Source organism: Undibacterium sp., assembly GCF_030683615.1.
Lineage (GTDB): Bacteria > Pseudomonadota > Gammaproteobacteria > Burkholderiales > Burkholderiaceae_D > Undibacterium > Undibacterium umbellatum.
In genome coordinates this window covers 57,672-113,261 of the sequence record NZ_JAUXQE010000006.1, presented here as the reverse complement: position 1 = coordinate 113,261, position 55,590 = coordinate 57,672, and the positions used below count along the sequence as shown (strand labels likewise).

Below are 55,590 nucleotides of genomic sequence, written 5' to 3'. Positions count from 1 at the left end.
CCGGACAAAGCTGAATCATTAAGAGAAAGTTTAAGTTGTATATACAACTTTTGCAAGCGAATACTAAAAGGATTTTGCAAAAATATGAGGCAGGCCACATTTTGGCGCGATATTACCGGATCATGCCGCTAACGCCACTTTGCGGTTTTATCAGCGAGGCAGACAATAGCTACATGTTCAACCCAATCATGAAAGGCAAACACTATGTCCGTCGTCACTGAAGTCGCCGCAGCCAGCAGCCAGGAAGCCATCGCCCATTTTGCAGACAGCCTGCGTTTTGAGACTGATTGCTGGGATACCCACCATGCCATGTCCGAAGGCAAAGCCGATTTTGTCTTGCTGGATGTGCGCAGCCCCGAGTCTTATGCCAGGGGCCATGTACCCGGTGCAATCAATCTGTTGAGGGGCAAGATCATCGCCTCGAAACTAGCCAGCTATCCGCCAGATACCTTGTTTGTAACTTATTGCGCCGGCCCGCATTGCAATGGTGCGACCAAGGCGGCGATCAGACTGGCGCAACTGGGCCGCCCAGTCAAAATCATGATAGGCGGCATTACAGGCTGGCTCGATGAAGGTTTCACCCTGACAACTGAAGTGACAGAACTGGCATGAGTCCAAAAGCAAAACCTGCGATATTCAGCATACGCTCTGCCCTCGCCGTCGACGCGGCAGGCTTGTTGCAACAGATGCGTGAACTGGCAGCCTTTGAAGGCTACCTGGCTGAATTTCGTGTCACCATTGACGACTTGCTGACACGTGGCTTGGGGCATGAATCAGCCCAATTTCATGCACTACTGGCAGAATCAGCCGATGGTGTTTTGCTGGGCTATGCGGTGCTGGTAGAAATCGGCTTCACCTTTGATTTGCAAGCAGATTGTCGATTGAAGGAATTGTATGTCAGCCCGGCAGCCAGAAGCATGGGAGTGGGCAAGGCACTCATGAACGCAGTGTTAGCACATGCGAGATCGCGCGGTTGCGGTCGACTAAAATGGGATGTATTGCCTGACAATGAAAATGCCAGGCAATTTTATCGCAGCTTGGGTGGCCAGCCAGACAATAACTGGGAGGCATGGATACTGGCACTGTAAAGTAACTACTAGGGCGTGTTGACATATCTTTTAGACAAAGCGTTCCCGCCATATCGCGGGCTGGCAAGGCGTGTGGTGCAGTCAGGGCTGGTGCCCCTGACAAGACGCAGAATCTTGCAAACCCTGCAGTCCAGCGTGCGATATGGTGGGGGCCGCCTAGGTGGAACCCGGAGGGAATGGGCCAGAAACCTCGCCTGGCGTTGTTGTGCGTCGCTCACTTGGCTCGCCAAGCAACGCTCCGTACGCCTAGCCAGGCAAGGTTTCTCACCCATTCGCTTGACTAAAAGATATGTCAACACGCCCTTAGTACCTAAGACAAAGCTGGCGATTTGTGTGCACGGTATCGGCATGCAGCCACTGGCAGGGCTCATCTCCGTTTCGACCTGGCTGGCTGCATATCTTTGGCAGTGACGCACACGCAGTCATCACTAACTTGCCAGGCCGCAAGCACTCTTGCTTCAACTCCCCTTTCACAATCTGCAAGATGCCAATCTCCTGCATGGCCGCAAAAAATGACATTGCAAACCAATAAATTCGCTATCACCGGCATGCTATGAGAAAATGCAGACACCTATCACTTCTACGCCACCTATCCTGTGAAACCCAGCAAGCCAGATACTCCCGCGTTTCAAGTCATAAAAGATACCCTGCTCCAGGAAATACAGTCAGGCAAATGGAAAGAAGGTGCCGCGATTCCTGCTGAAACTGCGCTGGCCAGCCAGTTTGGGGTATCACGCATGACAGTCAACAGGGCTGTGCGCGAACTCACCAGTGAACAAATCCTGACGCGCATACAGGGATCTGGCACCTATGTGGCACAACAAAAATACCAGGCAACGCTGGTGGCCATCAAAAGCATTGCAGAAGAAATCCGTTCACGTGGCCATGCCCACCGTAGCGAACTACATCAATTGAAGGAAGAAGTCGCCACCGAACAACTGGCGGCAGAATTCCAGGTCACGCCTGGCCATGCTTTGTTTCATTCAATCATCGTGCACTTTGAGAACGAGGTGGCGATACAGGTAGAAGACCGCTGGGTCAACTCCAGCGTGACGCCGGAATACCTGCAACAAGACTTCAGCGTCATGACCCCGAATGAATACCTGGTTGCTGTGGCCCCCTTGCAAGGCGTTGACTACAGCATAGAAGCCGTGCTACCACCCAAACAGATAGCTGAAATGCTGCATATCTCAGCCAAAGAAGCCTGCCTGGTCTTACACAGAACCACCCGCTCACGCGACTTGATCGCGACCAGCGTGACCATGTGGCATCCGGGTAAACGTTATCAGTTTGCCGGGAGTTTTTAGTTTTCAAGACCTCTCAACACAGAGACACAGAGGTGTCACAGAGGGCACTGAGAAACTCTTCTGAGTATGTTTCATTTGCGAATTTCGCAGGAGCGAACTGTGGAATTCATGCATTATGTTGCTTGCTGACGAAACAATGTTGTTTTGCAAAAGATCACTCCCTCCACTGCGATGAGCTTTTTGCTCCAAGAAATTTCCGCGATAGCTGTCACCCAAATGCCTTCCCGCCGCGTTATATCTTAACAATCTGGCACTTGCCATTTTGCATTTAATGCAGCCGTCACACCTCAAGGGTGCTGGCAAGTTAAAATACGGCTTACGCTCAAATAAGCAAGAAAGAAATATCATGGCAAAAAAGAATGAACTGGACCCGGAAACCGAGGCGCTGATTGCCTGGTGTACCGAAGTAGAAGGCTTCCTGGTCGCAGGCGGCGCTACCGTCAGCCAGGCACAAGATCATATAGAGGAACAGATAGAGTGGTTCACCGATCTGTTTTTTGATGGATTAACACCAGAAGAGGCAGTTAAAGAAGCCCTGGCCTGAGTGCCAGCACAAGCTCACCTCTAAAGCATATAGAAATAAAGATGATTCACCGCAAATTATTAGTACCACTCGCCCTATCCCTTGCTTTGTTAAGCGCCTGCACCACCACCAAGCATAGTGGTACGCAGCATGAAGAATTTGGCGCTACCGGCGTATTTACCCGCAGCTTTCCTAGTACTGAAAAAAGCGCCTGCGAAGCGGCACGCCGCGCGCTGCTAAGCCAGGGCTATGTCATCAGCGACTGGAAACCATCGGTCCTCAAGGGCCGCAGGAAATACCAGCCAGAAGCTGACATTCATGCAGAAATCGAATTCAACGTCGTCTGCGTGGCGGATAGCAAAGGCAGCAATAGCACCACGGTTTTTGCCAATGCAGTACGTGACCGTTATTCACTGAAGAAAAGCAACACCTCAGCCAGCATAGGCGTCAGCGCCATAGGTTCGGTGTCCCTGCCCTTTGGTTCTACGGATGATGCTCTGGTCAAGGTTGCCAGTGAAACCATACCGACTGGCCAATTTTATGAACAGTTTTTTGAACTGGTAGATCGCTATCTGGATACTGTGCCCTATGTCCAGGAAGTGGACAACAAGGCAACGACTGCACCACCGACTCCATTAACTCCGGCAACGGCCAGCCAGACAGTGACAAGCGCACCACCAGAACAGTCCGCTAAAAAATCAGAGGAATGAGTGCATGCAAGCCGATGACCTGCAAAGATTATTGAGTTTCAAAATGCCTTATGGCAAATATAAAGACACGGTTATCGCCGACTTGCCCGGCAATTATCTGGGCTGGTTTGCGCGGGAAGGGTTTCCCAAAGGTGAAATTGGTCGCTTGCTGGAATTGATGTATGAGATTGATCACAATAATCTGGGTGAATTGCTGGCACCACTCAGAAAGAAAACCTGAACAAATCTGAGCTATCGCGCCCAAACGAGCGATTTACAGAGACTACCAAGTCAAAACGAGAAAAGGCAGGCATGATCAACATGCCTGCCTTTTTTATCTATCCAGACTGATCAGTTAGTCTTGCTGACGTCTTTGCTCTGACGCTTGCCCGCAGCAGTTGCTGGTAAGTATTTCATAGGGTCATTCACACCTGCGGCATAGGCAGTCACCAGGCTACGCTGGCGCATGCAAGATGCACTGAGTACCGTTGCATCTGGTGCAGCAGAATTAACGCACACCTGCAAATCCTTGACGGTATCCAGCGGGATGCCGGCAGCAGCAGCTACAGAAACGATGGATTGTGGATTGGCACCACTAGCAACCAGACCATCTACTGTTGCCTGCAAATTGCTCGTCGTCGTCAATGCATTGAAAATACCATCAACAGAAGTGTCTACGCCTTCAGCAAAGGCCACCGACAAACTACCAGCCAAAGCCAGTCCCAACAAAGTGTTTTTCATCATTTTTTTCATCAGTATCCCCCAACATGTTGACAAACCATTTTGTCTCACGCAGCCAATTCTAAATAAGTGTAAATCAAATTGAAAGCAGATATTTGTAACCTGCAAAATCTAGTGATCTTACTTGCAAATTAAGCACTTAGGCACATTTACGCACTTTTATAAGTGGTATGCAGGCGTTAGCAAGCAATCTGCAATGCAGATTGCCAATAAGCCATTCACAGCTCGCACAATCTGCACTAACTGTAAAAGGCTCATCGTTACTACACAGGTTCAGTCGTATCAATCAGGCAGCTTGCTGGACTTGCGCCCTCAAAGCAGCAAGTGCATTGAGTTCGTCAATAATCGCCTGATCTTTTTCCAGGGTTTGTGCTGGTGGTATTACCAGTGTCGTGATTTGTTTATACGACATCTTAGGCAAATCCCCCAGACGCAGCTTGTCTATGCGTGTTTTTTCGAGCGGGTCAGTTGCGGCCTCATACAGAATGACTTCATGATCCAGAGGGTAATACTGCGCCAGCTTATTCACCAGTATTTGCAAATGGGCTGGCTCTGTATCAAAACGCTTCAAGGTCAAATCCCCGGCAATACCAACCTGCCACAAAATCAACAAAGCTGTCGGGTCCAAAGTCCGTTTATAGATCATGAACTGGGTAGATTCCATGGATTGCATGCCATGACTACCCGGATCTATGCCCAAATCAGCGACCAGGCAATCAAGCGCAGAAATGCCTGGCTCCATATGCGCTTCATAACCTTCTTCGCGGGCTTCGGCAATGGCCATGTGCGAGATACAGGCGAATATTCCTGGGTGACCATAAAAGGCAGCACATACTTTCTTGCCAGCACGCATTTCTTTCAAAATAGTGTCGGCCATACGCCTATAAGTATCACGCCTGGTTTTGCCCTCGACCTTGGTGTCGTCGTAATGATCATTCAGGCATACATATTCTTTGGCAACACCTTGCAACCATTTGCGCGTAAAAATATTGGGCACCGCCGCAATGACGATATCGAAAGACTCAATATAACTTTGCGCAATCGGCGTCAATTGCCCAGCCATACGCATACCTGTACCAACACAGACCAGTGACCCTTGTTTATGATTTGTCATAGATTTTTAGATGAAAACGTGAGAGGGAGCAGCAAAACACAAGGAAATAGAGCCAAGAATGGATGCATTACATGGCCCTATCCATAAAAAAAGGAACTTAAGACAATCAATCTATGCTTTAGAGGTTTCTTCATGCTCAAATTGCGTCACGATAGAATCAAGTGCATCAAAGTCTCTAAATGGTATGTCCAGGAAAGCAGATATTTCACGTCTATCTTGTTTTAACAAAACAATTTGCTCATCAATGGATAAACCAAAATCACGGGCTGCTTTAAGTGGGTCTCTTCTATGCAATTGAATAAGAACCGCATTTGTGTCTAGGGCATTCAGATAATCTAAGAGCTTGAACATACTTTTCTCCTTGGCTTTTAAAACATCGGCGTAATACCGTCGATGATTTTATTCTTAATTTTCAGACAATGGAAAGTATGTTTTCAACAATAATTAAAAGATTCTAAATCAGGATGCTTGCCTGAAAACATTCACGCAATTTCTACCTTCTGCCTTGGATCTGTAAAGTGCTTTGTCTGCTGCTTCCAGGGTTTCGTCAAAGTTGCTTAGCCCATTTCCATCGACTGTGGCAACACCAAAACTGGCAGACAAAGAGAAGATATGGCCGCTAGGTTCAGTGTCTATCATGGCAATCGCCATACGGCAACGCTCTGCCAGTTGCAAGGCAGAAGCCTGGCTGGAATCTGGCATGCAGATACCAAACTCTTCGCCCCCCAAGCGCCCAAACAAATCCACTTTTCGCAAATGTGTTTTGACGGTTTCGCTGACTGCTTTCAAAACCCAGTCGCCAGTACCATGGCCGTGGGTGTCATTGATATTCTTAAATAAGTCCATGTCAAACAAAATGACACTGACACTACCAGTGCGCATCTTGAATGCTTCATTGGCAAAGCTGATGAAATGCATGCGATTGGCTGCCTGAGTCAAACCATCAGTTTGTGAAAATTGGCGGAACTGGTTTTTTTGTTGTAACGCCCTCATTAGCCAAATGCCCAATACGAACACGATGACCAATACCAATGCAATCAAGAGCACTAAATTCTGATTATTCTTTTTTTCCAGTTCACGTTCAACCGCCAGGATTTTATTTTTTTGTTCAAGCAGGTTCAACTGATTGGCTTTATCCTGCGTATCGAATTTGACACGCTGAAATGCAAGATTTTTATGGAGCAAGTCGTCCAGCACGCGATTTTTCAAAACCAGTGCAGTCTCAAAATACTCCAAAGAATTCAAGTACTGCCCTTGCGCACGCTTTATACTAGCCATAGTTTCTGCCGTTTTCTCCATCAATTGAATGGCATTACCTGCCTTCGCTTTTTGGTAAGCCTGCAATCCATAGCGCTCAGCTTGTTCCAGATTACCTGTATGTAAATAGGCGCGTGCCAAAGCTTCTTGAAGTTGAGTGCCATAATCTGAACTTTGATTCAATTTTGAAAAATCTTGAAGCAGTGTTATTGCGGCCCCTTTGCCTTGCAGATAGTTGCCAGAATCTATTAAATCTATGCAAGCCAACGTGTTCAGCAAGAGTGAATAAGAATTTTTGTTCGCGGCATCGCATACTCGTATCGCATCAGGCAGAACCGCTCTGGCTCGTTGCCGTTCACCACGCAAAAAATTAATTTCAACTTGGTCGCCTAAAGCAAGACAGTGAGTGGCACTACTTTCTGAAGCTGTTGCCAATGCCAACATTCGATCAGCATATACCAATGCTTCGTCATAGGCATGCAGCGAATTGAGGACATTGATTGCTGCTTGTAACGTATCAACCTTTGCCTCGATATTAGTCAACTTTGGCAAAATCAGCATGCTTTGATTCATTGCCTCCAAAGCTTTCTCATACTCACCTAAGTTGGTAAAACCTGAAGACAACTGTGACAGAAATCTAACTTTATATAGAGGTTCATGAATTTGCTCTATAACAGATTGAACCAGCTCCACTCTCTCCTTATGCATGCCCTTAAAACCGAGAGTCGCAGCTCTCAACAGAAAAAATCTGTTTTTTTGCGCTTCAGTGAAATTTTCTTTAAGCCCCGCCAATCTGCTTAGCGTGTCAGATGCTTTTTCTGGAGCAGTAACAATCTCCGTTCCAGCCTGTTTTATTAAATCGTCAATCGATGCGGAATCAATGGTTGGTTTAGCAGCCATTGAAGTACCGGCGACAAGCAAAATGGACGCCAAAAAAAATATAGCTCGAACCAATGTCATTGCATGCGCCGGAAAATGCAAACTAATATGGGGTTACTATAGTATCCAAAGCGTTGAGCTTGTCGACAGGAATCTCCAACAAATCGGCAACAGCCTGTGTATCTACAGAATGAACTGCCGTTTTTTCTTCTTCAGTTAATCCAAAGTTAGTCATTGCACCAATTGGATCATTTACATGCGCCTCACGCGCAGCAGCATCTTTATCCAGTGTATTCAAATAATCCAGCAATTTAGACATAGTGTTTGACCTTTCAATTAAATCTCAGGTTATAAAACAGGGAGAATCCCGAGAAAGATTCTATTATGTTTCTGTAAAAACTTGTAACAATTTTCAAAAAATCAATGCATTATGCGCAACACTGGGTAACGACGCCATTCTGGTTCTTTGAACCTGGCGCAACGGCTGAAAATGAAGTCCAGTACGGCTTGTTGATTACTGAGCAATTCCGGGTTGGTCTGCTTCCAAAGTTCGAAAGCCTGCTTCACTTCGGGTTCGGTATTGAGTATGTCAGTAGCGGTGTCTTCAAATACATAATCTGAATAAGCTTCTTTCTTTTCCAGAACACTGTTAAAGAAACCCCAGCGGAAGAAACTATCATGCCCTTGCGGTTCCAGTGTCTCGACGATATAGCGTGCCTGTGGCTGGTCCAGTGATACCAGATAATCACCAGCATGGGCAACAATACGCTCGTCATACTGTTGCAATTGCACGTCGTCGTGGAACATATGGCCTTCATAGGCATGAGGGCGGGACTGTACAGACTGTATGCCATAGACTTCGGCTTGCATGACGGTGTCACTGTCCTGCCTTTGCATGTGCACGCCATTCCATTGCAGGCGCTCTATCACGGCACGCCAGGCTTGCGGAATCAAATAGGCTTTTGGTCTGGTCACGCTGATATCGGCGACAAAATGGTCGTAGTAAGCGATAGGCTTTTCCCATGGCTGGCTGCGGTCATAAGACAGGCGCGTGTAATTGCCCAGTACACTGGGGCTGTAGACAGCCTGGTATCCCTTGAACAGGAAACTCGAAGGCTGACCATGATCTGCCGCCCAGTGAATAGCAACTTGTTGCGCCTGGCTGGCGGCCTGACGTGCCTCTGCACGCAAGGACTGGATTTGAGCACCATGCGCAACGGTGAATGCCAATACGGTCTCCACCAAGGCGCGCATGGAGTCGTATCGATCGGCGAAGGGTTTCAGCATATGGGTTTCCGGCATGAAACCTATGGTGTGATGCAAAGCTGCATAACCAGTAGAGAAGCGGGGGGTTTCCAGGAAGTCTTCAATGCCATGATCAGGGCTGTCCTTGACCGGATTCACATAGGGGCAAGTTGACCAGCCGCGCGCCTGCATTTCTGTGTAAATGGCAGGCAACATGGTATTGCGCAAGAATGGCCCCAGGCCATAGCCCAGCTTGTCTGCCTGGGTTTGTATCAGGGTCATGGTGTAGTGATAGTCGGCACCGTTTGAGGTATGGGTATCGACCATGACATCGGGGCTCCATTCGCTGAAAAAGCGATTGAAGACCTGGGCGTTTTCACTATCACATTTGATGAAGTCACGGTTCAGGTCCAGGTGCAGGCTATTGCCACGGAAACCGAATTGCTCAGGCCCGTCCTGATTTACGCGAGAGGTATTCTGACGATTGAGGCAGCCATCGACATTGTAGACAGGAATAAACAGAAAGACCGTATTACCCAGCGCTGCCAGGCGCTCAGGCTGGAGGCAAAAATCACGTACCAGGGCCATACAGGCATCTATGCCCTCAGGCTCGCCTGGGTGTATACCATTATTATTAAAAAAGATGGGGCGTTGCTCTTGTTTGATACGGGCGAGGTCAAATACACCATCCGCCGTCACTATGCCTGCATGGACAGGTTTGCCATTATCGGACACACCAATCTGGCTGAACTGCAAAACACCAGGGAATTGCGCAGCGAGATGCTGATAAAACTGTATGCAAGCTTCCCAGGTAGTGGTCTGGTTTTGGTTGCCAGCTTCATAGGGTGTAATGAAATCAGCAGGATGCTTGGTATGTGATGACATGCGCTAGACCAATTGAAAGTGATTGTATTCCGGGATTTTAGCGTACAAGTCGCTAAACAGGCGTGGCATACTGATGCCCGCTTGAAACATTTTTTTGATTTCCCCAAGTATTGCTGGAGAATTTAGTGACCGACGCCGAAATAAGCGCACTGCGCCAGAGCTGCAAGACAAATTTGGCGGGACACCGCGCCGTCACCCCCGCTGAAAGCTTTGCGCGCATGGCAAGCTGGTGCGAGGAGCATCAGGTACAGCATGACACTTATGGTGAAGGTGATCTGGTGCAAGGCTTTGAGAAAAAAATCGCTGCCTTGCTGGGCATGGAAGCGAGCCTGTTTTGCATCACTGGCACGCTGACCCAGGTCACGGCGTTGGGACTTGCTTGTGAAGAAAGAGGCAGTTCACTGGTGGCACTGCATCCCAGCTCACATATTCTAGTGCATGAAAGAAGCAATTATCAGTTGCTGCAACATTTCCATGCCCTGCAAATTGGCAACCCACATCGTCCATGGACGCTAAAAGACTTGCAGGTCCAGCCAGAAAAAATCGCTGCTGCTCAATATGAATTGCCCATGCGTGAGATAGGCGGGCAATTGCCTGCATGGGAAGAACTGAATGACATCAAGTCCTGGTGCCGTGAACAAGATATCCATCTGCACATGGATGGTGCCCGCTTGTGGGAGGCAGCTGCAGGTTACAGCCGCAGCCTGGCAGAGGTGGCTGCGGGTTTTGATACGGTCTATGTATCGTTTTACAAAGGCATAGGCGGACTGGGTGGTGCGATGTTATTAGGCAGTGCAGAATTCATTGACAAAGCGCGGGTCTGGATGCACAGACAAGGCGGCAGCGTATTCCGCCGCAGCCCTTATGTTGTGGCCGCTGCCATGCAGTTTGACGAAAGGCTGGCTGCGCTGCCCGCCTGTTATGCCCGTACGCAGTGGCTGTATGAAGAATTGCGCGCCTACCCACTATTTAAAGCCAATCCGGCAGCGCCACAATGCAATATGCTGCATCTGTACCTGCCGACAGACAGGGAGACCGCCCTTGCCATCCGCAACCGCATTGCGCAAGAACACGGGATATGGCTATTCAATAATACTGTGCATACTGCCTTGCCAGGACAATGCATGTTTGAATGGTATGTGGGCGACAATTTGCTGACGATGGCTGACGAAGAACTCAGACTAGCATTGAATCTGTTCGCAACTGCCTTAAACAAAACAGATTATTGATCAATCCAATCATTGCTCGTTATGTGAGTTATCGCACATACAAGACATTCTGCGTGCATTAAGCTTTTTTCATTGTTTCGTCATTTGAAGAAACGCAAAGGAGTAATAATGATAAGCCTGCTCAATCTCGTGTCGGATAAAGTCAAATACGACCCCAACCATTTGTTTGATATCTTGATCAAACGCCTGCGTTTGAAAAACGATGCGGCATTGGCCAAAATGCTGGATGTTGCACCGCCAGTAATCAGCAAGATCCGTCATCTTCGCTTGCCAATAGGTGCATCACTCATGATCACCATGCATGAAATCAGCGGCCTCACAATCAAGGAATTGCGCGCACTGATGGGTGACAAAAGAGAGACCTTCCGGATTACAGATTCGCAGTTAAAACCCTCTTTGGCAAAGTCGCGCCCGAAAACCAAAGAGCGAACTGTAAGTCAACAGTATTAAAATCTGTGCTGCAGTGCATCTAAGGTTATCGCCTGGGGAAAATCAAGCTGAGGCGTGCACCGGGATATTCGCTATGCGCCTCTCCATTACCAATATCGTAATGACCACCGTGCAGTTCGACTATCGCCTTGATGATAACTGATCCAAGGCCCAGTGAAATTTCGGCCTGCTTGCTTGGCAAACCCGAAAATAACAGCCGTGTGTCACGCCTTTGCCCAAAGCGAAACATGGCATCTGCTGACAAGCCAGGGCCATCATCCTCAATAATCAATTCCAGCGCATCAGCAATAACTGAGAGTCGTATGCGCACCTTGCTTTGTGCATATCTGGCAGCGTTATTAAACACATTCCGCAAAAGCCTGGATATGAGATAGGTGTCGCCAGTGATACTCCCTCCCGGCTCGCCACCCTGATCACAGGTTTCATCTATCTGCAGCACAAATTCAATGGCTTGATCTGCTTGCTGCTGCAGATGATCGGCATGATCGGTTTCTATTTTCAACAAATCACATAGGTCCACGCTGGTGGCCTGATTGCGATAACGCGGCTCATCAATATTCGCAATAAAAAACAAGTCATCGATCAACCTGGTGAAATAATCAAGTTCACTGCTGACGACAGTAAAAAACTCTTCGCGCTCTTGCATTTCCATGGCTTCGCCGTGGGCGGACAAAGTATCAATCGCAGTCCGCAAACTGGTCAAAGGTGTGCGCAGATCATGACCCAGTTCTTGCAAAAGTTCACGTCGCGTTTTTTCTATCGCTTGTAATTGCATGACCAGTCGCTGTATTTCATCGGCCATTGCATTGAAATGTTGCATCAGTCCGCCTATGGCATCCAGCCTGCCGGAAGTAAAACGCGCCCCCAGGTTACCAGCTTCCATACTTTTAATAACGCCTCTCGCTTCGGCAGAACGCCCTCGCAAATACAGTGCGAGCAATAGCAAGCCCAGCAAAATTGCGGTCACCAGCGTCACGACAAACAGCGTCGCCATGGTAAAAAATGCGCCACGGGCTGCCGTGCCTGGATTGTGTATCAGCAAATAACGTGGTTCATCTGCCTGCAGACGTACTATAGCAGTCGCTGCACTCCCGGAAAAAAAACGTCCGCGCGCCACTACCTCATGAATCACTCCAGGTTTGATACGTTGCAAGAGTGCGGCTGGCGGCGGTGCATCGACTGGGTTGCTGGCAAGGATTTTATTGTCTGAATTCACTATCCACATTTTCAGTGGGATAGCCGGTGACTCACTGCGATAAGCCTGGACTCGGCGCAGGCCTTCAGCATAATCATGCTCTTCGACGATGCGTGCGATAAACAGATACATGCTGCGCTGTACTTCGTCGCCGGGGCGCGTGGTCACCTCCCTGATCATCCAGAGATAAAACAAACTTAGCAGCAGAGCAAAAAATATGCTGATCGCAAAAAAACGCAACCATAGTGAACGACTCATGCATGCTCCAGTTTGTAACCAACGCCATAAATGGCGACAATACGCTCAGTCGCGCCAGCGTCCTTTAATTTGCGACGCAAATGGCTCAAATGTGAGTCTATGGTGCGGTCGTATATAAGATGAGTGCCCTCAAACTGATTCAGTATCTGTTCCCTGGTGATGGCGGCTCCATTGGCTTTTACCAGCAACATCAGCACTTCATATTCCTTCTTGCCCAATTGCAGAGCAGTTCCGGCAATACTTGCATTACGACGCTCAACATCCATATGAATATCACCAAAACCGATCACATTCAGGTTTTGATTGTCTGCAGGCACCCGTCCCACTAGACGACGCATGCGCGCACTCATTTCACGCAAGCCACAAGGTTTGCGTATGTAATCGTCGGCACCACCTTCTATACTAGCCACAACTGCACTTTCATCTGTTCTGGCTGACAGCATCAAAATTGGCGTTACAGTTTGGAGTGCACGCAATTGTCGGCACAGGTTGATGCCATCTCCATCAGGCAAGCCGACGTCGAGCAAGATCAGTTCAAAGGTCTGTAGCGTCAGTACTCCCAACGCGGCTGCGACGCTGTCCGCATGACTAAGCACAAAACCCTCATAGCGCAAACCCATACTTAAAGTGCGGGCAATCATGGGATCATCTTCAACTAAGAGAACTGAAATTACTGAGTTCATGGGCATTGAAACAAGTCGTAACAAAGAATATGTCCTCATTTTGCCATACAGACGACAAGTAAGACTCCTTCCATCAAAATTACAGAATTCATGTTTACAGTTTCTGACAGCTGGCTTGCCTCCTCTTGGTGTCTATTGCAAGTCTTCACATCATCTGTCCCTACACTGGAGATCACATGTCTTACTCTTCACGAACACACACAGTTATCGCTATTGCAGCTATCGGCTGCATAGTCAGCGCCTGCGGTGGCGGTTCTGGCAGCCCATCTGACGCCGCGCCACCTGTTGCCAGCAATAGCAGCGCGACGACCACAAACAACACAAACAGCACAAACTCTGGGGTCAACAACAACCGCCTTGCAGCAGCCACCGTAGCGGCAAAAAATGCGGCAAATACAGACCCCATGTGTACTACAGACAAGCTCGGCGATTTTTACTGGGAAATTGGCAATGCCAGTGATAACGCGCCGATAGTGTACAACTCGCAAGGTACTGGTAGCGTCAATTCAAGCAGCTATTTCAATATTGCCTCAGCATCGAAATGGATATTTGGTGCTTATGTGCTGGAAAAGAAGGGTATAGACCAGGTACGCGGCATTAGTGCTTTAAAAGACGGTTTGCGCTTCATGTCCGGCTACACTGGCTTCAATGAGGACGCCTGTATAGGCAAACAGAATGTAACTGCCTGTTATATCGCGGGCATGAATGGCAAGACCGGTCAGGCCAATCCAGATACCGTCAATAAATTTGACTATGACAGCGGCCATGATCAAAAACTTGCCAGTGTGGACTTAGGGCTGGGCAACTTCACAGCAGCCCAGCTTGATGCCGAATATCAAAACACCATAGGCCTGAGCACGGGCTTCCACATGGCTACGCTAGATCCATTAATGGCAGGCGGCATGATGGGCACGGCGACAGACTATGCGCTGTTCTTGAAGAAGATCATAAAGCAGGATTTGGAAATTGGTCGCTATCTTGGCGACCAGGCAGTCTGTGCCCTGCCTTCTGCCTGCCCTGGTAAAGTAGTGTATTCCCCAATATTGTTATTGAACGAACCCTGGACTTACTCTTATAACCATTGGGTAGAATCTGAAAAAGGGAACGGTAGTATTGACGCTTATTCCAGCCCCGGAAAATGGGGTTTTTACCCTTGGATTTCTGCCGACAAAAAATATTATGGCATCCTGTCGCGACATGACAAGGAAATAGGTGCTTACGGAGCATCAGTCAAATGCGGTCGTCAGATACGCAAAGCTTTTATGAATGCACTTTGAGGCCAAAAGTGCTCAAGCATCAAGGAGAGGCAACAAATTGCCTCTCTACATATGAGGTCAACGCGACGATACGCTTTTCTGTTTCACGCTTGAATTTGAAGCACAGTATGGGCGTCAAAATCCATGACAGCCATCTTGGCTTAGCCGTGATGTTATAGGAAAAGCGCACGCGCGTGAGTTCATCAGACAAGGCCTTGAACTGCCAGCCGCCAGCAAAATGGTCAAAAATATAGGGGCCGTTGACCATTTTGACGGCGGCGACCTCATTGGGCTTATACGACATGTACTCTATATCCATCGCCAGGCCATTACCACCGATGCAGCGCGCCTGCACACCCAACGCCGCCACCTTGGCATCGTTCAGCAAGTAAGCTTCAGTCGTCAAGGTATCCCATTCTGTCCTGAGCGTGTAATCCTGAGTCAGGTCGAACAGATACTTGGCGCTGGCCCTGACTTCAAATTCGTGTTTTATCAGCATAGTTTTGAAGTATTCATAAGTTCACAGATTGCAGAAATATCTTACCCGGCATTCTGCAGCGAGGGACATGCATTCTCATCAATATAGGCAATGAGGTCCTGATCACCGAGAAATCTTTGCATTAGTTTATCCAGCAGCGCCAACCTGGCCTTTTCATCAGCAATACGCTGGATTATTTCTTGACGCTTTTCGAGCATGGCAGCCAACAATTCTTCACATCGCTCTGGTGGCTGACTTAAATGAGGCAAGGCCTCACGCATTTGATCCAGTGAAAAACCTATTTGCTGCGCCAATTTGATGAATTTCAGGATGTCTGCAGTATGGGCATCATAGCTGCGGTAACCATTTCCCGAGCGTGGTGGAGATGCCAGCAAACCTATGCGTTCATAGTAACGTATGGTGTCGCGGCTCAGTCCGGATAATCGTTCCAGTTCAGAAATACGCATAGTGCTTGACTGTGGAGTTAAGTCCATAGATTACCATAGTTTGTGCGTATTTTACGCTTCAGACAATGCATGCAATTTCACCTTACCAGGTCCATTTACCCATGATGAATATCATTTGCGCGGACGGCAGACAACTTGCCAGCACCCTTTTCCCACACCAGGCGGCAGAAAGACGCGGTGTTATTGTGATCAATTCAGCCACCGGCGTACCGCAGTCTTATTACCGTCATCTGGCCGAACACCTGTCGCAGAGAGGCTATGATGTATTGACCTGGGATGCACGCGGCATAGGTGCCTCGCAAACCTGCCATGCAAGACTGGAAACTGCACGCATGCGTGACTGGGGCAGGCTGGATATGGATGCCGTCTTGCGCAGCACAGTCAGCACACTCGATATCCCGTGGGAACAGATGACTGTACTGGGGCATAGTTCAGGTGGCCACCTGGCTGCTCTGGCTCCCTCCCTGCAAAATGTACCAAGGTTAATTCTGCTAGCCTCAGGTACTTGCAACTGGCGTCTTTATCCCAAGGCGCAATGGCCACGCCTACTATTCGCCTGGCGTCTGACTGCACCATTGCTGTTGCATAGCCTGGGTTATTTCCCCGGCAAAGCAGGTATAGGACATGACTTGCCCAGAGGAATAGCCTGGGATTGGCGCAACTGGAGCCTGGCCGATGACTATCTTTTCTCTGATAAGGAAATCGATACTGCCGGCTATAAAAATTATAGTGGCAAGATTTTTTCCCTTTCTTTTGCCGACGACCATGGGTTTTCTCCACCAGGGACTGTGGCAGATTTACTGGATCATTTTCCACTTGCGCAAAAATTCCACAAAGAAATCCAGCCCGCCGAACATGGATTAAGAAGCATAGGCCATTTCGGCTTTTTCAAGCGAAATAATCAGGTTCTGTGGCCATTGCTGGAGAACTGGCTATCATAGCAAGAGGCAGGAAGTTTAAAATACAAGGCCCCTTCTGCTTATCAGTGAAAGCAGAAGAGATATTCAGTAAAGCATACCTCAGCGACGAAGCAGATTTGCCAGCACAGTCTTATCCAGCTTTGCTGCAACACCAACGCTGCGCCCCGCCAGATTGGGAACACTGAAACGAATTGCGCTCCCCAATATCTGGGCACACTCCGACAGGCTGAGCCCGTAATCCTGTTGCAGCCACTGCACCATGCCGGTGGTTGCTGCACGCAAGGCATCATCCAGCGAGCCAGCCTGCCCCAGCACCATGATCTGCGTTGGCGATTCTACTCTTGGTGCATTGACAGATTTTCCTTTAATGACATCCACGGTAAATTCAACATCCATGGATGTTTCCAAACCATATTGACTAGTCTCGCCATCTCCCTGCAAGGCATGAGCATCACCCAGATAGAGCAAGGCACCGGGTTGCTGCACAGTCAAGTAGACGGTATTGCCTTCAATGACCTCATTAAAATCCATGTTGCCGCCAAAGCGCCCTGTGTCACCAGTAGAGACAGGTGGAGAACCATTGCCCGGTGCAACTGCCAGTCCACCCAGCATGGGGCGAACTGGCAAGCTCAAATTGCGCAAGCCTTCTGTCGGTTTTTCTGGACTTGCCAAACCTCGCTCCCTGTCCAGCTTCCAGCGTATGGGCTTACCAAGACTTTCTGCCTTGGCTGCCAAAGCTGGCCCAATAGCCCTGCCGACGATGCTGTCAAGGCTGTCTGCATAATCACGGTTCAGGCGCAAGCGTTTCAAATGTATGACCAGTGTGTCACCTGGTTCAGCAGTGCTGATAAAAAACGGCCCGGTTTGCGGATTGCCATACAAGGCTTTGGTAACTCCATGTTCATCGACACCACCAGAATCTATGGTCTTGGTCTTCACCGTGTCGCCAGGCCAGATAGTCAGCACGGGCGAGCGGTGTGGACTGAATTCATTGGAATAATCTGCGGGCTGGAAATCGTATTGTTGTGCAGGTCCGACAGGACGATCAGGTAACCTGCGTGCAGTGAATGTGTGCGAGGCTCTGGCCTGTGGATTATTTGTATCAGGGAAATCAGCCGTGCCCTGCATGGCATCCTTGCTGATTGTGCCGACATAGGAATACTTTGCCTTGTCAGCATCCGTTACCGTGAACGCCATGCCTTTGGCGCTGCGCGTACCAGCCAGTTGCTCACCATCAAGCTTGCCGCTGATGCTGCTACCGTCCACTGTAATGCTCAAGGTCTGATAAGAGCGGTTGCCCCATCTATCGACTTGCAATAGCCAGTGCTCTTCATCTGTTGCACTCGCCAAACATGGGACGAGAAAGACCAATAGCATCGCGTATCGCAGCATGTTTTTTCCAGTGATGAAATTTAATGTAACTGGAATACTAAATTATTCCGCGCTTAAGCTTCATCAAATGCGATGAACTGCCAATTGCCATGCACAGGCTGCAAACTCACCAAGATAGTCTGCACTGCCGACGCAAGATGGAATTATGGTTTTGCCTTGTTTTGACGAATTTCCAACGCCTTGGCAAGCAATTCATCGGTACTCCAGTGCCGTGTCAGCCACACGGTAAGTGCCTCGCCAGAGATATGCCAGCTAAGCATGTGGCGGTCTTGCAAATGATCTTGATTATAGGTTCTGGCGACGTACCAGGCTAAGCGCGAACCAACAGGATAGGAGTTCTCCAGAAACAAAGAATAAATATCGTAGGGTGTTAAGACTTCTACTTGTAATACTCCCTGCTCCTTCAATTCTTTCCAGATCAGCGCTTTATTTTCAGGGCTGATCACAGTAGTTTTCGCAGGCTCTGGTCTGCCTGTAATGTTTGATAAACCGTATGCATAAAAAAACAAGGGGCCGCTCAGCAACACCAGAATTATCAGACATAAAACTGCAGCCATACTTTTTAAAAATAGCATGTTTAAGCGAGGTGCGGTAAATTTGCTTCCACTGGTAGTTTTTATCTCAAGCATAAATTTGCCTTGAAAATCCTTGTTGGACGTACAGTCCCATTACTGCGTCGCCTGTCCCATGGATGCAGTCAGCATGTTCTGTACTCTTGAGCGTACGAAATGAATATGGCTGCGCAAACCGTATAACTCTTCAGCGTAAGAAAGAGGTATGGTGATGCGATTCACTTTTTCTTCTAACTCATCAAGATGGCGTAACTGATCCTGTGCAACGCTTTGCCTGTCGGCCGCGGTAACATCTTCTATGGCCTGCTCTACCATGCGCAACTGGCCATACCAGCGGTAAATGCGTGAACGTATGCGCCAGACATACAAGGGAGGAATGATCTTCGAGAGCGGCAAGAACAAGGCACCAAGCGCGACGATGACTACCCACATGCGCTCTATGAAATTGGCGATCCAGAAGCTCAGGTAACGCTGCAACATCGGCGGGCCATTTTTATAAAACTTCTCCGCCTCATGCGCTACCGGTATTTCGGTATACTTATCAGATGGAAATTCTCCCTGGCGGCTAAACCAGTCGGCACTGCTATGTATCCTGCGCGCCGCTTGCAGCAGCAAACCCATCAATGCAGGATGCAGGCTTTCGTGGGCAACCAGGGTGGCGGTTGGTGCTATCAAATGATAATCATGGGCGGGTATATCCTTGCCTATATCGACAATGCCACGTGGCAGCACGACGTGCGATAAAAACGGGAAGCGCCTTGTATACGCTTCTGCCTGGACGAAATCAAACAGGCGTATGCCAGGTGTTTGCAATAGCATTTGTACCAGAGGTGAATCGCTGGCCGAGTTGAAGATCAGTACATCGACCTTGCCGTCCAATAAAGCCACCGTGCCTGGCGTGTCAGCCAGTTTTTGTATCTTCACGTCTTCTTCCGACATGCTGTTGACACTCAAAATCTGGCTGAAGAGTTTGGCGACACCGTTACCATCTGGCCCCACATTCACAACCTTGCCTTTGAACTGGCTGATGGTCGTTATTTCTTTGGGGCTGCGGTAAAACACCCAGATCGGTTCATAGAACAAGCTACCCAGTGAAATCAGGCCGCGCTCATGCGCCTGTGCTTCATCGGTAGAGCCGCTGCGCACGAACCCCACTTCAATTTCAGAATCAGGGTCGCTGATACGACTCAGGTTCTCTTCCGAGCCTTGCGAGATTTGCTGGCGCAAGGTGATCTGGTTCTTTTGCAGTTCTTGTGCATAGCGTTTGGCAAAACGTTCATAAGAACCATTTTCCTGTCCGCTGGAGATATCAATTACACGGGGTGGTGCCGGATCAACCAGCCAATACCCTGCGCCGCAAACTATCACCACCATCAGCGTGACCGGGCCAAATGCGACCAGCAAATCACGCAAATTAAAGAGGGTGAATTTAATTTTTTGCATTTTTAACTGATTTTGGCAGGCGTTGGAATGTATTCCGCCTTCAGTTGCTGCAAGCCCTCCAGCATTTTCTCAAAGGCAACGGGCACTTGCTGCTCATCACCCTTGACACCAAGTTCTATATGCCTGCGTTCAGTTGCACTGCCGACGCTGGGTAGACTGAAGACTTTGATCAGCGGAAAGTCTGCTTCCAGTTGCTCCATCAAAGGTGTGACGATGGATTCGGCAATTTCATACACCAGCACCGATTGTTCAAACTGCGCGTGTTGATGGAACAAATGAGTGAAATGTGTATCCAGCACCCATTCCAGCATGGGCCAGGCCATGACCGGAAAACCAGGGACGAAAAAGTGATTGCATATTGAGAAACCAGCGATCTTGTTGAAAGGATTGGGGATAATGTCAGCTCCAAGCGGGAACTCCCCCATTTTCAAACGGTGCTGATGGTCAGGCGTAGTCAGATCTGCGACTTCGCCTTTTTCTTTGGCGATATCCATGATGCGCTCCTGTATCAGGAGCTTGGCTTCAGGATGCAGGACTATTGGCACATCCAGTGCTGCTGCCGCGCATTGGCGCGTATGGTCATCCGGCGTCGCGCCTATGCCGCCAGTGGAAAAGACGATATCACCGCTGGCAAAGCTACGCATCAAGGTCGATGTAATACGCTCGCGGTTGTCACCTATGTATTCAACCCAGTCCAACTGCATGCCACGTGCCTTTAGCAAGGCGATGACTTTGGTCATGTGCTTGTCTTCGCGTTTGCCAGATAAAATTTCATCGCCAACGATAATCAGACCGATTGCCACGATTTCTCCTTTTATGCAGCAGCTTGCTTGCTGCGGTGACGCTGCAAGGACTCCAGACAATAATGCTGGAACCACAGGCCGGTAAATACAAAAACCAGGACATAAATCCAGATCGCAGCCCCTGCCATCACTGGCAACAAGACGATCCACATGGCCCCGCCCAGCCATAACAAACCCGGGGCGGCACCAAACAGGCCAGCGATAATGCCTATGCACAGCAAAGACCAGCGGTGCTCTTGCACCAGACTGGCTCTTTCTTCAGCATCGGCATGCAGTGCCAATGCATCGTACACCATGACCCTGTAAGTCAGCCAACCCCATAGCAGTGGTTGCAGGACCAGGCTTACAAAAGGGATCAGATTGAGTGGCAGTGTCACCAGCCAGACAATGATGAAAATACCGAAAGAAGACAAGGAATGCCAGATACTACCCAGCAGAGTGCCGCCATTTTTTTGCTCAAGATCAGGATAATCTCTTGTTCCCACATGTTTATTGATGGCCGGCATGGCAAACATGGCAATGCACAGCAGGGATGTAAATACCATGATAGGCAATAACACCCACATGGCCACAAAGGGACCAATAATTACCTTCAGGGAAAGCAAGCCGATCTTGGCCAGGATACCGCCATCCTTGGAAAAACCGTTATTTTCCATCATCCAGGCATGGACAAAATCGATCGCTTCCTGCAAACCCAGGTACATGAGTACACCGCACAAGATGAAAGCGACGACGAAAGGCAGCAGTGTCAACAGCAACATGCGGTAATGCATTTGCGCGGCCAGTGCCCTGCCCCATGCCCGCATCACAGATGCCATATTCATGTTTGCTTTTCCTTGTCAAATCCACACATGCGCTTCAAACCCAGCCATTGTTGTGACCAGAATCCCTCACCATAATTGCGAGCACTGCCTTCTGGTGCGGCCAATTGATCTCGTATGCCGGTCAGGGCAAATTCCTTGCTGAACAGCGTCGTGCCAAACAGCACATCCCAGACAGGAAATAAAACCGCAAAGTTATGTCCGCCCAAACTGCCTTTGCCATGGGTTTCATGGCCGACGCCGATGGCATGGTGGGTACGGTGATAGCGTGGCGACACCAGCAAGTATTCGCCGATGCGGCCAAAATGTATGCGCACATTCGCATGTTGCAGGCTCTGCAGCATTTGCGATGCCATCACCAGCAGGATGTATTGCCCAGGTTCGACGCCGATAACGATGGCAATCAGGCCCATATAGATATCGCGCAAAAAGTCATCCAGCAAATGATTGCGGTTATCGCTCCACAAATTCATATCGCGCTGGCTATGGTGCAGGCTATGCAAAGCCCACCACCAGTTGAAGTGATGCTCGGCACGGTGATACCAATAATCGAAAAAATCCAGCACAACCAAATATGTCAGGAAGAGCAAGACCGGGTACTGCAACATGCCTGACCAGATATTTTCCAGATGAAAGGGATTAACGCCCTGCAAATGCAGCGTCGCTGTCAGTTCATCAAGCAAGGGGTCCAGCACAAAAAACACCAGGATGGAAAATGCCCCCAGCCTGTGTAATGCGGTATAGATGAAATCATTCCAGCGCGCATAGCGGTTTTTGATTTCATGGACGGGCACCCATGCTTCAAGCGGGCGCAGGACAAGAAACAGTACGATCAATTGCAAAACGCCAAGGATGAACCATTCAACGCCCTCGAAGGCATCTTCCACAAATTCACCCAAACCCAGACTAAACATGGCGGGCTGTACTATCGTTTCAAAAATCCAGGCTTGCAGATTTGTGAACAGATCGGAAATAGTCATTATTTTTTCTGCTGATGTAAATTTTGGTAAGCGGGATGTTCGCGTAGAGTAGCAAAACAAAAGGATTTTTGCTTAAGGCCGTTAATTAACGGCTCCAGATTTTCTGGTGCCCAGGGCTGTTTGCGTGACCAGATCCCCAGATGCGCCATGAAAATATCACCATCCCGCAGCCTATCCAAGGCGCGCTTGAGTAGCATTGGATTGCTGAATTTTTCGCTAGGCAACTCATCGCCAGAAAATCCAGCCGGTGCCCAACCCACATGCTGATAAGCGCAAGCCTGCCCGGCTTTCAGTAAATTGGGGGTCGTTTTCCCACCTGGAGCGCGCCAAAATGGATCAAGCTTCTTGCCCGTCATTGCAAAAAACCGCTGATCAACCCGGCGCAGTTCCTGGCAATATTCTTGTGCTGTCCATTGCAAGGTTTTGCCAGCTTGCGCGCCGAACTGCGGCTTGACGGCAATGCGCCCGTCAGGCAAGTCACCGACGACGTAGACATGATCAAAAGTGTGGCTGCCAAAAGCATGGCCTTCTTCTGCCAGTTTCTTCCAGTAGGGCGACCAGCTCATATCCAGCGAATAATCGCCCTGCACAGTCTTTTCGTTCGCCAGAAAAAACGTCGCCTTGATCTGATGCTGGCGCAAAGTCGCTGCAATCAGTTCAGCCTGTGACTGGCTGCCAGTATCAAAAGTCAGGTAGATCGTGGCCTTGCAACTACCCGCCAGTGCAAGATTTGTCGCTGGCATTACTAGCATGGCCAGCAATACCAGGTGCAAAGAGCGCGGCAATTTACATATTGCCGGCACGGTTGGCAAAGTAGACACCATGCGGAGAGCGGCCTACCGGTATCATCTTGATCACTTTACGAGAGGCGATATCGATCACGGCAACTTTCTTGATCCAGCGCAGGGTGGCCCACAGGGTTTTGCCGTCTTCGCTGACTTCCATGCAATCTGGCCCGCCAGGCACTGGGATAGTGCCAACGATTTCCAGTGTTTGCTGATCCAGAATATTGATTTCATTGGAAGTGCGGTTAGAGACAAAGGTATGACGCTTGTCGCCCAAGGCGCGGAAATTATGCGTACCCTCGCCTGCCTTGATTTTCTTCACGGTTTTTTGCGTACGCCAGTCGATGACTTCGACATAATTGCTACCCATGATGCCGACCAATAGATACTTGTCATCTGGTGTCATGGTTATGCCCGCTGGCAACTTGCCAACAGGGATGGTCCATTTGACCTTTTGAGTCGCCAGATCAATAGCAGAGACCTGATCACTACCCTGCTGGGTGATGAATACCGTAGTGCTTGCCGCATCAAAAGCCATGTGGCTAGGCAACTTGGCTAAGGGTACTCGTTGTACTAATTTCATGTCCTGTCCATCGAACTTATAGAAATCGACACGATCAAGCCGCAAGGAATTAGAAATAAACCACTTTTGATCAGGTGAAAAGCCAATTTGGTAGGGGTCAACAATATCTTTGATACGCCGCTGTATCTGCCCCGTCTTGGGATCAAGAAATACCAGATCATCGCCCACAGCATTCGCCACGATCAAGGATTTATTGTCTGGCGTTGCCATCAGGTGATGGGGTTCCTTGCCGACAGGGAAAGTACTGATTTCTTTATAGGTGGTCTGGTCCAACAGAGTCACTGTGGCATCACGCGAATTCAATACCACGACGACATTGGCCTGAGCAGCATGTGCTGAAAAACCAGAAAGGAAAGCAAACGCCAAAGACGACAACAGAATACGACTACGCATGAAAGAGGACCGCAAAAAAATAAATCGAACTCGCATTTTACAGCGCATGACAATAAGGAAAGAGCTTTCCTTCAATTGTTTTTCAGCTTTTTCACTTAATTTGTTCAAAATCAAGCGTCGCAGCATTGCTCGCACTACAAGAAAGTGGTGAGTACTGTCCCAAGTCTTTTCTTTTGCTCTACAATTGCGCCAGCTTTTTTTCAATGTAATACTAAATTCATGGAAGAACAGTCATTTCAATTTGTCTTTGCGTTGATCACACTGCCATATTGATAATTACTGGTAAGCAATAAAATTGAATAATGTCTAGTGATGTACGGCACAGGACTGGGTTCACCCGCCAGTCTTGCAATGGCAAAACCTGAATTAAATGACCCGCGTTCCCCAGCGCGAAAACAAGGAAGAAATAATGAGCACTATTACAACAGTAAGCGGCCTTCAATACGAAGATAAAGTTGTTGGCGAAGGCGCAGAAGCGCAAGCAGGTAACCATGTAGTTGTGCACTACACTGGCTGGCTGCAAAATCCTGATGGCAGCGCTGGCAAAAAATTTGATTCCAGCAAAGACCGCAATGATCCATTTTCTTTCCCGCTGGGTGCTGGCAATGTCATCAAAGGTTGGGACGAAGGCGTACAAGGCATGAAAATAGGCGGCACCCGCATTTTGACTATCCCTTCCAGCCTCGGTTATGGCCCACGTGGTGCAGGCGGTGTTATCCCAGGCAATGCAACCCTGATATTTGAAGTGGAATTGCTGGGCGTTTAATTTCCCTGGCGACATCAATCAAAACTCAGCATGTCTGACTTAAACAAGCCCGTGGCCGCCGTCATGGGTTTGAATCATTTGACGCTATCCGTTTCAGACCTGGAGCGTTCTTTCCACTTTTATGTGGAAGTGCTGGGCTAGAAACCGCTGGCGCGCTGGAAAAGCGGTGCTTACCTGCTGGCTGGCGACGACTGGATCTGTCTGTCGCTGGATATGGAATGCCGTACCAGTCCCCTTGCAGAATATACCCACAGCGCAATTTCGGTTACCAGGGAGGCGTTTGAAGTTTTCTCACAAAAAGCAGATGCTGGCGAATTCCAACTTTGGAAAACCAATCAAAGCGAAGGCGATTCGCCTTATTTGTTAGACCCCAACGGGTACAAGCTGGAGTTACATGAGGGAGATTGGCAAACTCGCCTAGAAAGCTTCAAGCATTTTTCCTACGAAGGATTAATTATTTTTTAAATATATTGTAAAGACAAGAACTTTCAAGTCTAATGGCGGGCCGTAATTTCACGGTCAATTCTAAATCAAGAAGGAAGTTCATGTTCGCTCGCCTCTTCATCACAAGTTTAATTGCATTTTCACTCGTTGGTTGCGCGTCTGGAGTCAAGCACGCGGATACTGGCAACAAGCAATATTTATCAAATCGCCCCGCTAAATCCGTTTCCATATCATTGTCTACAGAAGCCAAGAAACAAGTCGCCGATAATTTAAAATTCGATCAGAATACTTTGGTTGGCAATGTCAAACGAGCAATGTCCTCACGGAACCTACTTAACGAAAACAATACAGAAGCAAGCAATACAGTAGAGATCTTGGTTAAGGATTTTCGTGTTCGCTCCGCCTTTACGGCCATCATGTTCGGCTTCATGGCCGGTGATGATCATATCGTCGGCGATGTTATCCTGAAAGACGCGACCGGCAAGGAAATCAATCGCTTCGAAGTCAGCGCTTCTTATGCGCTCGGCGGCCTTGCCGGCGGACAGGACGGAATGCGACTGAGCTGGTTGTATGAAAAATTTGCTGAATTGGCAGTAGAACACTTGAGTGGCAAAAAAATGTCATAAAACATTGTGATTGCTATATTGCAATGCATTTAGTTGTACGTTAAAAAAGCTCCCGGCGGGATGACAGCGCGGGAGCTTTTTACATTGAGCATTTTACATTTGGCTAAGTCTTAGCAAAAACAATCTCAAACCGATTTATTCTTTAATAAAATGTTCACGGTAATACTTCAATTCTTCAATTGATTCCAGAATATCCGCCAAAGCTGTATGCTTTTGATGCTTTTTAAAGCCGGATGCCAGTTCTGGCTTCCAGCGGCGGCATAGCTCTTTTAGTGTTGACACGTCCAGATTGCGGTAGTGGAAAAAAGCTTCCAGCTTGGGCATGCCGCGTGCCATGAAACGGCGATCCTGGCAAATGGTGTTGCCACACATAGGTGATTTACCAGCTGGAACAAATGGCTTCAGGAAAGCGATCAAAGCGGCTTCAGCATCCGCTTCTGTGACTGTGGAGGCTTTGACCTTGTCGATCAGGCCAGAGCGGCCATGTGTGCCCTTGTTCCAGTTATCCATTTTGTCCAGGGTTTCATCGGATTGATGAATTGCAAATACAGGGCCTTCCGCCAATACATTCAATTGTGAATCAGTTACCACCACAGCCACCTCAATGATACGATCTGTATCCGGGTCCAGGCCTGTCATTTCCATGTCCAGCCAGATCAGGTTCAACTCGTTTGGGCGTGCTGGTGTGGCTGGATTTGCAGTGTTTGTTTGAATGTCGGTCGCTTGTGACATAATTCTTCCTTGGCTATTACTTATCGAATGTCACATTTTCCCATGATTTCAGTCGCTTTTTCGGTTTTATTCGTTTCCTTCCTGCTATTGACGCTGATAATTCAGTTCTGGCTGGCCTCCCGTCATATCCGACACATCCTTCGTAACCGCGCGGCTGTGCCTGCACAATTCGCAGAAAAAATAGGCCTGGCCTCGCATAAAAAGGCAGCGGATTACACTATTGCAAAGACCAAGCTGGGCATGGTCATGCTGTTAGTGAACGCCCTCGTCCTGGTTGGTTTTACCCTGTTTGGCGGTCTGCAATGGCTGTCCGTGTATCTTGTGAAACTGACGGGACCAGGCATGTGGTATCAAATTAGTTTACTGGTCGCGTTTACCATCATCAGCAGCATCATCGAATTCCCTTTCAGCTATTACTCGCAATTCGTGCTGGAAGAAAAATTTGGCTTCAACAAGATGACATTGGGACTGTTTTTCACCGACATGATCAAGAATGCCGTGATAGGTGCAGTGCTGGGTCTGCCCCTGATCTGGGTGATTCTGACCTTGATGGAAAAAGCAGGCAGCCTTTGGTGGCTGTATGCATGGGCATTCTTCATCGCCTTCCAGATGCTGATCATGCTGATTTTCCCTGTCGTGATCGCCCCCTTGTTCAACAAGTTCTGGCCACTGGACAATGAAGAAGTACGCGAACGCATAGAAAGCCTGAGCAAGCGTGTCAGCTTTGCTTTGAAAGGCATCTTTGTCATGGATGGTTCCAAACGCTCTGGCCATGGTAATGCCTATTTCTCTGGATTTGGTGGAGCCAAGCGTATCGTGTTTTATGATACCTTGCTGGAACGCTTGGCACCGAATGAAATTGAAGCTGTGCTGGCGCATGAACTGGGTCATTTCAAGCTCAAGCACATCATCAAACGTATGGCAGTGATGTTCGCCTTGTCACTGGTCTTCATGGCCATGTTAGGTTTTTTCAAAGATCAAGTTTGGTTCTACACTGGCCTGGGTGTTGATCCTATGCTGTTGGCACAGAATGATGCGATGGCGATTATCTTGTTCATGCTGGCCTTACCCGTGTTTACCTTCCTGTTTTCACCGCTGAGTGCGATCACCTCGCGTAAACATGAATTCGAAGCCGATGCCTTTGCCGCCAAACATACCAATGCCAATGACCTCATCACTGCCCTGGTCAAAATGTATGACGACAATTCATCTACCCTGACGCCTGATCCCCTGCATTCGGCGTTCTATGATTCACACCCTTCAGCATCGGTGCGTATTAACCACCTGCTGGCTGCACAATAACGGAGATACCATGATCAAATTCACAGACTTGCTGGCGAAAAAGTCCCAGCACACAGAAACTGGCCTGGATGATGCCAGCCTGCCTGCCTACTTTGCTGCTACTCCTGAATGGACTCAGGATGGTCCACGTATCGTCAGGACTTTTCAGTTCAAGAATTACTATGAAACCCTGTCCTTCATCAATGCGATTGCCTATGTAATCCATGCAGAAGATCACCACCCTGAACTGGTCGTCACTTACAACCGCTGCGTTATCAAGTTTGATACGCATACCGTCAATGATGGTAAAGGTGGCATTTCAGAAAATGATTTTATCTGCGCCGCCAAGATAGACGCCATTTTCCAGCAGAGTTTTTCCTGATGGCGCGTTCACAGGCATTAGTCATTGCTGCCCATGGCCGCCATTATCTGGTACAGGCCGAGATTGATGGCGTGCAGGTCAAGCTCCATTGCGTCACCCGTGGCAAAAAAAGCGATGTCTCGGTTGGCGACATCGTTGAATACGCCCTGACCTCAAAAAACCAGGGTGTCATCGAAGCCATCACTACGCGCAAGACTTTGCTATACCGCTCTGACCAGTACAAATCCAAGATGCTGGCAGCCAACCTGACGCAATTGCTGATCGTGGTTGCGACTGAACCGAGCTTCACCGATGATCTGGTATCCCGCGCGCTGGTGGCGGCAGAATCATCCGGCATCAAACCACACCTGATCTTGAACAAAGTCGATGTCACCGCCTCTCTGCCCAAGGCAAGAGAACGCGTTGGCCTGTATGCCAAGCTGGGCTATCCGGTACATGAAGTATCTGTCAGAACAGACCCCGAAGGCACACGCCAGCTCATGCATAATCTGATGCAGGGGCAAAGTACCATCCTCATCGGCCAGTCAGGCATGGGCAAGTCTTCACTGATCAATTTGCTGATCCCAGACGCAGAAATCGCCACCCGCGAAATCTCGGCAGCGCTGGATACCGGCAAACACACAACCACCTTCACTCGTCTGTATCACATGGATGCCAACTCCTATGTGATCGACTCTCCCGGTTTCCAGGAATTTGGTCTGCATCATTTAAGTGAAGGCATGCTGGAACGCGCCTTTCCAGAATTTTTACCGCACCTGGGCAAATGCAAATTCTATAATTGCCATCACCATACCGAGCCTGGCTGCGCAATTCTGGCAGCAGTCAAGGATGGTGATATCTCGACCATGCGGCATGATATGTTTGAACAACTGGTGCATGAATCCAAGCAAACAATTGGATATTAAAACGCATGAATGTACTACGAACACGCTTCAGAACAAGGCTGATAATCGCCCTACTCTGCCTGCAAGCAAATTTATCCTTTGCCCAATCTGCCGACTCTTCGCTGGATGTGAAGGAGCTATGCAAGCAGGTTTTTTGTCGTACACCAAGCTTTACACTCCAGCTTAATAATAAAGTTGTATTTGAAGGCGCCTTTGAGACACCCCTTCCTGTTCTGATCAATAAAAAATTAATCTCAGTTTTCCCGGGTGAGACTGTCTTCATAGAAGCAAGTATCAATAATGGAGCAATCAGGCTGGAGCAAGCTGTCAGTACCAATGCACACCCCGAGCGTACTCTGGTATTTAAATTCCAGCAAATGGATAAAAAGAAGGACATGCTGCTCGAAGTAGAAAACCCATTTCCTGAAGATATTAAATTCAAGATGGGCTATATGCAGACAAACTCCAGCAAGATATACGCTACTTCCAGTTGCCCTGTGAGCGGCAAATTGAAGCTTTTTGAGCACTGGCCCTACCCTATCTATCAATTACTGATTACCCAAGCAAAGGTCTTGAGCCAGTCTGACAAGAAAGTGTGCAATTAAGCGTAGCCTGAGTGAAATGTATCAATAAGCAGGAAACCCCATGCAAAACGACTTGACAACTGATCACTGGCCGCCACCAGGCTGTCCTGATTTGTGCTGGCCAGAACAACTCACTTCAGAGACCAGGGTGGCATGGTATCGTTCAGTCATTACCGCCTACGCCTCATTATGGGAAGGTCATGTCACTGAGGCACATTTCAAACCAGTCAGCGAGACTGAGCTTCTCGATCTGGAAACACGTTTGTCTTGCCCGTTACCATCTGCGTTAAAGAGCTACCACCAGGAATTTGGTGCTTTGTCACTGACAGAAAAATTATGCAGTGTCAGTCAAGACAGCGATACGCCTATCCAGCCTTTGCTGGAAGCCTATCCAGGCATAGTTGACATGCTGGAACACGAAGATGAGCAAGTGCTGAGGCTGTTTGAAGATATGATAGTCTTTGGTGACTACCTGGGTAATGGCAATATGTTTTGCTTTCTTCGTGAAAGCGGCGAAGTCTTTTATTTTGACCATGATGACGACAACTTGCTCTGCCCTTTTTTCACCTCAGTGGAAGAATACCTTGATGCACTAATGATACGCTGCCTCGCAGAAATACACGAGAACGAAGAAGCAGGCCTTGAACTTCTTGCCCAGAGATATGGGCCAAAACTTGTCAGGAAATGGCTGTATTAAAACATTTCAAAAAAACAAGTAAAGCTGAATTGGATTGACAGAATGTAATGTTTCATGGATATTCCATGCCATTATTTTGCTGAAAACATCCGAATGCGCAATTACTTACACATTAAAAATGTAGCACTTCTGAGCTTACTTTGCATGTCATCGCTGTCATGCAGTAAGCCAGCACCAGTCGAAACCACTACTCCTGCGCCAGCTAAAAAACAAGTTGAAACCTGGCCGCAAGCAGACAGGCTGGCGACTGCCTTGTCCGCAATTGGCATGACACCTGATGAGAAGTTTCGTACTATCAAGATTCCGGAAAACGCCATCACTGAGTCAACAAAGTATATCGTGCTGCCGGTGCAAACCCAGGCTCTTGGATTTGCGCCTTCATTCCGTGCAGCAGTCGGTGCGCAACTGGACGAAGCATTAAGCCTTGGTGGCATACACACAGTACAGCAAACCGATCTGGCAGATATCAATGGCCCCTTCGTACGCAGTTTCGATGAGGCCACATTACAAGCCTTGCTCAAGCAATACCAGCAACAGAAATTGATCATGCTTTATCTTGGACAAGATAAAGGGCAGAATTTTGTTACGCTCGTCATACGCAGTCAAAATGAGAGCATCAAGGCACATAAATCGCTGGAATTACCTCAAGACCCGGAGCAGGCGCTGGATATCATCAAAAAATCCCTGCCAGCCTTGCTTAAAGAAGCAGGCTTGAAGGAAGCCGGAGAGCCCCCGGCTGCCAGCAACGACGGTAGCATTTGCGCAGAGAGCAATTGGGACTTTTCTTTGCCTGCGTCAGGTAAAGACCGTTTGCAACAAGCCTGCCATGCCCTGGCAGTTGGTACATTATTGCCTGCCTACGATCATGTTAAAGCCTCAATTCTCGACTATGGTCGCTTGATGTCACCACTGAAACGTGCATGGCTGGCCAGAGCTTATGCCAAGGCAGATATGGGGCCATCGTCCCCTCCTGTAGCGCAGGTGATACGAACTTTAGCTTTGCAACAGTTGGGGCTCAGTCTGACAGGCAGCTATGAAATCTCCCCCATGCTGTTGTCGTCCACAGACCCGATTGTCTCGCAAGTCTCCAAACTATTAGCCAGAGCAAACGGTAAGCCCAGTGATACCCATGGTTTAGAAAAATTGCCTGCGCTGACGCGATTATTGATGAATGAGCGCCTGAACATTGAAGATCCATCCAAGCCTGTCAAGTTTTGCGATATAGCGGCTTACTTCTCAGGTTTGCCCACGCCGGAATCATGTCCTTCATCCAAAACTCAGAACGGGCAGGCAAAGGCACTTAGCAGTGCAGAATTGGCACTGTATCAGGACTGGCGACTGTTGTCCCACTACAAAAATGCAGCAAGATATGTACGCTTCCTTGGCCTACCTGAACAAGGTTTAATGCTTCTGGCGCAATCGCCCGAAGATATTGCCGGCCATCCTTACCTTCAACAGATCAAGCACACAGCGCAACAATCCATGAAATTTACCGGTAATGCTGGAGATTTTCTGGTTCACAAGCAAGCCTTGCTCAAGCCGTACCTGCAAATGATAGTTAATCTGCAGCGCTATGACAGCTGGCTTGCCACAAGTTCTTTGTCAGACCATTACATAGGCAATGGCAGTCAGAATATTGACAATGACAGGCAAATCCAGGAAGCCCGCTCCAAAGAAGCGCAGTTGATCAAAATTCTGAAGGCTGACCGCTTCCTCACATCCAGCTTGCCGACACCACAACAAGCCGCGATGATGGCAGCTATACAGGCGGCACCAAAAGCAGATGCGACAAAACAAGGTTTGTTCCCTCTTCGCTTTCATTTGTTCAAGACTCCGTCTGAAGAGCAATTACTTAGCAAGCTCAAGCAGTACCCTGGTGATATGGACTCCAGGGTCGCACTAGCATTCCGTCATTTAAAAGAAGGAAAGACTTTGCAAGATGCGTTAAAGATCATCAACGCTTATCCAAAAAGCGCTGAAATCAATGACCGTGTGAAAGAATCCCACGACTGGGCAGCACCTGCTCATGGTTTCTTTTTCTCAGGAGAGTTAGAGGCTGCCAAGCAATTCTATCAACGCAGTCTGGCCATGGGCACTGGCAGTTCTTCAGAATTTCATGCACAAACCAGGCTGAAACTAATAGATAGCCGACTAGGCGAAGCCATGCAATCCTCCATACAGGCGCTGGCTCGCTATAACTCTGACTTTACCCGACGTGACCTCGCCAGTTTCCTGTTCATGGAAGGCCAGGCTGAGATGGGATGGCAAGTTATCCAGCCACGTGCAGCCACCGCGGAAACATTCCAATTGTGGGTTGCTGCTTATGTAGCGCAAAGAATGGAAGGAAAGAGCCTGGATCAAATTAACGACTGGCTCAAATCTCAGAAATATGATTCAGTGCAAATTGATCTTCAGGATGTCAATGATCTCTATGTGCACATGCATGCTGTCACAGACAGAGTTCCCAGCAATGATGATATCAAACTTTTGCTGAAGCCCTCAGCACCAAACAAGTATAGGAACAAGACGTTTGCAGTGTCGGCACAATTGATTAAGAGTGCGTTAGAGCAAAGTGGCACAAAAGAAGCCTATGAATTTGCTATTGCCAACCTGGCGCCTTATGACGCCAATAAACGCAACCAGTTCGTTTTACCTTTTTTTGCCTGGGTGGCATGGCAGGCAAGTGACGGCAAAGATGCAAATCTGGATACTGTCAGAAATGCAGACCTGCATGAAAGTTTTGATCATGTACTCGCCAAATCCATGATATTTGCACTCGAAGGCAAGTCGCGTGAATCGCTGCAATATCTGAAAGCAGCACGCTATGGGCTGTCTGAATCAGGAAAATCCGAGATGAGAGAAAGAGGCATTCCTCCATCCTATCAGTATGCAACAGCAGCTTACCTGATGTTCAAGAAGACAGGTAATGACGCATACAGAACTGAAGCTTTGCAATTCCTGCGCAGCTATGAACTGGTCTTTCCGTATTACGGATGGGTGTACAGCATGCAGGCAGCGATGGAGAAAGACAAGAAGAGACAGCAAACTCTGGCCTGTAAAGCCAAGGCGCTTGACCCTGGCTCTTACTTTTTAAGCTTGAGCAATCTTGATCTGAACAAGCTGAGTTGCAAGACTGCACTTTGGTAATGCCTGCTATTTTGAGCACAAAAACGGAGGCTGGTTTACCCAGCCTCCGTTTTTTATCTGATACCTATGCAGTTACCAATCCAATTGCATCGAAGCTATTTAATTCTTGCTTGCTTCTTCCAGCCAACGCTCGCATAGAAAAGGAATAATGCTGCCTGCCTTGCCACGCATGAACTTGAAACCGAAAGGTAGCTTATCCATATCCAGCGCAACCAGTATTTTTTCTGCCCTGCCCCGCGCAGCCTTGACCAGCGATGCGGCAGGAAAAACTGAAAGTGAAGTACCAACCACCAGCACCTTAGCCGCAGTCTCAATATGCCGCCGTGATTCTGTCATGTACTCGACATCTTCACCAAACCAGACAATATCAGGGCGGAGTTGCGTGCCATCTTCACATAGTTGTCCCATAAGTATGGGCGCTGCATTGATACGGTAACGCCTGCGAGCATCAGAAGTACCTCGCGCATAGTTCAACTGTCCATGGACATGAATTACATTGGTGGAGCCTGCTCTTTCATGCAGATCATCGACATTTTGGGTGATCACGACTACTTCGTAAGCTGACTCAAGGGCAGCAATTGCGCAATGCGCTATATTCGGCTGTGCCTCTGCAGAGTGTTTGCGACGTTCGTTATAAAATTCCAGAACGACTTCTGGATGCGCGCGCCACCCAGCGGGGCTGGCTACAGCTTCCCAGGAGTAGTTATGCCATAAGCCATTCGCGTCGCGAAAAGTTGGAATGCCGCTCTCGGCACTAATGCCAGAGCCGGACAAAATGACGATTTTGTTGGATTGTATTTCAGGTTTCACGCTTCTGACTTCAATTTAAGACATCAAAGAAGCATCAGCCTACCATTATCCGTGCGGGTGATGTCAATGATCCCCCATCGCCGTCATGCCTGCATGCATACTTCGTACTGCCATCAGCTTTTGGAGCTGAATGATGCCAGCCATTTTTTCTCTGATGCTGTCAACGTTTTTTGCAGCATGCGCTCTGGTACTTCCCAGACCACGACTTTAGGTGGCTGGGTTTTGAATTCTTTGCTGTTCAAATAGGTAAAAGCAGCACCATCAAAATCACCGCCATCCTTGGCCAGATTGGCGACTGGTGCCCCCAGATGCTGGCTGAGGAATGGTACAAAATTCGCAGCACGGCTGAAGGAGGTTCCCAGCAGCGCCACCGTTGGCAAACCTGCGTCACCAAACAAGTCATCGCTGGCAACCGCTACCGGCGCAACCTTGCTGACCTGGGTCACTTCAGTTGCAGGCCGCATCCAGGCTGGCAGTCCCTCCAGATTGGAAACGCGCATCAGATCACCAGATCGTTCAGTCGTATTGGTTTGTATGGCCTTGGGGTCAGGCGGCGTGGCTGGCTTGTCAACCAGCTTCATCGCTTGTAAGCGCTCTGCCAGGGTCTTTGCAGCCAGATCAGCACCACGCTCATTCCAGTGAGAATCACTGCGATAATAGCGCTCTCCCGTCATGGCAGCCAGCGCTGGTGTGAAGTTGAGCACTTCAACCCTGTTATTGACCAGCGTGGCAACCCAGTCATTCACGCGATTGGCAAAAGCCGCAGGACGATGCAGGCCACATAAATGGCTTTCTTCTATGCGGGTTTTATCCGGCACGACGGCGACCACCAGCTTGATGCCGCTCTTTTGCAAGTCACTCGCAGTCTGGCTGATAATTTTTGCCCTGGCGGCGGCATTGTCTGCTGCGTTGGCATGTGGCGTGAGTTCATCTGACAAAAATAGCCAGCCCGGGCAGCCCTGGCGCACTGATGCACCGGTATCGCCTGCTATCACCCAGGTAACGCCACGTTCAATTTTTGCAAATGATTTGCTTAACAGGAAGTGGTCATTCAGTTGCGCGGAGAATTGCCGTGTCGCCTCGCCTTCCAGCAAACGCCGGGGATCAGCAATGCCTTCCCATTTTTCAACAGGCACATCGCGCAAAGATGATTGCGTTACGGCGAAACCACCCAGCATGATAAGGCTAAAGGCCGCTACCGGAATAAAGCGTGTCCAGCCAGCTTTTTGGGGATCAAAGGTAAAACACTCACTCATGATGATCTCCTAAAACTGGAAGTACAAAAAGGGAATCGCTTTTTGCCCGGCCAGAACCACGACAGCATAAGCAAAAGTCAGTACTGGCCAGGTCATGCTCCAGCCTGCAAAGCCGAGACCACCCTGCTTGCCAATTTTGGTGGCAGGATAAATGACACAAATCAGGCCAAGCACAAAGGTCAGGATAATGCTGGGGCGCAGCGCCTGTGCAATCGCATCGCCCATGGCGACGCCGTGCATGCCAAACTGGCCTGCCCATATATCAGTGGCGGTGGAAAAACTCTCGGCACGGAAAACTGTCCACGCCAGCATGACAACAAGCAAGGTCAAAGTGCGTGACAAATAATTGGGCATGGATAAACCACGCTGCGTAAATGCACGGTCACAGCAAAGGGCCGTGCCCTGAATAATGCCCCAGATCAGGTAATTCCAGTTCTCGCCACCATGCCACAGGCCACCTATGGCCATGGTCAACAGAAGATTGATATAGGTGCGGGCAGGGCCACCACGGTTACCACCCAGGCTGATATACAAGTAGTCGCGCAACCATGAAGACAGCGTCATATGCCAACGCCGCCAGAAATCCTGTATTGATACGGCCAGATAGGGATTATTGAAATTCTCCTGGAAATCAAAGCCCAGCATCATGCCCAGACCTATGGCCATGGCGCTATAACCGGCAAAGTCAAAATACAATTGCAGTGTATAAGCAGCGCAAGCAGTCCAGGCATCGATCAAACTGGGATTGTGCAAGCCAAATCCCAGAGTGACGATGGGAGATAAGGTGTCGGCAATCAAGACCTTCATCGAAAAACCAACCATAAAGCGACGCACGCCAGCGGCAAATTTATCGATGGAAAAAACCCGCTCGCGCAATTCAGTATCGATAACCTTGTAGCGCACAATCGGGCCAGCGATCAAATGCGGGAACATGGCCATATAGGCGCTGAAAGAAATAATGCTGTACTGCGCATCCACAGTTTTTCGACGCACATCAACGATATAAGAAATCGCATGCAAGACCGTGAAAGACAAGCCTATAGGCAACATCAGGTTTTCCCACGGTATGGTGGGCATGTCACGCCCTGTCAAGATGGTATTGAGTGAATACACCAGCATATTGGTGTACTTATACCAGACCAGGGAAGACAGATTAAGAACAATGGCAATGACCATCAAACGGGTTTTGCGCTGCTCGCTCTGGCTCTTGTCTATCAGTATTGCAGCACCCCATCCCAGGACGGTCAGGGCGATGATCAGCAGCAAAAACTTTGGGGTCCACCATGCATAAAACAGCCAGCTACCGACCAGCAGGATGTGATTACGAAAGCGCTGGGGCGTGACGAGATAAATTGCAAAAAATAAGGGGAGAAAGAGTGTAAGAAACTCCAGGGACGCAAATACCATAGCCAGAACCCGTATTCAGATCAGGATGTACTGTCGCGTACAAAGAAAGTCTGGCGCGCTTTTTTGCCAGGCATGAGCACCACGCTATAACGTTCGCCTGGTTGTAATTGTCCCAGGTCGACTACTTTGCCTGCATCTTTGGCATCACACATTACCTGAGTTTTCAGGCCGATGGGGTTAACCAGACGACGCTGCAGACTGGCTGGTTTAACAGCTTCCACTATGGCTGTGTTTTTTTTGGCCACATTCAAGCCAGCAGCATTGCATGACTTATCCAGATTCAGCAAGGCGACAGAAGCCTTACTGGCATTGAAATCGGTAGGCGTATCCTTGACGACCACGGTATCTATCCCTGCGCCATTGCTGACGATGGCAATGGTCACGAACTCGCCCGGCTTGGCGACTACTTCCACTGCTGACTTGGCATTGCCTACCTGTACATTGGCTGCTAGCTTGGCACCAGCTTTGACAGGATAAAAGCGGGAAACCCTGCCGTCACCCTGAGCAGCCAAAGCTACTTTGGCTGCTCCGTTGACGACATTGGCTTTATCTTCACTTGCATTGAGGAACCTGACAAAGGATGAATCCTGAGCAGGCCCGGTTTCATACAAGGGATTGTCGGCGTGTGCAGCCAGAGTCAAGGCTGAAGTCAAGCAAGCAAAGATAAGCTTTTTCATGGGTAATCAGTGTCCGTAATTATTTTTTGATGGTCTGCAAGACTGCCGGCGAAGAAATCGCATTGCCAATTGCTGCGCCCCAGGCTTTGTAACCCGCCAAATCAAAATGCTGACCATCAGAAGACGCCCATTCACCCGGTTTGGACAAAGTCAGCGAATCTATGTAAGTACAGGGAGCGACGATCTCGGACAAATAACCCGACATTTCTTTAGCGCGGGCAAATGTCTTATTGAACTTACCACCTTCAGTACCCCATGCAGGGCCAACCCAAACGCAACCTACCGCATTGTTTTTGACACCTTTGGTGAGGCGGGACACTTGTTGCCAGATCCAGGTCTTCGGCAATTCAGGCGCAGCGTAAGAAGCCATAGTGTCGCCATTGACGACAACCACCAGATTTGGCTTGTAGGTTTTGATGAGTTCATTGAATGGACGTGTCATCGCATCCTGACCTGTTTTGACTTCTACCGGGCCATCCTTGATACGCGCAGCACCGCCGCAAGGCGACTGACTCTTCACCATCCAGTCACCAGCTGCAACACCGCAAGCACCGAAGGAATACACCACGGCACCCTTGCTCATCAAATCGTCATGCAGAGTGGTGATCAGGTAATCTGGAGTCGACATATGGCTATCGCCAATAATCAGGACGGTCAGTCCGGCTAACAGTGCGCTCATGGTATGTTTACTTTTAAATATTCATTTAAAAAATATTCGTCGTTTTTGCGCGCCTGGCTGTTTGACAAGCATGCTGGACGAACTCTGGAAACTAAATCTTGCATTTATTTACACTTCATTGCATTTGCTTACAATTCACTTGGACCTTGTCCCAAGTTCAAGACTAAGGACAGACATTTATGCAAATACAGCAATAAAATCTAGTTTAAACAAACCAGTTTGAAATTCCAGCTAGTTGACGAAAGTTCACAAATACATTTCTTTAAGCAATAAATTTAAGCAGGGAAACTGCAAGCGATTTTTACATGTAAATTGAACTCATTTGGCGCGGGGCGTGCACCGGGACATGTAAATAGTGCTAAGCTTCAACAAGCTGAAGATTAAGCGGCTGAACAGCTTATTTTTCAGGCAAGCTCCAAGTAATATGGATCAAATTTGCCTGTTCCCGGAATTTAATATGGGCAGCCCTGATTAATCCCTTATAATTAAGCAGTTATGACAAGCGGCGGCATGAAAATGCTGCCCGTTTTATTTATGGCTATCAAACATTTCCTGCAGTTCTCCGATTTCACCTTGTCCGAGTTTGAATACGTGATGCAGCGCGCCCGCATCATCAAGCAACGTTTCAAGGCTTATCAAACTTATCACCCATTGCTGGATAGAACCCTGGTGATGGTGTTCGAAAAAAATTCCACCCGTACCCGCCTGTCATTTGAAGCAGGCATGCATCAACTGGGCGGCGCAGCCATCTACCTCAATACCCGCGACAGCCAGTTGGGCCGAGGTGAGCCGGTAGAAGACGCAGGCCAGGTCATGTCACGCATGTGCGACATCATCATGATCCGCACCTTTGAGCAGGAAATGATAGAACGCTTTGCTGCAAATTCACGTGTGCCAGTCATCAATGGCTTGACGAATCAACATCATCCCTGCCAGGTATTGGCAGATGTATTTACTTATATTGAACACCGCGGCTCCATCACCGGTAAAAAGGTGGCATGGATAGGTGACGCCAATAACATGCTGTACTCATGGCTGCAAGCAGCACAGGTATTCAACTTCCATCTGCATATCTCCACGCCGAAAGGCTATGACATGGACTTGAAGCAGGTGACGGCAGACCCATCGCAATACACGGTATTTGACAGCCCGTCCGACGCTTGCGCCGGAGTCGATCTGGTGAATACCGATGTCTGGACCAGCATGGGCTATGAAGATGAAAACCAGGCCCGCCTGAAAGCCTTTGACGGCTGGATAGTCGATGAAGCCAAGATGGCCCGCGCCCATCCTGACGCCCTTTTCATGCATTGCCTGCCCGCCCACCGTGGAGAAGAAGTGTCTGCCGGCGTGATAGATGGCCCGCAATCAGTCGTCTGGGATGAAGCAGAAAACCGCCTGCACGTGCAAAAAGCCTTGCTGGAATATTTGGTTGTAGGCGAGATTCGCTAGTCTTGTTTCAAACGCCGTAATTTTTGGAAAAGACCTCTCAACACAGAGGCACAGAGAAAAAACAAGAGAAAATCTTGTGACTTGAGATTTAATCTACGTCAATAAAGACTGTCTTGGTTCAATATCTCTGTAATCGTTTTGTATTGGAAGGGGCAAGATCAAATTAAGGGTGGTCATAGTCGCTAAGTCGCAGACAAATAAGTGATGTTTTTCCTCATTCTTTTCTCTGTGTCTCTGTGCCTCTGTGGTGATCTTTTCGGTCTTAAGCCTTAAGTTTTAATTTTTCGAAAGCACATCATGAGCGATACTAAAAAAGTCGTCCTCGCCTATTCTGGCGGTCTGGATACCTCTGTCATTTTAAAATGGCTGCAAGATAATTATCAGTGCGAAATCGTCACTTTCACTGCCGATCTGGGCCAGGGTGAAGAGCTGGAACCAGCGCGTGCCAAAGCCATCAAGTTTGGTATCAAGCCTGAAAATATTTATATCGATGATGTACGTGAAGAATTTGTGCGCGATTTCGTCTTCCCTATGTTCCGCGCCAATACCGTGTATGAGGGTGAATACCTGCTGGGTACCTCCATCGCTCGTCCATTGATCGCCAAACGCCTCATCGAAATCGCCAAGGAAACTGGTGCAGACACCATTTCCCACGGTGCGACCGGCAAAGGTAATGACCAAGTGCGTTTCGAGCTGGGTGCCTATGCACTGATGCCAGGTATCAAGATCATCGCTCCATGGCGCGAATGGGATTTGCTGTCCCGCGAAAAACTGATGAAATATGCTGAAGATGCAGGCATAGAAATCGACCAGAAGCACAAGAACGGTGGCGCGCCCTACTCCATGGACGCCAACCTGCTGCACATCAGCTTTGAAGGCCGTCACCTGGAAAACCCAAGTGCCGAAGCCGAAGAATCCATGTGGCGCTGGACTGTCAGCCCAGAAGCAGCACCAGACCAGCCAGAATATCTGGATGTAGAATTTGAACGCGGTGACATCGTCGCCCTGAATGGCGTGCGCATGTCGCCAGCAACCGTGCTGACAGAACTGAACCGCCTGGGTGGCAAGCACGGCATAGGCCGTCTGGACCTGGTAGAAAACCGTTATGTCGGTATGAAATCCCGCGGCTGCTATGAAACACCCGGCGGCACCATCATGCTGCGCGCCCACCGTGCAATTGAATCCATCACCCTGGACCGTGAAGTCGCCCATCTGAAAGATGATCTGATGCCACGTTACGCCAGCCTGATTTATAACGGCTACTGGTGGGCACCAGAGCGCGTCGCGCTGCAAACCCTGATTGATCATACCCAACACACAGTCAATGGCTGGGTACGCCTGAAACTGTACAAAGGCAATGTCATCACGGTATCGCGCGATTCGAAAACCGATTCGCTGTTCGACATGAACATCGCTACCTTTGATGAAGATGGCGGCGCCTACAACCAGGCAGACGCTGGCGGCTTCATCAAACTGAATGCATTGCGCATGCGTATTGCTGCCAATGCCCGCGCAAAACGCGGTCAGTAACGCAGTCAATAACTATCTGAACACTTAACCTATTCCCGACCCGCCCATTCATTTGCGCGGGTCTTTTTTTTCGGAGTTGCCCTGCATGTCTACCCAATTTGATCAAGTCAGCGTCGTCAAGAAAGCCAATCTGTTTTTTGATGGCAAATGCGTTTCCCACACTGTATTGTTTGCCGATGGCAGCAAAAAAACCGTGGGCATCATCTTCCCTTCCAGCCTGGTTTTTAACACTGGTGTCGCAGAAATCATGGAATTGAACGCAGGCAAATGCCGCGTGCGCATCAATGACGAAGCTGAATGGTCCACCTATGAAGGTGGTCAGCAATTTAATGTACCAGCAAATGCAAAATTCGAGATTGAAACTCTGGAGACACTTGATTACGTCTGCCATTTTGCCTGATTCGCCATGAATCCCTGATGGGCCAGCAGAATGAAACATGGCCCATCATTGCTATATAACTCGAAACGCAGACTAATCCCGATCATCTGTCTGCTCATGCAACTGAAAACATTGCCAGGCAAGTTCACGCAGACGCTGGCGCAATGCTGGTGGCGCAATCACTTCCAGTTCTGGCCCTATCCCCAATAACATTTGCGCAGCATGCTCTATGGTTTCTATGGGCAGCGTGATGGTTTGCCAAGTTTGATCAGGTACTCTTTCTGTAGCTGCAACATCCCTTTGAGCCTCCACAGCCTGCGCTGCAAAGGTACCCAGTTTGCGTATCCTGTCCAGGCCTGTGGCTGATACTCGCAGTTGTGCCGTGTTTGATCTCAGTTCTTTTTCAAACCTCGCTGTTGCTTCATTCCAGAAGCCGGGCAAATCAAAATCATCAGGCCTTTCAAAATGCTCTTCCAGCACCTGCATGTCAGTGATGTGCACGACCTTGAAGATGCGTATTCTTTTGGGGCTGCTGGCACGGCTCTGGCTATTTGCCACCAGATACCATGCGCCCGCCTTGAGGACCAGGCCCAGAGGTTCCATTTGCCATTGCCGCAAGCCAGACCAGCTTTCATAACTGGTCTTCAATTTCTGCTGCGCCAGTACGGCGCGGGCAATGCGCGGCAACTCCATGGTACTTTGCTCATTGCGATACCAGTCGTTGGTATCCAGATGAAAGCAGTCCGCAATACGGCGTGAGCCTTCGCGCAAGCTGGGCGGCAATGATGCCATGAGCTTGCGGCTTGCCCTTGTTGCGGCATTGCCCAGCCCCAATGCAATGGCTGGCCCTGGCAGACCTATCATGAACAGGGCTTCGGCCTCGTCATTTTCCAGGCCGGTAAACTGGCTGCGGTAACCTGCCATCAGTTGGAAGCCGCCATGCGGCCCGCGGTCACTTTGGACCGGGATGCCAGCGGCGCTCAACTCATCAATGTCACGGTAAATTGTGCGTACTGAGACTTCAAATTCAGCGGCCAGTGTCTCGGCACCGATCCTACCGCGCAATTGCAGCAAGATCAGGATGGAAAGCAAACGACTGGCACGCATAAATGACAACTCCTGAATAATTCCTGACATTCTTTGTCAAGAATTGCAGCCTATCATGGCTACGCTTGTCACAACAAATTCAATCAAGGAGATACGCCATGAGCACAACAAACCACGATTCACAAAGAAGGGTCTTGCTGCAAACCGCGGCGGGGATAGCCGTCAGCCAATTAGCCGCCAATAAAGCAGCAGCCACAGCGAGCACAAAACCGATGAACAAGAAAGAGCACAACGGCAAACCTGGTGAATTCGATTTTCTCAGCGGTTCGTGGAAAATCAGTCACAGGCGTTTGAAAAACCGCGTCACCAAAGAATGGGATGTGTTTGAGGGTGAAGCCACTTGCTGGAGCATACTTGGCGGTGTCGTCAGCGTTGAAGAGTTGCGCATACCCGCACGCAACTTCAGCGGTATGGGCTTGCGCATGCTCGATGTGGAAAACAAGCAATGGTCAGACTTTTGGGTAAATGGCCGTGCTGGCGTGCTCACCCCGCCTGGTGTCATCGGTGGTTTTGAGAATGGTGTCGGCTTATTTGTTTCCGATGAAGAGGAGGAAGGCAAACCCATCAAGGTGCGCGGCATCTGGGACAATATCTCAGCCGCGACATGCCGCTGGCAACAGGCGGCTTCCCGCGATGATGGAAAAACCTGGGAAGACAACTGGATCATGGACTGGGTGCGGGTAAGCTGAGTTTTACGCTTACTCTCACTTCGGCCATCTGGCCTGCAAACTCTTGCAGGCCAGATGGCCAGTTATCAGTGCAGTTTATCCAGGGCAGTATCCAGTACTTCAGTCTTGAAACCACGGATTTGTCGATTGCCCACCAGGATCAAGGGGACGATATCGCCCTTTAATTGTATAAAGTCTTGTTTTGCCTTGGGAGAGTCGTTGATATCCATCTTTACAAAGGCGATATTCCTGGCCTTCAGATGCTCTTGCGCTTTCGCACAAAAAGGACAGGTAGCCGTTGCATACACCACGACCTGGGTTTTCGCATCAGGGAAATAAGCGCTGTAATCCCCTTCCACATAGGCCGGGGTCAGCCAGCGCGGGACGTTAGCAGCAGCCAGCCCTACCCCCAAACCTGCCACAAGTATCAAGGCGTAAGCAGCAAATGACTTCAATTTTTGTTTCAGCATTCTCTTCCCGACCCCTCTTGATAGCTCAAAACCATTTTATAAAGTGGCGCAAAGCAGGACAACTCCGCGGCAATTGAACTTGAACGATATTCTTCAAAAGCAAATGTTGTCAATATAAATATTTAATAAGTATATTCAATAAATAAATATTGACTTGGAAATATCGTTAAAATAAGATCAACAAGTTGAGATCACTCTCAATACCAAGCGTTTGACTTTCATACATCCACAGGAGTCTGTAATGAACAAAATGAAAAAAGCGTTGTTTGTATTTTTTGTTGGCGTTGGCGTTTCTTTCGGCATCGCCGGAAGTGCCTCTGCATTAGTACCATGCGAAGCATGCTATGCCTGGCTTGAAGAATGCCAGAATGGCGACCAGACAGCCTGCAATAATTATTACAAACCTATCCACCGCTGCTCAGGTTGTTAGTTCGAACGTGAGACGAGCGGCCAGGGGCATGGCAAGACAGACACGCGCCGCTCTTTCACCTGTCATGAAGCCATATTTCAGCCAAGGCAATCTTTTGTAGATTACCCCTCCTGTTGAAACACATCTCAATACTTCTGCTGTAGAAAACGAAGCAACTCTGGTGAGTTTTCAAGTTCGTACTTGATGAGCAAATCCCTGTAGCGACCAGATGAAACGAAGTGCCTGAATTCTTGATCAAAACGATCACGTAGCAAACCCAGTTTTTTCGATTTGGCAAATGCCAAGTGACTTGGAACGACATCAATGGCAATGGGTAATTGCAGGATTTTTTCTGCTATTTCTTTATTCCTTGGCAGTTTCAGCAAATAGGATGCGGAGTAATAATTACTGGGAAATAAATCTATTCTTCCTATCAGTAATTTTTTCATGCTTTGTTCCAGCTCGTAAGCTTCATCCAAGCGCAACTTGTGCCGCACTTCTTCAAATCTGGGTCCGTAGTTGATTTTGCGCACAGTGCCGATGCGCATGCCTTCCAGACTGGAAAAATCACCATTGAATACGACGCCAGCATCTTTTCTGGTATAGAAGTACACCACTTGTGGAACGATGGATTCACGACTGAAGTCAAGGAATTGCTCACGTTCCCGCGACTGAAAAATGGTAAAGATACAGTCTCGTTCTCCCGTCCGGACCATTTCCAGGGAGCGTGCCCATGGGTAAATTTCCACTTGCAAGCTGTGACCCAGGTTCTTGAAAACAGTACTGACGATATCCACAGCAAAACCTTTGACACGCTTATCGACATCTTTGTAGATCAGGGGCGGGTAATCAAGCGAGACGCAACGATAAGTATCTGCATGGGCAGACAGGGGCAGCAAAATACCCAGCAGCAAGGTCAGCAAAAATTTTTGCGTCACGCCCACCCCCATCTGTCATTTACTGCGCCACACAATACTCTTGCGAATGCAAATCATAGTACCGCAGGCGCTGCACAAAGGGTAGCACTCCCATCAGCGACTACCAGCAAAAGCAAGGGAGTGTCATCAGTTTTACTTTGTGCTTACTTCGTCAAAGAACCACCTGAATTCTACAAATGCAAGCCGAAACGGCCCAACCCAAGGATTCCGATGAGACCAATGGCAATGAGATATAGTGCAACGATAAAGCTGACGAGTTTTGGTTTGATCAGTATGCAAATTCCAGCGACGAGGGCAAGGACGGGCATCAGGGACAGGTGTATATTCATAAATCGCTATTCTAAGATTGGCTAAATTGACGATACATGACGGTCTTGATCGTCATGTATGTCGTATAGTTCCACATAGTCGCCCGTAGTTCAAGCCTCAAATATTTTGTTTTTCGTCCTCATTTTATCCAGATCGTCAGAAAAAATTGGAGCGTTTATTTGCTCAGCACATCTTCCACTATTTTCTGTATCTCACCTGTTTTTTTCATATCTATCAGAATTTGATTCAGTACACGTATAAAATCAGCCTTATAGGGATAACGTCCATTGTCACGATTGGTGTATCCCATATATGCCTGCTCCTGATTGATGACAGCTGCTTCAACGATGGACTGCCTGGAGTCAGCATACACACCGTCTGCCTTGATGCGCTCTATCTCCCACAAGATGGAAAGGCGGTCATTGACATAGCAGTCTATGCGCCCCAACAAAAGCTTGAGTATGTTTGAACGATTGCTGGGTGCCTGGTCTTCATATATCTTGCCATCCTTGACGGCTTTTTTATACTTGTCGCCACCTATGTTAAATCCTGCATTGACACCCACTTTCAATCCATGGAAATCGTCTGGCCATACTGCCGGGTGCTTTCTGCCGTTCATTGAGTTTTCACTGCAAAACGCCACAACCTGCTCAACCAGTACTGGCTCGGAAATAGTAAGGTAAGGACGCTCCAGAGGTCGATTATAGGGAGGAAAAAGAGCCAGCCCCTGGCCGGTCTCCATGAGCATCAGCCCACGCTTCCAGGACACAGGTTTAATGTGCACCTTGTAAGCTTGCATACGCTCAAAAGCCTTACTAAAGATTGCTGGATAAATGCCTCTAGCCTCACCATTCTCCTTATATGAATATGGAGGATAGGATTCATCAGCATAAATGCTGACCTCAATGATCTCCGCCGCTGATGCTGGGAAACCCAAAGCTAACAGCAATAACAATAAGGCTTTCATGATCTTGTTCTTCATCTTGAATGGAAACCTGTTTTGCGGTTTTTCTCTACTTAGTCTAGGCAGCAAGAACTGCACATTCAAGACAAAGATCGCACAACACCAATAAAAAGCATCTTGTTATACATCACTCACGCTATTTTCTGTTATCTTATTGACTTGCTATTTCATCTAGAATTTTCACCGGAAAACCTATGACGACCAATACGAACGTGCAAGGAATCGACGTATCCCATTATCAGGGAAGCGTGAACTGGGCCGCGGTGAAGAATGCTGGCATAGGCTTTGCCTTTGCCAAAGCCACTGACGGCAACACCTATGCCGACCCGCAGTTCCAGACCAATTGGGCAGACATGAAGGCGGCTGGTCTGCTGCGTGGCGCTTATCACTTCTATGAAAGCAACGACGACCCGGTATCACAAGCAAACAATTTCATCAAGGCAGTAGGCAGTCTGGCTGTAGGCGACTTGCCTCCAGTGATTGATATTGAAGCTTACAAGGGTGACTTTGGCGGCGTGCCGCTGGCAGCGAATGTGCAGACCTGGCTCAATATCGTGGAACAAGCATTGGGACGCACTCCCATGATTTATACCGGTCCTTCTTTCTGGAATCAGTATATGAACAGTTCTTTCTCCAGATATGCCTTGTGGGTTGCACAATATGGCGTTGCACAGCCGAAACTGCCAAATGGATGGAACAAATGGACTTTCTGGCAAAATTCTGAATCAGGTACTGTTGCTGGCGTGAGCGGCAGTGTCGATACTGATATCTTCGCGGGTTCCATGGCGGATTTGCTGGCCCTGGCTGCTCACAAGTAAAGCATTAAGCGAAGAAGGCGGCAGGATAGACACATCCAACTAGCATGCTCCTCGCCTTGCTCAAGAAAATTCCTGCATCTTGTAGACATTTTTCATGCCTTCTATAGCCTCCATGATTTTTTGACGCAGCTCTGGAGGCTCCAGCACTTCTGCGTCATTACCGAAGCGCAAAATTTCGGCGCAAGCCACCGTCAGGGACCCGACTGGCATGGTAACTACAGTCCAGCCATCAGCATCAGGCTCGCTTGACAACTGCATTTCAGAAAATACGTAGGGAGATAAATAAGTTTCCCGCCATTTCACACCTCTTGGTGAAAGGCGCACTGTTGCTGTATTTGTGTGCATGTCCTGCTCCAGCCTTGCTGTTGATTTATGCCAGTAGGCTGCCAGGTCAAATGGGCCTGGTCTCTGAAAATGCTGATCAAGTACAGAGATTTCTTGTATCCGCGAAATTCTGTAGGTGCGTGGTATCTCATCCACCTGCCCCACCAGATACCAGGAACCGCCTTTCATGACCATGCCCAAAGGCTCAAGTATGCGTTCCTTGGTACCTTTCCAGCTCTGGTAACGTATCTGTATTCGTTTTTGCTCCCAGACGGCATCCGCCACCATTGGCAAATACTGTGGCTGTTCTGCCCGCGCATACCAGCTAGGCGCATCAAGGTGAAAGCGGGAACGCATTTCCAGCGCCCCTTCACGCAAGGTGGCGGGCATGGCTGACAACAATTTGTTTTGCGCTGCCATCATGACTGAACCCAGCCCCATGTCGGTTGCCGCACCGGCCAGCCCGCTCATGAGCAAGGCCTCCGCCTCCTTGGCCGACAAGCCATTCAATTGGGTGCGGTAACCATCCAGCAAGCGATAACCTCCGCCTGAACCACGTTCGCTATAAATGGGGATTCCCGCCTCACTCATGGCGTCGATATCACGATAGATAGTGCGCAAATTGACCGCACACTGTTCAGCCAGCTCGGGCGCAGTAGCAAAACCACGCGCTTGCAGGATAGTCAGGATGGAGATAAGTCGGCTGGCGCGCATGGTTGGAATAAACCTTTTTGCATTAGTTTTTAAATATGAATGAATATTAAACCAACCTGACAAAAGATGTCAGGTATGAAGGCATATTCTTATATCAACGGGCTGGCAATTCTGCCACCTCGATTAAAAAGAAAGGTCTTATCATGAGCAATGCAAACAACATCACCCTGTTCTACGCCCCACAAACACGCGCTACCGGCGCTTTGATTTTGCTGGAAGAATTAGGGGCGCCCTATCAATTGCATGTCTTGAACATGAAAGCCGGAGAGCAAAGACAAAGCGCCTACCTTGCCATCAATCCCATGGGCAAAGTGCCTGCATTACAGCATCGTGGTGAGCTCATTACCGAACAAGTTGCAGTGTACTTATATCTGGCAGACCTGTTCCCGCAGGCAGGCCTGACGCCCGCACTGGATAGCCAATTGCGCGGCCCTTATCTGCGCTGGATGGCATACTATGCGGCATGCTATGAGCCTGCGCTGGTAGACAAGTTTGCACAACATCCGCCAGCAGCGCCTTCGATGTGCCCTTACAGTGATTTTGACACCATGCTGGGTATCATCAAGGCGCAACTGGAAAAAGGGCCATATTTACTGGGTGAGCATTTCACTGCAGCCGATGTGCTCTGGGGCAATGCCTTGCGCTGGGGTACCATGTTCAAGCTGGTGCCTGAATCACCTGTCGTAATGAATTACATTGAACGTGTCTGCAGCCGTCCGGCTTTTGTCAAAGCCGATGCCATTGATGCTGCGTGGGCGGCAGAACATGAGCGCATCGTCAGTGAATCCAAGCCTGAAGACAAGGCTGCCTGATTAGGCCGCCCTGATTGAGTCGGCCTTAATACGCCAACAAAACAGTACCTATGGCCCGGATGCCCATCCGGGCCATCTCCGGGCCAAATCATGTATGGGTAGTGCATCCCAGAATTTTTACTTCTTCGCTTTCAGATTTTCCCTCCTGAAACATGCCTTGCAAGTCCACAAAAAAATATTGCAACAATACAAATTCCCAAGTTTATACATGGCACAATTGCCAGTTTAAGTCTTTACCTGCACGCTTACAGAAAATTACCAATTAGACAGCCGCAAACGATTGTCTTGCAGGCTTGCTTTGGATAGTATCCGTGCAATAAAAAAGCCAGACCCCTGAGGGAGAATTCATGCGTCGTATTTGGATCGTCACCGGCACTGTTATTACAGTTGCCGCCGCTGCTGTTGCCTACCAGTTGAGCAAACACTGGAAGGATTATCACTATGTTGGCACCCGCCTAATGGTGGATATCTCACAACCGGATGCCTTGATACGCACCACCAGCTTATCCAGACTGCCACGTGATTTGCTACAAGTGCCTATCGCAAAAGATGTATTGACTGAAGACCTGGCCTTTTACTACGAGCAAAATGAAGACCGTCTGGGTTTGAACGGTGCAGTCAAACGTATTGCCTACGAGCATGATCTGGATTGGCAAGACAAGCTGTATGCCAGCATTTTCAATGAACCTGCAGAAGTAGCCTTCTGGCGCGATGGCAAAGGTGCCTTGCGTCACTATGCTGTTGTCATGCGCATGGGCCTGTTCAATAAAGCCCTGCAGGAAGCCGCCAAGGTCGCTATGAAAGATGGCCAGTTGAAACTGGCAGGCGACATCAGCACCAGTAATGGCAAAGCCCAGATCATGGCTATGGAAGTGAATCCACGCCGCACCTTGTTGCTGATCAGCCAGGGAGATCGTGTGGTGGTGCTGTCTGACCCGGGTCTTTTGTTCGACGACAGCAATGGCATCGTGTCGGAAGCGCGTGCGGCTGTTGCCAAGTGGCTGGAACATGATGGTGCACTGTCGCTGCAATTTGATCTCAACAATATCGCCCCTGCACCAGCTCAGGCTGCCGGCACGGCAAAACATACTATGGCGATCGGTGCACCGACCATGGCCCTGGGTTACGGCGCTTTTGTATCCGGCTTCAAAGGTATGCGCTTTGACTTTGGTGGCAACTGGTCAACCTCGGTCTGGCTGGATTCCAAGAAAATTTCTTCTGCACAGTTGCTTGATCCAGCCTTGTGGACTGCTGCACCGGCAAACCCCAGCGCATGTATCACGGTGCCAATTGACTGGAACATGGTCAATACCGTGTTGAAAGAAGCCGATGCCAAGCCAAAGTTGCCAGATCAGGCACTGGCACCGCTGTCTGGCCCCGGCCTGGCCTGCTGGTATCGCGAATCAAATTTGTATTCCCCTGTATTTATCACCAAGTTGCCGCTGGCCACACCCAACCGCGAGGCCACTCTGCAAGCCATGGCGACCTGGGCCATAGCAAGCGGTGAACAAGCAGCACCAGGTAAAGGTACCACCAAGGCCAAGTCTGACCAGAAATTGTGGCGCAATACCAAAAGCATGGCTACGTTGGCAGCCAGTGGCGACTTTGTCGTATTTTCTCCAGATGGCAGCCTGGTTGAAAAAGTGGTGGATACCATCGCCCGCAGCAACCCCAGCGTTGCTGACCAGAGTTCTGGCGCGCAAAATACCCTGGGCTTGATTACTCCACGCCCTCTCTCAGAAATGGCACAGCGCGAAATTTATGCTGCCCTGGCAAAACCTGAAGATGCCAATCTCCTGGAAGCGGCAAAAACCCATCTGCCAGCGCGTATGAAAGCCCTGGCGACTTACCCGCCAATCCGCCTGGAATTGAGCAAGACCCAGGCCAGTGGCAAAGCCTGGCAACAAGTTGAATGGGTCAGCAAGGAGAAATCCAATTGAAACGCCGGCACGTACTAAGCGGCATGCTTGCCTCCAGCGCCATGCTCGGCTGGCACAGGCTGGCGCTGGCTAACAAAGTCACGTCACCAACGGTGCCGTTGCCCGCTGCAAATTCTGGCAAAGTTGGGGCAACTTCCTCACCAGCCGTCGCTGCACCTACATTGACGCCAGCCCAGTCGCGCAGTTGCCGCGCCTGGATGACACGCATCATTGCCGCCCAGTTGACTGCCGGACCGACACCACGCTGGCAACAGCGTGATTGCGTCGGCCTGGTGCGTTTTGCGGTGGCCGAGTCCCTGCGAGAGCATGATGAAAAATGGAAGCGGGCAAATGGCATGCTGGGCACTGCCCTGCCGCCAGAGATAGCCCTTGATCAAAATACGCAATCAGTGCGCCATCAATGGCGGCTGGCTGACGGTACGGTCTCGGCCTATGTCAGCGCTATAGAAATGGTGCAAGAGAATGCACGGTTTCGCGGCAAGGACTGCAACCTGGCAGCACCTGGCGATTTGCTATTCTATGACCAGGGCGATGCCCAGCATCTGATGGTGTGGATGAATTCTTACATTGCCTATCACACCGGTACAGTCACACCAACTGACAATGGTTTGCGCGCTGTCAAGCTGCGCGACTTGCAAGCCTGGCGCGATACGCGCTGGCACCCTACTCAAGATAATCCCAATTTTGCTGGCGTTTATCGCCTCAATTTCTTGTCCGCCTGAAAGCGCCCAATGAAAGCCAAACTCAAACAATCCCGTTATTTCACTTTACTGACTGCGCTATGCGCGATGTTGCTATTCATGCCTGCGCTGGCACAGGATGGCGGCTCGTCCTTCTTCCTGCTCAGTGACGCAGCCTATGGCTCTGGCGATAATGCCATGGTGCGACTGGAAGCACAGGACATGGGGCAGATTTCTGAACTCGGTGGCGTTGACGTGTATGTCTATAAAGTCAAAGACCCGTTGGAATTCTTGAAGGCGCAAAAGAATTTGCACCGCATAGATGCCAAAGGCAATTACAAGGGTAAAGGCATATCTGATGCGCTGGCGCGTACCTGGGATAACTGGTGGGATGCTTCACGCCGTATGTGGCGCAAGCTGTTTTCATCCGACGCCAGAAACGCAGTGACTTCGCAAGTACCCGAAGTACGCCTGCACCCACTGGTCAAAGCACCGACACCACAGCAAATGAACCCGCTGTACCAGCCGCTGAAGGCACATACCCTGGTCGACAGCTTCCGCTACCCTGTGCATATCGCCCAGCCCATACAACCTCCCAAAGGCGTCAAGCTGGATGGCAGCAGCAGTGAATTCATCACATCGCCAAAAGGTAATGTCCTTATACCACTGGGTAAAAAAGAACCCGGCCTGTACCTGGTTGAAGCCATGGTTGGCAGCTATCGCGCTGTGACTTTGGTGTTTGTCTCTGACTCTATTGCTGTCACCAAGGTATCGAGCAAACAAATGCTGGTCTGGGTGGCTGACCGCCGTACCAGCCAGGCTGTAGCAGATGCCAAGACAGTGTGGACAGATGGCGCAGGCATCCTGAGTACAGGTGCGTCAGATGCCAGCGGTATCGTCAATTTTGAACGTGATGCACCTGAAAAGACTTATGTCTATGGTGAAGACAGCAAAGGCGGCGTCTTTGTCGCTGAAAATTATTATTACGATAGTGAAATCTATAACACCAAGCTGTATGCAGTGACTGACCGTCCCTTGTACCGCCCTGGTGAAACCGTGTACGTGAAATTCCTCGGCCGTACTTTTGCGTCCGCCCGTGAATCCGTCGCCATCACCGCAGGTGAATTGAAGTTGCAGGTATTTGATGCAAATGGTTTCCCGGTTGCCGCGCAGACCCTGCAAATGACACCGCAGACAGGTGGGGATACGGTATTCCAGTTGCCTGACAATGCCGTCGCAGGTGGTTATGAATTGCGTTTCAGCTACAAGGGCAACAGCTATGGTGCTGCTTTCCGTGTGGCTGAGTACCAAAAGCCACATTTTGAAATTAATGTCTTGCCCGGCAAGAAGGATTACAAAACCAATGAAGAAATAAAGGGCAAGTTGCAACTGGTGTACCCCGATGGCAAACCAGTGGTCAATGCCAAGGCAGACCTGACAGTACGCGCCCAGCGCCTGACCATCGTTGAAGGTGATCTGGGCTACGCTGGCCAGTTCCCGGTACAGATGAGCACAACGACGTTTACGACCGATAGCAGTGGTTTTGTGGATTTCAAGCTGCCTGCTGCGACTGAACCCAGCCGCTATATTTTGTCGGTACTGGCAACAGATGGCGCTGCTTACCGCGTACGTTCTACCAAAGAGATACTGGTAGAACGCAGTGCTGGCACTTTTAGCCTGAAGGCAGAACGCGCCTTCTCTGCCGTAGGCGAAAACATGAACTTTGCCCTGACTGCCCTGCCCGTACCTGGCAATACCGTCAGCACAGTCAGTGCCCCGGCAACATGGGACTGGGTAAGACTGGAAAACCAGAAAAAATCCAACGGCAAGCTCGCCAACGCCAGCAAGTTAACATTGGCCTTTGCTGAACCTGGCACCTATACCCTGTCTGTGCGTGATGCAGCAGGCAATATTCTGGGTGCGACGTCGCATTATGTCAGCGGTGCTGGCGTCAGTGCACCTCAGGGTTCGATAGAAATGGTGTTTGACAAGACCAGCTACAAACCAGGTGAGACTGCCAGTGCGCTGATCACCTTCCCACAGCAAGTCGATCAGGCGCTGTTCACGCTGGAGCGTGACAAGGTTGAAAAAACTGCCTTGATGAGCAATGCCAGTGGCTGGCTGAGCGCCAAGCGCCTGTCCCCCATGCAGTGGAAGGTGGAACTTCCAGTCCAGGATACCTATGGCCCCAACATCACCCTGTCCGTGGTGTATGTCAAAGGTGCTGATTATGTATTCCAGAACCTGGGGTTGAAAGTTGAACAGCCACGTATCAATGTTGCCGTCAAAGCTGACAAGGCCGTTTATGCGCCGGGTGATAAAGTCACCCTGGACCTGACAGCCATGGTCGACGGCAAACCAGCCGCGGGCAGCCAGTTGACCGTGGGTGTGGTCGATGAAATGATCTATGTGTTGCAACCTGAAATTGCACCTGACATTTCTGACTTCTTCTATCATCCGCGCCGCAATAATGTGCGCACTTCTGCCAGCCTGAGCTTCATCGCTTATGACCTGGCAGTGCCGCCATCCAAGCTGGCTTTGCCTGCCAACGGGCAAACCCATGAGCGTGCCATCAAGGTATTGGAAAGACCGCGTCGCGAAGACAAGGACACGGCACTGTGGCAACCGAATGTCACCACTGACGCCGCAGGCCGTGCCCGTTTGACTTTTACCATGCCAGACTCTTTGACGCGCTGGCGTATTACCGTGCGTGCTACCGAAGCGGGTGGCAATGTCGGCCAGAACATCGCTTACGTGCGTTCAGATAAAGACTTCTATGTAAAATGGACCAGCCCGAACTGGATGCGCGTCCAGGATGCACCGAATGCCAGCGTTGCCATCTTTAATCAAGGCAACCAGGATGCCAGTGCCAGCCTGAACATCACTGGCTCCGGCGTCAACAAGCAAGAAAGCCTGAAGCTGAAACCGGGTGCGAATTTTATCTCCGTACCTTTGAAAGCCAATGGTCTCGACAACAAGATAGACCTGTCCCTGGCCGTAGGCGGCAAAACTGTCGACGCGCTGAATGTGCCACTGAAGATCATCCCTGTGCACTGGCTTAGCCAGCGCTCGGTCAGCGTGCCCGTGAGTGGCAAGGAAACAATCCTGAAACTGCCGCCTGATGCCAGCAACCTGCAACTGCAATTTGCTGACAGCGCCAGCACGCAGTTCCGCCGTTTGATGGATGATTTGATCGATTATCCATATGGTTGTGTTGAGCAAACTTCCAGCCGCCTCATCCCTTACAGCCTGGCCTTGCAATCCACCTTGC

General features: G+C 49.3%; 60 protein-coding genes (1 of these 60 cut by a window edge). 30 read left to right on the top strand and 30 right to left on the bottom strand.

Annotated elements, in window-relative coordinates; genetic code table 11:
- Positions 1 to 204: 204 nt before the first annotated feature.
- From Q8K39_RS03530 to Q8K39_RS03505, 6 genes are all read left to right on the top strand, one after another.
- A complete protein-coding gene (locus tag Q8K39_RS03530) occupies positions 205 to 612 on the top strand; it encodes a rhodanese-like domain-containing protein (RefSeq protein ID WP_305258318.1) in 408 nt (135 codons plus the stop codon).
- Positions 609 to 1,088, top strand: coding sequence for a GNAT family N-acetyltransferase (locus Q8K39_RS03525; RefSeq protein WP_305258317.1), 480 nt, complete (start codon positions 609 to 611; stop codon positions 1,086 to 1,088). Before Q8K39_RS03530 ends, Q8K39_RS03525 begins: the two co-directional genes overlap by 4 nt.
- A 596-nt stretch (positions 1,089 to 1,684) precedes the next feature.
- Complete coding sequence (gene hutC, locus Q8K39_RS03520) at positions 1,685 to 2,395, top strand: histidine utilization repressor (protein ID WP_305258316.1); 711 nt, start codon at positions 1,685 to 1,687, stop codon at positions 2,393 to 2,395.
- Positions 2,396 to 2,741: 346 nt separating this feature from the next.
- Positions 2,742 to 2,939 carry a hypothetical protein gene (locus Q8K39_RS03515; protein ID WP_305258315.1) on the top strand — a complete coding sequence of 66 codons (198 nt, stop codon included), beginning with the start codon at positions 2,742 to 2,744 and terminating at the stop codon, positions 2,937 to 2,939.
- 41 nt (positions 2,940 to 2,980) lie between these two features.
- Entirely contained in the window at positions 2,981 to 3,628 is a 648-nt protein-coding gene (locus tag Q8K39_RS03510; protein WP_305258314.1) for a DUF2242 domain-containing protein, read from the top strand.
- 4 nt (positions 3,629 to 3,632) lie between these two features.
- Entirely contained in the window at positions 3,633 to 3,848 is a 216-nt protein-coding gene (locus Q8K39_RS03505; RefSeq protein ID WP_305258313.1) for a DUF3820 family protein, read from the top strand.
- Positions 3,849 to 3,958: 110 nt separating this feature from the next.
- On the opposite strand, the gene Q8K39_RS03500 is transcribed toward Q8K39_RS03505, so the two are convergent.
- The 6 genes from Q8K39_RS03500 to Q8K39_RS03475 all read right to left on the bottom strand — a co-directional run bounded on the left by Q8K39_RS03500 (position 3,959) and on the right by Q8K39_RS03475 (position 9,728).
- Positions 3,959 to 4,351 (bottom strand): hypothetical protein, encoded by a 393-nt coding sequence (locus Q8K39_RS03500; protein WP_305258312.1) that lies wholly within the window; start codon positions 4,349 to 4,351, stop codon positions 3,959 to 3,961.
- A 283-nt stretch (positions 4,352 to 4,634) separates the two neighbouring features.
- Positions 4,635 to 5,462, bottom strand: a complete 828-nt coding sequence (locus Q8K39_RS03495; RefSeq protein WP_305258311.1) for an SAM-dependent methyltransferase — start codon at positions 5,460 to 5,462, stop codon at positions 4,635 to 4,637.
- Between the two features lie 111 nt (positions 5,463 to 5,573).
- On the bottom strand, positions 5,574 to 5,813 hold the full coding sequence (locus Q8K39_RS03490) for a hypothetical protein (protein ID WP_305258310.1): 240 nt from the start codon (positions 5,811 to 5,813) through the stop codon (positions 5,574 to 5,576).
- 108 nt (positions 5,814 to 5,921) lie between these two features.
- Complete coding sequence (locus Q8K39_RS03485; protein WP_305258309.1) at positions 5,922 to 7,679, bottom strand: GGDEF domain-containing protein; 1,758 nt, start codon at positions 7,677 to 7,679, stop codon at positions 5,922 to 5,924.
- 22 nt (positions 7,680 to 7,701) lie between these two features.
- Positions 7,702 to 7,917, bottom strand: coding sequence for a hypothetical protein (locus Q8K39_RS03480; RefSeq protein ID WP_305258308.1), 216 nt, complete (start codon positions 7,915 to 7,917; stop codon positions 7,702 to 7,704).
- A 101-nt stretch (positions 7,918 to 8,018) separates the two neighbouring features.
- Entirely contained in the window at positions 8,019 to 9,728 is a 1,710-nt protein-coding gene (locus Q8K39_RS03475; protein ID WP_305258307.1) for a M14 family zinc carboxypeptidase, read from the bottom strand.
- Positions 9,729 to 9,853: 125 nt separating this feature from the next.
- On the opposite strand from Q8K39_RS03475, the gene Q8K39_RS03470 reads away from it, so the two are divergent.
- Both Q8K39_RS03470 and Q8K39_RS03465 read left to right on the top strand, forming a co-directional pair.
- The gene (locus Q8K39_RS03470) at positions 9,854 to 10,957 is read left to right on the top strand and encodes a low specificity L-threonine aldolase (RefSeq protein WP_305258306.1); all 1,104 of its coding nucleotides are present in this window, start codon (positions 9,854 to 9,856) and stop codon (positions 10,955 to 10,957) included.
- A 108-nt stretch (positions 10,958 to 11,065) separates the two neighbouring features.
- Entirely contained in the window at positions 11,066 to 11,407 is a 342-nt protein-coding gene (locus Q8K39_RS03465) for a hypothetical protein (RefSeq protein WP_305258305.1), read from the top strand.
- Positions 11,408 to 11,432: 25 nt separating this feature from the next.
- Here the strand turns inward: Q8K39_RS03465 and Q8K39_RS03460 are convergent, their stop codons facing one another.
- Together Q8K39_RS03460 and Q8K39_RS03455 are read right to left on the bottom strand one after the other, a co-directional pair.
- Positions 11,433 to 12,860: a HAMP domain-containing sensor histidine kinase gene (locus Q8K39_RS03460; RefSeq protein WP_305258304.1), complete on the bottom strand. Its 1,428-nt coding sequence runs from the start codon at positions 12,858 to 12,860 to the stop codon at positions 11,433 to 11,435.
- Positions 12,857 to 13,543, bottom strand: coding sequence for a response regulator transcription factor (locus tag Q8K39_RS03455; RefSeq protein ID WP_305258303.1), 687 nt, complete (start codon positions 13,541 to 13,543; stop codon positions 12,857 to 12,859). Before Q8K39_RS03455 ends, Q8K39_RS03460 begins: the two co-directional genes overlap by 4 nt.
- Positions 13,544 to 13,719: 176 nt before the next feature.
- Between Q8K39_RS03455 and Q8K39_RS03450 the strand changes: the two genes are divergently transcribed.
- Positions 13,720 to 14,820, top strand: a complete 1,101-nt coding sequence (locus Q8K39_RS03450; RefSeq protein WP_305258302.1) for a hypothetical protein — start codon at positions 13,720 to 13,722, stop codon at positions 14,818 to 14,820.
- Positions 14,821 to 14,839: 19 nt separating this feature from the next.
- On the opposite strand, the gene Q8K39_RS03445 is transcribed toward Q8K39_RS03450, so the two are convergent.
- Together Q8K39_RS03445 and Q8K39_RS03440 are read right to left on the bottom strand one after the other, a co-directional pair.
- Positions 14,840 to 15,298, bottom strand: coding sequence for an SRPBCC family protein (locus Q8K39_RS03445; protein WP_305258301.1), 459 nt, complete (start codon positions 15,296 to 15,298; stop codon positions 14,840 to 14,842).
- 41 nt (positions 15,299 to 15,339) lie between these two features.
- Positions 15,340 to 15,771 (bottom strand): MerR family transcriptional regulator, encoded by a 432-nt coding sequence (locus tag Q8K39_RS03440; protein WP_305258300.1) that lies wholly within the window; start codon positions 15,769 to 15,771, stop codon positions 15,340 to 15,342.
- Between the two features lie 74 nt (positions 15,772 to 15,845).
- On the opposite strand from Q8K39_RS03440, the gene Q8K39_RS03435 reads away from it, so the two are divergent.
- Positions 15,846 to 16,685: an alpha/beta fold hydrolase gene (locus Q8K39_RS03435; RefSeq protein ID WP_305258299.1), complete on the top strand. Its 840-nt coding sequence runs from the start codon at positions 15,846 to 15,848 to the stop codon at positions 16,683 to 16,685.
- Between the two features lie 78 nt (positions 16,686 to 16,763).
- On the opposite strand, the gene Q8K39_RS03430 is transcribed toward Q8K39_RS03435, so the two are convergent.
- From Q8K39_RS03430 to Q8K39_RS03395, 8 genes are all read right to left on the bottom strand, one after another.
- On the bottom strand, positions 16,764 to 18,056 hold the full coding sequence (locus Q8K39_RS03430; RefSeq protein WP_305258298.1) for an acetamidase/formamidase family protein: 1,293 nt from the start codon (positions 18,054 to 18,056) through the stop codon (positions 16,764 to 16,766).
- A gap of 143 nt (positions 18,057 to 18,199) precedes the next feature.
- On the bottom strand, positions 18,200 to 18,685 hold the full coding sequence (locus Q8K39_RS03425) for a hypothetical protein (RefSeq protein ID WP_305258297.1): 486 nt from the start codon (positions 18,683 to 18,685) through the stop codon (positions 18,200 to 18,202).
- 39 nt (positions 18,686 to 18,724) lie between these two features.
- Positions 18,725 to 20,071 carry a TAXI family TRAP transporter solute-binding subunit gene (locus tag Q8K39_RS03420; protein ID WP_305258296.1) on the bottom strand — a complete coding sequence of 449 codons (1,347 nt, stop codon included), beginning with the start codon at positions 20,069 to 20,071 and terminating at the stop codon, positions 18,725 to 18,727.
- A gap of 2 nt (positions 20,072 to 20,073) precedes the next feature.
- Positions 20,074 to 20,874, bottom strand: a complete 801-nt coding sequence (locus Q8K39_RS03415) for a molybdopterin-binding protein (RefSeq protein ID WP_305258295.1) — start codon at positions 20,872 to 20,874, stop codon at positions 20,074 to 20,076.
- 11 nt (positions 20,875 to 20,885) lie between these two features.
- Positions 20,886 to 21,698, bottom strand: coding sequence for an EI24 domain-containing protein (locus Q8K39_RS03410; RefSeq protein ID WP_370868548.1), 813 nt, complete (start codon positions 21,696 to 21,698; stop codon positions 20,886 to 20,888).
- Complete coding sequence (locus Q8K39_RS03405) at positions 21,695 to 22,675, bottom strand: sterol desaturase family protein (protein ID WP_305258294.1); 981 nt, start codon at positions 22,673 to 22,675, stop codon at positions 21,695 to 21,697. The genes Q8K39_RS03410 and Q8K39_RS03405 overlap by 4 nt, the downstream gene beginning before the upstream one ends.
- Positions 22,675 to 23,427: a polysaccharide deacetylase family protein gene (locus tag Q8K39_RS03400; RefSeq protein ID WP_305258293.1), complete on the bottom strand. Its 753-nt coding sequence runs from the start codon at positions 23,425 to 23,427 to the stop codon at positions 22,675 to 22,677. The genes Q8K39_RS03405 and Q8K39_RS03400 overlap by 1 nt, the downstream gene beginning before the upstream one ends.
- A gap of 34 nt (positions 23,428 to 23,461) precedes the next feature.
- Positions 23,462 to 24,436 (bottom strand): cytochrome D1 domain-containing protein, encoded by a 975-nt coding sequence (locus Q8K39_RS03395; RefSeq protein ID WP_305258292.1) that lies wholly within the window; start codon positions 24,434 to 24,436, stop codon positions 23,462 to 23,464.
- A gap of 409 nt (positions 24,437 to 24,845) precedes the next feature.
- On the opposite strand from Q8K39_RS03395, the gene Q8K39_RS03390 reads away from it, so the two are divergent.
- The 4 genes from Q8K39_RS03390 to Q8K39_RS03380 all read left to right on the top strand — a co-directional run bounded on the left by Q8K39_RS03390 (position 24,846) and on the right by Q8K39_RS03380 (position 26,272).
- On the top strand, positions 24,846 to 25,202 hold the full coding sequence (locus Q8K39_RS03390; RefSeq protein ID WP_305258291.1) for an FKBP-type peptidyl-prolyl cis-trans isomerase: 357 nt from the start codon (positions 24,846 to 24,848) through the stop codon (positions 25,200 to 25,202).
- A gap of 30 nt (positions 25,203 to 25,232) precedes the next feature.
- Positions 25,233 to 25,343: a VOC family protein gene (locus tag Q8K39_RS24925; RefSeq protein WP_370868547.1), complete on the top strand. Its 111-nt coding sequence runs from the start codon at positions 25,233 to 25,235 to the stop codon at positions 25,341 to 25,343.
- Positions 25,344 to 25,415: 72 nt separating this feature from the next.
- On the top strand, positions 25,416 to 25,667 hold the full coding sequence (locus tag Q8K39_RS24920) for a hypothetical protein (RefSeq protein WP_370868546.1): 252 nt from the start codon (positions 25,416 to 25,418) through the stop codon (positions 25,665 to 25,667).
- A gap of 80 nt (positions 25,668 to 25,747) precedes the next feature.
- Complete coding sequence (locus Q8K39_RS03380) at positions 25,748 to 26,272, top strand: DUF4410 domain-containing protein (RefSeq protein ID WP_186954145.1); 525 nt, start codon at positions 25,748 to 25,750, stop codon at positions 26,270 to 26,272.
- A gap of 135 nt (positions 26,273 to 26,407) precedes the next feature.
- Here Q8K39_RS03380 and orn read toward each other — a convergent pair whose 3' ends face one another.
- Positions 26,408 to 27,004, bottom strand: a complete 597-nt coding sequence (gene orn / locus Q8K39_RS03375; protein ID WP_186954144.1) for an oligoribonuclease — start codon at positions 27,002 to 27,004, stop codon at positions 26,408 to 26,410.
- A 42-nt stretch (positions 27,005 to 27,046) separates the two neighbouring features.
- On the opposite strand from orn, the gene Q8K39_RS03370 reads away from it, so the two are divergent.
- From Q8K39_RS03370 to Q8K39_RS03345, 6 genes are all read left to right on the top strand, one after another.
- The gene (locus Q8K39_RS03370) at positions 27,047 to 28,306 is read left to right on the top strand and encodes a M48 family metallopeptidase (protein WP_305258399.1); all 1,260 of its coding nucleotides are present in this window, start codon (positions 27,047 to 27,049) and stop codon (positions 28,304 to 28,306) included.
- A 10-nt stretch (positions 28,307 to 28,316) separates the two neighbouring features.
- Complete coding sequence (locus Q8K39_RS03365; RefSeq protein WP_305258290.1) at positions 28,317 to 28,667, top strand: 4a-hydroxytetrahydrobiopterin dehydratase; 351 nt, start codon at positions 28,317 to 28,319, stop codon at positions 28,665 to 28,667.
- Entirely contained in the window at positions 28,667 to 29,572 is a 906-nt protein-coding gene (gene rsgA, locus Q8K39_RS03360) for a ribosome small subunit-dependent GTPase A (RefSeq protein WP_305258289.1), read from the top strand. The genes Q8K39_RS03365 and rsgA overlap by 1 nt, the downstream gene beginning before the upstream one ends.
- A gap of 5 nt (positions 29,573 to 29,577) precedes the next feature.
- A complete protein-coding gene (locus Q8K39_RS03355) occupies positions 29,578 to 30,156 on the top strand; it encodes a hypothetical protein (RefSeq protein WP_305258288.1) in 579 nt (192 codons plus the stop codon).
- Between the two features lie 40 nt (positions 30,157 to 30,196).
- Positions 30,197 to 30,832, top strand: a complete 636-nt coding sequence (locus Q8K39_RS03350; protein ID WP_305258287.1) for an SMI1/KNR4 family protein — start codon at positions 30,197 to 30,199, stop codon at positions 30,830 to 30,832.
- A 144-nt stretch (positions 30,833 to 30,976) separates the two neighbouring features.
- Positions 30,977 to 33,979 (top strand): hypothetical protein, encoded by a 3,003-nt coding sequence (locus Q8K39_RS03345; RefSeq protein WP_305258286.1) that lies wholly within the window; start codon positions 30,977 to 30,979, stop codon positions 33,977 to 33,979.
- Positions 33,980 to 34,078: 99 nt separating this feature from the next.
- Here Q8K39_RS03345 and Q8K39_RS03340 read toward each other — a convergent pair whose 3' ends face one another.
- From Q8K39_RS03340 to Q8K39_RS03320, 5 genes are all read right to left on the bottom strand, one after another.
- Positions 34,079 to 34,789, bottom strand: coding sequence for a Sir2 family NAD-dependent protein deacetylase (locus Q8K39_RS03340; RefSeq protein WP_305258285.1), 711 nt, complete (start codon positions 34,787 to 34,789; stop codon positions 34,079 to 34,081).
- Between the two features lie 113 nt (positions 34,790 to 34,902).
- On the bottom strand, positions 34,903 to 36,045 hold the full coding sequence (locus tag Q8K39_RS03335; RefSeq protein ID WP_305258284.1) for a cell division protein FtsQ: 1,143 nt from the start codon (positions 36,043 to 36,045) through the stop codon (positions 34,903 to 34,905).
- 9 nt (positions 36,046 to 36,054) lie between these two features.
- Positions 36,055 to 37,452: an MBOAT family protein gene (locus Q8K39_RS03330; RefSeq protein ID WP_186954135.1), complete on the bottom strand. Its 1,398-nt coding sequence runs from the start codon at positions 37,450 to 37,452 to the stop codon at positions 36,055 to 36,057.
- 20 nt (positions 37,453 to 37,472) lie between these two features.
- Positions 37,473 to 38,129: an alginate O-acetyltransferase AlgF gene (locus Q8K39_RS03325; protein WP_305258282.1), complete on the bottom strand. Its 657-nt coding sequence runs from the start codon at positions 38,127 to 38,129 to the stop codon at positions 37,473 to 37,475.
- Between the two features lie 19 nt (positions 38,130 to 38,148).
- Entirely contained in the window at positions 38,149 to 38,808 is a 660-nt protein-coding gene (locus Q8K39_RS03320) for an SGNH/GDSL hydrolase family protein (protein WP_186954133.1), read from the bottom strand.
- Between the two features lie 534 nt (positions 38,809 to 39,342).
- Here Q8K39_RS03320 and argF point away from each other — a divergent pair.
- The 3 genes from argF (at position 39,343) to Q8K39_RS03305 (ending at position 42,187) form a co-directional block, all read left to right on the top strand.
- Complete coding sequence (gene argF / locus Q8K39_RS03315) at positions 39,343 to 40,257, top strand: ornithine carbamoyltransferase (protein ID WP_186954291.1); 915 nt, start codon at positions 39,343 to 39,345, stop codon at positions 40,255 to 40,257.
- A gap of 297 nt (positions 40,258 to 40,554) precedes the next feature.
- Positions 40,555 to 41,787: an argininosuccinate synthase gene (locus Q8K39_RS03310; protein WP_186954132.1), complete on the top strand. Its 1,233-nt coding sequence runs from the start codon at positions 40,555 to 40,557 to the stop codon at positions 41,785 to 41,787.
- A gap of 85 nt (positions 41,788 to 41,872) precedes the next feature.
- The gene (locus tag Q8K39_RS03305) at positions 41,873 to 42,187 is read left to right on the top strand and encodes a pyrimidine/purine nucleoside phosphorylase (protein ID WP_186954131.1); all 315 of its coding nucleotides are present in this window, start codon (positions 41,873 to 41,875) and stop codon (positions 42,185 to 42,187) included.
- 72 nt (positions 42,188 to 42,259) lie between these two features.
- Here Q8K39_RS03305 and Q8K39_RS03300 read toward each other — a convergent pair whose 3' ends face one another.
- Positions 42,260 to 43,273: a YafY family protein gene (locus Q8K39_RS03300; protein WP_305258281.1), complete on the bottom strand. Its 1,014-nt coding sequence runs from the start codon at positions 43,271 to 43,273 to the stop codon at positions 42,260 to 42,262.
- Between the two features lie 98 nt (positions 43,274 to 43,371).
- On the opposite strand from Q8K39_RS03300, the gene Q8K39_RS03295 reads away from it, so the two are divergent.
- Complete coding sequence (locus tag Q8K39_RS03295) at positions 43,372 to 43,962, top strand: hypothetical protein (RefSeq protein WP_305258280.1); 591 nt, start codon at positions 43,372 to 43,374, stop codon at positions 43,960 to 43,962.
- A 65-nt stretch (positions 43,963 to 44,027) separates the two neighbouring features.
- On the opposite strand, the gene Q8K39_RS03290 is transcribed toward Q8K39_RS03295, so the two are convergent.
- A complete protein-coding gene (locus Q8K39_RS03290) occupies positions 44,028 to 44,411 on the bottom strand; it encodes a glutaredoxin family protein (protein ID WP_305258279.1) in 384 nt (127 codons plus the stop codon).
- 241 nt (positions 44,412 to 44,652) lie between these two features.
- Here Q8K39_RS03290 and Q8K39_RS03285 point away from each other — a divergent pair, with 241 nt between their 5' ends.
- Positions 44,653 to 44,841 carry a hypothetical protein gene (locus tag Q8K39_RS03285; RefSeq protein WP_186954127.1) on the top strand — a complete coding sequence of 63 codons (189 nt, stop codon included), beginning with the start codon at positions 44,653 to 44,655 and terminating at the stop codon, positions 44,839 to 44,841.
- Between the two features lie 125 nt (positions 44,842 to 44,966).
- Here the strand turns inward: Q8K39_RS03285 and Q8K39_RS03280 are convergent, their stop codons facing one another.
- The 3 genes from Q8K39_RS03280 to Q8K39_RS03270 all read right to left on the bottom strand — a co-directional run bounded on the left by Q8K39_RS03280 (position 44,967) and on the right by Q8K39_RS03270 (position 47,034).
- On the bottom strand, positions 44,967 to 45,758 hold the full coding sequence (locus Q8K39_RS03280; RefSeq protein ID WP_305258278.1) for an ABC transporter substrate-binding protein: 792 nt from the start codon (positions 45,756 to 45,758) through the stop codon (positions 44,967 to 44,969).
- 170 nt (positions 45,759 to 45,928) lie between these two features.
- On the bottom strand, positions 45,929 to 46,066 hold the full coding sequence (locus tag Q8K39_RS03275) for a DUF3096 domain-containing protein (RefSeq protein WP_370868553.1): 138 nt from the start codon (positions 46,064 to 46,066) through the stop codon (positions 45,929 to 45,931).
- A 176-nt stretch (positions 46,067 to 46,242) separates the two neighbouring features.
- Positions 46,243 to 47,034, bottom strand: a complete 792-nt coding sequence (locus Q8K39_RS03270) for an ABC transporter substrate-binding protein (RefSeq protein ID WP_305258276.1) — start codon at positions 47,032 to 47,034, stop codon at positions 46,243 to 46,245.
- Between the two features lie 191 nt (positions 47,035 to 47,225).
- On the opposite strand from Q8K39_RS03270, the gene Q8K39_RS03265 reads away from it, so the two are divergent.
- Positions 47,226 to 47,849 (top strand): glycoside hydrolase family 25 protein, encoded by a 624-nt coding sequence (locus tag Q8K39_RS03265; protein ID WP_305258275.1) that lies wholly within the window; start codon positions 47,226 to 47,228, stop codon positions 47,847 to 47,849.
- A 60-nt stretch (positions 47,850 to 47,909) separates the two neighbouring features.
- On the opposite strand, the gene Q8K39_RS03260 is transcribed toward Q8K39_RS03265, so the two are convergent.
- Positions 47,910 to 48,887, bottom strand: coding sequence for a YafY family protein (locus tag Q8K39_RS03260; protein ID WP_305258274.1), 978 nt, complete (start codon positions 48,885 to 48,887; stop codon positions 47,910 to 47,912).
- A gap of 143 nt (positions 48,888 to 49,030) precedes the next feature.
- Here Q8K39_RS03260 and Q8K39_RS03255 point away from each other — a divergent pair, with 143 nt between their 5' ends.
- The 4 genes from Q8K39_RS03255 to Q8K39_RS03240 all read left to right on the top strand — a co-directional run.
- A complete protein-coding gene (locus Q8K39_RS03255) occupies positions 49,031 to 49,699 on the top strand; it encodes a glutathione S-transferase family protein (RefSeq protein WP_305258273.1) in 669 nt (222 codons plus the stop codon).
- A 347-nt stretch (positions 49,700 to 50,046) separates the two neighbouring features.
- Positions 50,047 to 51,639, top strand: a complete 1,593-nt coding sequence (locus tag Q8K39_RS03250) for a DUF2138 family protein (RefSeq protein WP_305258272.1) — start codon at positions 50,047 to 50,049, stop codon at positions 51,637 to 51,639.
- On the top strand, positions 51,636 to 52,361 hold the full coding sequence (locus Q8K39_RS03245; RefSeq protein ID WP_305258271.1) for a DUF1175 family protein: 726 nt from the start codon (positions 51,636 to 51,638) through the stop codon (positions 52,359 to 52,361). The genes Q8K39_RS03250 and Q8K39_RS03245 overlap by 4 nt, the downstream gene beginning before the upstream one ends.
- 9 nt (positions 52,362 to 52,370) lie before the next feature.
- Positions 52,371 to 55,590, top strand: partial view of an alpha-2-macroglobulin gene (locus Q8K39_RS03240; protein WP_305258270.1) — the 5' portion only. The gene runs 1,442 nt beyond the window's last position; the window shows 3,220 of its 4,662 coding nt (coding positions 1-3,220); it begins with the start codon at positions 52,371 to 52,373; its stop codon lies off the right edge, out of view.

Excerpts from the sequence above, each read along its gene's own strand:
- Q8K39_RS03460 (WP_305258304.1), bottom strand. The coding sequence starts at position 12,860 with ATGAGTCGTTCACTATGGTTGCGTTTTTTTGCGATCAGCATATTTTTT.
- Q8K39_RS03510 (WP_305258314.1), top strand. The coding sequence starts at position 2,981 with ATGATTCACCGCAAATTATTAGTACCACTCGCCCTATCCCTTGCTTTG.
- Q8K39_RS03345 (WP_305258286.1), top strand. The coding sequence starts at position 30,977 with ATGTCATCGCTGTCATGCAGTAAGCCAGCACCAGTCGAAACCACTACT.
- Q8K39_RS03270 (WP_305258276.1), bottom strand. The coding sequence starts at position 47,034 with ATGAAAGCCTTATTGTTATTGCTGTTAGCTTTGGGTTTCCCAGCATCA.
- Q8K39_RS03300 (WP_305258281.1), bottom strand. The coding sequence starts at position 43,273 with ATGCGTGCCAGTCGTTTGCTTTCCATCCTGATCTTGCTGCAATTGCGC.
- Q8K39_RS03500 (WP_305258312.1), bottom strand. The coding sequence starts at position 4,351 with ATGATGAAAAACACTTTGTTGGGACTGGCTTTGGCTGGTAGTTTGTCG.
- argF (WP_186954291.1), top strand. The coding sequence starts at position 39,343 with ATGGCTATCAAACATTTCCTGCAGTTCTCCGATTTCACCTTGTCCGAG.
- Q8K39_RS03405 (WP_305258294.1), bottom strand. The coding sequence starts at position 22,675 with ATGACTATTTCCGATCTGTTCACAAATCTGCAAGCCTGGATTTTTGAA.
- Q8K39_RS03380 (WP_186954145.1), top strand. The coding sequence starts at position 25,748 with ATGTTCGCTCGCCTCTTCATCACAAGTTTAATTGCATTTTCACTCGTT.
- Q8K39_RS03365 (WP_305258290.1), top strand. The coding sequence starts at position 28,317 with ATGATCAAATTCACAGACTTGCTGGCGAAAAAGTCCCAGCACACAGAA.
- orn (WP_186954144.1), bottom strand. The coding sequence starts at position 27,004 with ATGTCACAAGCGACCGACATTCAAACAAACACTGCAAATCCAGCCACA.
- Q8K39_RS03250 (WP_305258272.1), top strand. The coding sequence starts at position 50,047 with ATGCGTCGTATTTGGATCGTCACCGGCACTGTTATTACAGTTGCCGCC.
- Q8K39_RS03275 (WP_370868553.1), bottom strand. The coding sequence starts at position 46,066 with ATGCCCGTCCTTGCCCTCGTCGCTGGAATTTGCATACTGATCAAACCA.
- Q8K39_RS03480 (WP_305258308.1), bottom strand. The coding sequence starts at position 7,917 with ATGTCTAAATTGCTGGATTATTTGAATACACTGGATAAAGATGCTGCT.
- Q8K39_RS03530 (WP_305258318.1), top strand. The coding sequence starts at position 205 with ATGTCCGTCGTCACTGAAGTCGCCGCAGCCAGCAGCCAGGAAGCCATC.
- Q8K39_RS03490 (WP_305258310.1), bottom strand. The coding sequence starts at position 5,813 with ATGTTCAAGCTCTTAGATTATCTGAATGCCCTAGACACAAATGCGGTT.
- Q8K39_RS03320 (WP_186954133.1), bottom strand. The coding sequence starts at position 38,808 with ATGAGCGCACTGTTAGCCGGACTGACCGTCCTGATTATTGGCGATAGC.
- Q8K39_RS03325 (WP_305258282.1), bottom strand. The coding sequence starts at position 38,129 with ATGAAAAAGCTTATCTTTGCTTGCTTGACTTCAGCCTTGACTCTGGCT.
- Q8K39_RS03465 (WP_305258305.1), top strand. The coding sequence starts at position 11,066 with ATGATAAGCCTGCTCAATCTCGTGTCGGATAAAGTCAAATACGACCCC.
- Q8K39_RS03350 (WP_305258287.1), top strand. The coding sequence starts at position 30,197 with ATGCAAAACGACTTGACAACTGATCACTGGCCGCCACCAGGCTGTCCT.
- Q8K39_RS03285 (WP_186954127.1), top strand. The coding sequence starts at position 44,653 with ATGAACAAAATGAAAAAAGCGTTGTTTGTATTTTTTGTTGGCGTTGGC.
- Q8K39_RS03430 (WP_305258298.1), bottom strand. The coding sequence starts at position 18,056 with ATGCTGCGATACGCGATGCTATTGGTCTTTCTCGTCCCATGTTTGGCG.
- Q8K39_RS03525 (WP_305258317.1), top strand. The coding sequence starts at position 609 with ATGAGTCCAAAAGCAAAACCTGCGATATTCAGCATACGCTCTGCCCTC.
- Q8K39_RS24920 (WP_370868546.1), top strand. The coding sequence starts at position 25,416 with ATGGAATGCCGTACCAGTCCCCTTGCAGAATATACCCACAGCGCAATT.
- Q8K39_RS03425 (WP_305258297.1), bottom strand. The coding sequence starts at position 18,685 with ATGCTTGAGATAAAAACTACCAGTGGAAGCAAATTTACCGCACCTCGC.
- Q8K39_RS03410 (WP_370868548.1), bottom strand. The coding sequence starts at position 21,698 with ATGAATATGGCATCTGTGATGCGGGCATGGGGCAGGGCACTGGCCGCG.
- Q8K39_RS03295 (WP_305258280.1), top strand. The coding sequence starts at position 43,372 with ATGAGCACAACAAACCACGATTCACAAAGAAGGGTCTTGCTGCAAACC.
- Q8K39_RS03400 (WP_305258293.1), bottom strand. The coding sequence starts at position 23,427 with ATGCTAGTAATGCCAGCGACAAATCTTGCACTGGCGGGTAGTTGCAAG.
- Q8K39_RS03420 (WP_305258296.1), bottom strand. The coding sequence starts at position 20,071 with ATGCAAAAAATTAAATTCACCCTCTTTAATTTGCGTGATTTGCTGGTC.
- Q8K39_RS03330 (WP_186954135.1), bottom strand. The coding sequence starts at position 37,452 with ATGGTATTTGCGTCCCTGGAGTTTCTTACACTCTTTCTCCCCTTATTT.
- Q8K39_RS03255 (WP_305258273.1), top strand. The coding sequence starts at position 49,031 with ATGAGCAATGCAAACAACATCACCCTGTTCTACGCCCCACAAACACGC.
- Q8K39_RS03265 (WP_305258275.1), top strand. The coding sequence starts at position 47,226 with ATGACGACCAATACGAACGTGCAAGGAATCGACGTATCCCATTATCAG.
- Q8K39_RS03390 (WP_305258291.1), top strand. The coding sequence starts at position 24,846 with ATGAGCACTATTACAACAGTAAGCGGCCTTCAATACGAAGATAAAGTT.
- Q8K39_RS03450 (WP_305258302.1), top strand. The coding sequence starts at position 13,720 with ATGTCTTACTCTTCACGAACACACACAGTTATCGCTATTGCAGCTATC.
- Q8K39_RS03485 (WP_305258309.1), bottom strand. The coding sequence starts at position 7,679 with ATGACATTGGTTCGAGCTATATTTTTTTTGGCGTCCATTTTGCTTGTC.
- Q8K39_RS03305 (WP_186954131.1), top strand. The coding sequence starts at position 41,873 with ATGTCTACCCAATTTGATCAAGTCAGCGTCGTCAAGAAAGCCAATCTG.
- Q8K39_RS03355 (WP_305258288.1), top strand. The coding sequence starts at position 29,578 with ATGAATGTACTACGAACACGCTTCAGAACAAGGCTGATAATCGCCCTA.
- Q8K39_RS03505 (WP_305258313.1), top strand. The coding sequence starts at position 3,633 with ATGCAAGCCGATGACCTGCAAAGATTATTGAGTTTCAAAATGCCTTAT.
- Q8K39_RS03455 (WP_305258303.1), bottom strand. The coding sequence starts at position 13,543 with ATGAACTCAGTAATTTCAGTTCTCTTAGTTGAAGATGATCCCATGATT.
- Q8K39_RS03260 (WP_305258274.1), bottom strand. The coding sequence starts at position 48,887 with ATGCGCGCCAGCCGACTTATCTCCATCCTGACTATCCTGCAAGCGCGT.
- Q8K39_RS03290 (WP_305258279.1), bottom strand. The coding sequence starts at position 44,411 with ATGCTGAAACAAAAATTGAAGTCATTTGCTGCTTACGCCTTGATACTT.
- Q8K39_RS03335 (WP_305258284.1), bottom strand. The coding sequence starts at position 36,045 with ATGAGTGAGTGTTTTACCTTTGATCCCCAAAAAGCTGGCTGGACACGC.
- Q8K39_RS03435 (WP_305258299.1), top strand. The coding sequence starts at position 15,846 with ATGATGAATATCATTTGCGCGGACGGCAGACAACTTGCCAGCACCCTT.
- Q8K39_RS03445 (WP_305258301.1), bottom strand. The coding sequence starts at position 15,298 with ATGCTGATAAAACACGAATTTGAAGTCAGGGCCAGCGCCAAGTATCTG.
- Q8K39_RS03515 (WP_305258315.1), top strand. The coding sequence starts at position 2,742 with ATGGCAAAAAAGAATGAACTGGACCCGGAAACCGAGGCGCTGATTGCC.
- Q8K39_RS03495 (WP_305258311.1), bottom strand. The coding sequence starts at position 5,462 with ATGACAAATCATAAACAAGGGTCACTGGTCTGTGTTGGTACAGGTATG.
- Q8K39_RS24925 (WP_370868547.1), top strand. The coding sequence starts at position 25,233 with ATGTCTGACTTAAACAAGCCCGTGGCCGCCGTCATGGGTTTGAATCAT.
- Q8K39_RS03395 (WP_305258292.1), bottom strand. The coding sequence starts at position 24,436 with ATGCGTAGTCGTATTCTGTTGTCGTCTTTGGCGTTTGCTTTCCTTTCT.
- Q8K39_RS03310 (WP_186954132.1), top strand. The coding sequence starts at position 40,555 with ATGAGCGATACTAAAAAAGTCGTCCTCGCCTATTCTGGCGGTCTGGAT.
- Q8K39_RS03370 (WP_305258399.1), top strand. The coding sequence starts at position 27,047 with ATGATTTCAGTCGCTTTTTCGGTTTTATTCGTTTCCTTCCTGCTATTG.
- Q8K39_RS03440 (WP_305258300.1), bottom strand. The coding sequence starts at position 15,771 with ATGGACTTAACTCCACAGTCAAGCACTATGCGTATTTCTGAACTGGAA.
- rsgA (WP_305258289.1), top strand. The coding sequence starts at position 28,667 with ATGGCGCGTTCACAGGCATTAGTCATTGCTGCCCATGGCCGCCATTAT.
- Q8K39_RS03475 (WP_305258307.1), bottom strand. The coding sequence starts at position 9,728 with ATGTCATCACATACCAAGCATCCTGCTGATTTCATTACACCCTATGAA.